This window comes from Streptomyces sp. NPDC005648, from assembly GCF_040605395.1.
Classification (GTDB): domain Bacteria; phylum Actinomycetota; class Actinomycetes; order Streptomycetales; family Streptomycetaceae; genus Streptomyces.
Genome location: NZ_JBEXCS010000009.1, coordinates 1 through 57,014 on the forward strand (window position 1 = coordinate 1; position 57,014 = coordinate 57,014).

Genomic DNA, 57,014 nt, shown 5'->3' on the forward strand with positions numbered 1-57,014 from the left:
ACGTCGTCGGCGGTCTCGAAAGCTCGGTCGGCCGTCAGGAAGGGCAGGGGCACGACTGGTCCTCACTCAATCCATCTGCGGACAAACCCCGCAATCGAAGCAAGGCGTCCACCGGCAGTCCTCCACCTCCGTCTCGTCGAGGGCGTCCTGCCAGTCCTCCCAGAGCCAGTCCTTGTCGAGGCCCGAGTCGAGGTGGTCCCAGGGGAGGACCTCCTCGTACGTCTTCTCGCGGGTGGTGTACCAGTCGACGTCGACGCCGAACGCGGGAAGGACCTTGTCCGCGCAGCTCATCCAGCGGTCGTAGGAGAAGTGTTCGCGCCAGCCGTCGAAGCGGCCGCCGTCCTCGTAGACGGCGCGGATGACGGCGCCGATGCGGCGGTCGCCGCGCGAGAGGAGGCCCTCGACGATGCCCGGCTTGCCGTCGTGGTAGCGGAAGCCGATCGAGCGGCCGTACTTCTTGTCGCCGCGGATCTTGTCCCGGAGTTTTTCGAGACGCGCGTCCGTCTCCTCCGCGGAGAGCTGCGGGGCCCACTGGAAGGGGGTGTGCGGCTTGGGGACGAAACCGCCGATCGAGACCGTGCAGCGGATGTCGTTGGAGCGGGAGACCTCGCGGCCCTTGGCGATGACGTTCGCGGCCATGTCGGCGATCTGGAGGACGTCGTCGTCCGTCTCCGTGGGCAGGCCGCACATGAAGTACAGCTTCACCTGGCGCCAGCCGTTGCCGTAGGCCGTCGCGACGGTGCGGATGAGGTCCTCCTCCGACACCATCTTGTTGATGACCTTGCGCATGCGCTCCGAGCCGCCCTCCGGCGCGAAGGTCAGCCCCGACCGTCGTCCGTTGCGCGTCAGTTCGTTCGCCAGGTCCACATTGAAGGCGTCCACCCGGGTCGACGGGAGGGACAGGCCGATCTTGTCCTCCTCGTAGCGGTCCGCGAGGCCCTTGGCGATGTCGCCGATCTCCGAGTGGTCCGCGGACGACAGCGACAGCAGGCCCACCTCCTCGAAGCCCGTCGCCTTCAGGCCCTTCTCGACCATCTCGCCGATGCCCGTGATCGAGCGCTCACGCACCGGGCGGGTGATCATGCCGGCCTGGCAGAAGCGGCAGCCGCGGGTGCAGCCCCGGAAGATCTCGACCGACATGCGCTCGTGGACCGTCTCGGCGAGCGGCACCAGGGGCTGCTTCGGGTAGGGCCACTCGTCCAGGTCCATGACGGTGTGCTTGGACACCCGCCACGGCACCCCGCTGCGGTTCGGTACGACGCGGGCGATACGGCCGTCGGGGAGGTACTCGACGTCGTAGAACGCCGGGATGTACACCGAACCCGTCTTCGCGAGGCGCAGGAGGACCTCTTCGCGGCCACCCGGCCGGCCCTCCGCCTTCCACTCACGGATGATCTTCGTCATGTCCAGCACGGCCTGCTCGCCGTCGCCGATGATCGCCGCGTCGATGAAATCCGCGATCGGCTCGGGGTTGAAGGCGGCGTGGCCGCCCGCGAGGACGATGGGGTCGTCCAGGCCCCGCTCGCGCGACTCCAGTGGAATGCCCGCCAGGTCCAGCGCGGTGAGCATGTTGGTGTAGCCCAGTTCCGTGGAGAAGGACAGGCCGAACACGTCGAAGGCGCCGACCGGGCGGTGGCTGTCCACGGTGAACTGCGGGACGCCGTGCTCCCGCATCAGGGCCTCCAGGTCCGGCCACACGCTGTAGGTGCGCTCGGCGAGGACGCCCTCCTGCTCGTTCAGGACCTCGTAGAGGATCATGACACCCTGGTTGGGCAGGCCGACCTCGTACGCGTCCGGGTACATCAGCGCCCAGCGCACATCACAGGACTCCCACGGCTTGACCGTGGAGTTGAGCTCTCCGCCGACGTACTGGATCGGCTTCTGCACATGCGGGAGCAGTGCTTCGAGCTGCGGAAACACGGACTCTGCGGCCGCAGCGACTTCGGCAGGCATCTCGCGAACCTTCGTGGGAGGGGCTGACCGGACGAACCGGCCCGACAGGGGTGACCATCTAGACTAACGCGGCCGGACGGCTCCCCCGCACCCTCAGAGCTCCGCACCCTCCTTGATCGAGGTCCACACCTCGGGCACCTCCGCCTCCGCCTTCGCCGCCCGCTGCTCCTCGCGCCCGTACAGCACGCCGTAGGTGAACGCGCTCTCGCCCGCCGCGTGCGCCACGGCGGACAGCTCGCGCAGGGTCTGGCGGGCCATGACGCTGTCCTGGTGCTCGCCGATCAGGGTCTGCAGCGACTTCATGGACCTGACCATGGTTCTGGCCGGGCCGCCGAGGGCCGGTTCGGAGGCCTCGGCCGCGTACCGGGTCCGCTTGGCCTTCTTGCGGGCCTCGTGCAGCCCGAGGTCGCGGTCGGGTCCGGGCGGCTGCTCCAGGGCGCCCTCGACGAGCGTGGACACCTTCTCGAAGTCCTTGCGTACGGCCTTGGCGAGCACCTTGTCCGGCTCGCGGCGGGCCGCCTTCAGCAGCGGGGGGCCGGTGACCACGGCGTCCAGTGCGTCGAGCAGCCCCAGATACCGCTGGGAGTCGAGTACGCCGGTCAGCCGGGCGCGTGAGCCGTCGTGCACCGCCTTCGCCCAGATGTCCAGGCGTGCGTGGACGGGGCCGGAGACCAGGGTGCGGGGCAGTTCGTCGAGCGCGGCCGTCAGGCGTTCGGTCAGTACTTCCTTGTCGCGGCCGATGCCGAGCTCGCCGGCCAGCCATTTCAGCTCCACGGCGATCGGGTCGGTGACCTCCCGGTCGAGGATCTTGCCGAAGGAGCGGAAGGTGCTGCGCAGCCGGCGGGTGGCGACCCGCATGGCGTGGACGGAGTCCTCGGTGTCCAGGCGGACAGCCGGGTCGAGCGCGACGATCGCGTCCCGCTGGGCCCGGACGTACGCCAGGACATGGTCTCCGGCGGTGGCCGGCTCGCCCGTGTCGCCGTCCTTCGAGCGCGGCCGGCCGCCCTTGGTCTCCGCGAGCGCCCGCGCCAGCTTCGAGGCGGAGCCGGAGGGCCGTACGCCCGCCTTGCGCAGACGTTTCTCCGCCTTGTCGAGGAAGGACGGGTCGCCGCCGTCGGCGAGCTCCACCTCGATCTCGGTCCACTCGGCGGCACCCTCACCGCCGAACAGCCGCTCGGCCCGTACGGTGTCCAGGGCGACCTCGGCGAGCAGCCGGCCCTCGGTGTCGACGAGGTGGTGGACGCCCCGGGTGGTGGTCAGCCGGATGACGGGGACCAGTTGGCCCTCGCGGACCCGGGCGCGGACCAGTCCGGCGAGTTCGTCCGGGAGGGTGTCGGAGAGCGGGGCGTGGATCTCGTCGCGGACGCCCGGTCCGACCGGCAGTTTCAGATGCCAGCCGGCGTCGGAGCCCCCGGTGCGGCGGCGCAGCGTGATCGAGGCCGCGGCCAGGCGGAGATCGGAGGTGTCGTGGTAGGTGGCGTCGAGTTTCTCGGTGCCCTTGTCGAGGACGTCCGCGACGCCGGCCACTCCGGTCAGGTCGGGCAGTCCGCTGTCGTCGGACTCGTACTTACGCTCGATCTCGCGCTTTGTGTCCGCCATGAACTGAATCTAGTGGCTGACCGGTCCGGACGACAGTGCCCACATGAGGTGAACCCCGGGCAAACTCACGGCGGCCGCACGTCGTCCGGGGTTCGTTCCGTTTCTGTCTCAGGCCGACATGGGCCGCTGTACCTTGATCGATTGCAGCAGGCCCACCGCCACCCAGACGGCGAACATCGACGAGCCTCCGTACGACACGAACGGCAGGGGCAGGCCGGTGACCGGCATGATCCCGAGGGTCATGCCGATGTTCTCGAAGGCCTGGAAGGCGAACCAGGCGACGATGCCGGCGGCCACGATCGTGCCGTACAGCTCGGTGGAGTCGCGGGCGATACGGCAGGCCCGCCACAGGACCACGCCGAGCAGGAAGATGATCAGGCCCGCGCCGACGAAGCCCAGCTCCTCCCCCGCGACCGTGAAGACGAAGTCCGTCTGCTGCTCGGGGACGAACTGGCCGGTGGTCTGCGAGCCGTGGAAGAGCCCGGCACCGGTCAGCCCGCCCGAACCGATCGCGATCCGCGCCTGGTTGGTGTTGTAGCCGACGCCGGCCGGGTCGAGGCTGGGGTTGGCGAAGGCCGCGAACCGGGCGATCTGGTACTCGTCCAGGATGTGCAGCTGCCAGATCGCGATACAGCCGACGACACCGGCGGTGATCATGCCGAAGATCCAGCGGTTGGAGGCGCCGGAGGCGAGCAGCACGCCCAGGATGATGGTCACCAGGACCAGGACCGTGCCGAGGTCGGGCATGAGCAGCACGATCAGGATCGGTACGGCGGCCAGGCCGAGTGCCTGCAGGACCGTGCGGTGGTCGGGGTAGGGCCGGTCGCCCGCGTCCACCCGGGCCGACAGCAGCATCGCCATGCCCAGGATGATCGACACCTTGACGAACTCGGCGGGCTGGAGGGAGAAGCCGCCGCCGAAGACGATCCAGTTCCGGCTGCCGTTGATGGTCGCGCCGAGCGGGGTGAGGACCAGCAGCACCCCGAAGAGGGAGATGCCGTAGAGGATCGGCACGACGTTGCGCAGGGTGCGGTGGCCGAGCCAGATCGTGCCGATCATCAGGGCGAACCCGATGCCGGTGTTCATGATGTGCCGGATCAGGAAGTAGTACTGGTCGCCCTGGTTGATCTCCGTGCGGTTGCGGGTCGCGGAGTAGACGAGGAGCGAGCCGAGCCCGGACAGGGCGAGTGCCGACAGCAGCATCGGCCAGTCCAGGCGGCGGGTGAGCGAGTCGCGGGCGAACAGCCGCGTCCAGCCCGCCCGCTGCGGCCCGTATCCGGAGACGGAGAAGCTGTTGGCGCCGGTCATGTGAGCATCCTCCGGCTTCCCCTCTTCCGAGGCCGCCTGCGGGTGGTGCGGTTGGTGGCGGTCGGTGAGGCGGTGGTCGCGCCCGGCTGGTTCTGGTCCGGGGCGGTCGTGCCCTGTTCGGTGGCCTTCTCGGCGGCCTTGAGCAGATCCTCGGCCGGGTCCTTGGCGACCTTCGGGGAGGCGATCGTGCCGTCCGTCTGGATCTTCGGCAGGCCCTTCTGCGGGGTGGGCAGCAGCGCCTGCTTGTCGTCGATCGAGCCGTCGGGCTGGACGCCGTAGAGGGCGTTGTAGATGTTGCGGACGGCCTCACCGGAGGCGCCGGAGCCCGTACCGGCCTGGGCGATGGTCATGACGACCGTGTAGTCCTTGGAGTAGGTCGCGAGCCAGGAGGTGGTCTGCTTGCCGTAGACCTCGGCGGTACCGGTCTTGGCGTGCAGCTCGATCTTGTCCTGCGGCCAGCCGCCGAACTTCCAGGCGGCGGTACCGCTGGTGATGACGCCGGCGAGGGCCTTGTCCATGCCCGCGTGGGTGGCCCTGCTGATCGGGAGCTTGGCCCTGACCTTGGGCTTGATCTCCGTGACCGTCTTGCCGTCGGCGCTGACGATCGCCTTGCCGATGGTCGGGACGTACTCCGTGCCGCCGTTGGCGAGGGCCCCGTAGATCATGGCCTCCTGGATCGGGGTGACGAGGGTGTCGCCCTGGCCGATGGAGTAGTTGATCTCGTCGCCCTCGCGCATCTTGTTGCCCTCGAGGCAGTTCTCGTACGCGATCTTCTCGACGTACGAGCCGTCCTTCTTGCCGCTCTTGCACCAGGCGGTCTTGTTGGCCTTCCAGTAGCTCTCTTTCCACTGGCGGTCGGGGACGCGGCCGGTGACCTCGTTGGGCAGGTCGACGCCGGTCTCCTTGCCGAGGCCGAACTGGTGGGCGGTCTTGAAGAAGTAGTCCTTGGGCTCGCCCTTCTTCGGGTTGATGCCGCCGTCCCTCTTCCACTCGCGGTCGGCGAGGCCGTAGAAGACGGTGTCGCAGGAGACCTCCAGGGCGCGGCCCAGGGAGATCGGGCCGAAGTTCTCGCCCTCGAAGTTCTTGAAGACCTGGCCGCCGACGGAGTACGAGCTGGTGCAGGGGTAGCCGCCGTCCCATTCGTAGCCGGCCTCGACGGCGGCGGCCGTGGAGACCACCTTGAACGTCGAACCGGGCGCGGACTGACCCTGTATGGCCCTGTTGAGCAGCGGGTAGTCGGAGTTCTTGCCGGTGAGTGCCCTGTAGTCCTTGGCGGAGATGCCGCCCACCCATACGTTCGGGTCGTAGGTCGGGGCGGAGGCCATGGCGACGATACGGCCGGTCTTGGCCTCCATCACGACCACGGCACCGGAGTCGGCCTTGTAGTTCTCGCCGGTGATCTTGTCGAACTGGGTGCGGGCGACCTTCATCGCGTTGTCCAGCTGGTACTCGGCGACGCGCTGGACCCGGGAGTCGATGCTGGTGACCAGGTTCGAACCGGGCTGGGCCGCGTCGGACTTGGCCTTGCCGATGACGCGGCCCAGGTTGTCGACCTCGTAGCGGGTGACGCCCGCCTTGCCGCGCAGCTCCTTGTCGTACTGGCGCTCAAGGCCCGAGCGGCCGACCTGGTCGGAGCGCAGATACGGCGAGTCGGTGTCCTTGGCCTGCTGGATCTCGTCGTCGGTGACCGGGGAGAGGTAGCCGAGGACCTGGGCGGTGTTGGACTTGCCGGGGGCCGGGTAGCGGCGCACGGCCTCGGGCTCGGCGGTGATGCCGGGGAAGTCCTCGGAGCGCTCGCGGATCTGCAGGGCCTGGCGGGGGGTCGCCTCGTCGGTGATGGGGATCGGCTGGTAGGGCGAGCCGTTCCAGCAGGGCTGGGGGGTCTTGGCGTCGCAGAGGCGGACCTTCTGCATGACGTCGGCCGGCTTCATGCCGAGCACCCCGGCCAGCTTGGTGAGGACGGCCTTGCCGTCGTCCTTCATCTTCAGCAGGTCGGTGCGGGAGGCGGAGACCACGAGCCGGGTCTCGTTGTCCGCGAGGGGGACTCCGCGGGCGTCCAGGATCGAGCCGCGCACGGCGGGCTGGACGACCTGCTGGACGTGGTTGCCGGACGCCTCCTTCTGGTAGGCCGCGCCCTCACGGATCTGCAGGTACCACAGGCGGCCGCCGAGGGTGCCGAGCAGGGAGAGGACGAGGATCTGGATGACGACGAGGCGGATCTGGACGCGTGGCGTCCGTCCGGTCTCGGGAATGTTGGTCACTGTGGCTGCCTCCCCCTCTCAGTACGCGGATGTGCGTGCGCCTACGCATGATGAACGACGGGCCTGTGAGGCCCGGTTCCGCTCCCGGTGCCCCGTTCGAGTGAACTCCCGCCGATCGAACCGCCGTGCCCTCACAGCCGCTTGACCCCCTTGATGCGCCCCACCCGGGTCGTACGGGTCCGTGCCTTCGTCTTCAGGGAGCCGAGGCCGCCGCGCTGGCCGCCGATCTTGAGACCGGTGCCGTTGGAGATCCAGCCGGAGGAAATGTCGGTGGCCTTCTTGGCGGACGAGCCGGTCTCCGCGAGGGGGTCGTTCTCCGCGCGCCGGGCCAGCGCCATGATCCCGGGGACCACGAACGGGGCGAGCAGCAGGTCGTACAGGGCGGCCGTGAACAGCAGGCTGGCCAGGCCCACATGGCGGGCGGCGGTGTCGCCGACGAGGGCGCCGACACCGGCGTAGAGCAGGGTCGAGCCGATGGCGGCGGCGACCACGACGACCATGGGGCCGGTGGCCGACTTGAGTCTGCCGTTCTCCGGTTTGATCAGCCCGGCGAGATAGCCGATGACGCACAGGACGAGGGCGTAGCGGCCCGCCGCGTGGTCGGCCGGTGGCGCGAGGTCGGCGAGGAGACCGGCGCCGAAGCCCACGAGGGCGCCGCCGACATGGCCGTAGACCATGGCGAGGCCCAGGACGGTCAGCAGCAGCAAGTCGGGGACGGCGCCCGGGAGATGGAGCCGGGACAGGACGCTCACCTGGACCACCAGGGCGACGACGACCAGGGCCGAGGAGAGCAGGATCCGGTTGACACGCATGGGGGAACTCAGCTCCTACTGCTGCTGTTGCTGGCCGTCGACGGACGCGTTCGCGGACGGGGTGACCGTGACGGTGACCGTCGGCGTGGGAGTCGGCTTGGGCTTGGCGGGGAGCACGGTGTCGCGCGGGTCCTTCTTCGGGGCCTCGACGACGACGCCGACGATGTCGAGCTTGGTGAAGGCGACGTACGGCGTGACGTAGATGGTGCGGGTCAGGCCGCCCTCGGAGGGCTCGACACGGGAGACGACGCCGACCGGGACGCCCGGCACGAACGGTCTGTCGGCCTCGGAGCCGAAGGTGACCAGACGGTCGCCCTTCTTCACCTCCGCCTTGCCGTTGAGGAGTTCGACCCGCAGCGGCCGGTCGCCCTGGCCGGAGGCGAAGCCGAGCTCGTCGCTGGCCTCCATGCGGGTGCCGACGGTGAAGTCGGGGTCGTTGGCGAGCAGGACCGTGGAGGAGTCGGGGCCGACGGTGGTGACACGGCCGACCAGGCCGTCGCCGTTGAGCACCGTCATGTCCCGCTTGATGCCGTCGCTCGCGCCGACGTCGATGGTGATCGTCCAGGAGAAGCCCTGGGCCGCCCCTATGGCGATGACCTGGGCGCCCTTGATGCCGTACTGGCCCTCGCCGGCGATCTTCAGCATCTTGTCGAGCTGCTTGAGGCGGCTGGAGTTGCGGTCGTCGCTGCCGAGCCGCGCCTTGAGGGCCGCGTTCTCCTGCTCCAGCCGGGCGAGGCGGTCGTGCTTGGTGCCGGAGTCGCGGATCGCCGAGACGGCGTTGCCGACCGGGTCGACCGCCGACGACACGCCGTTCTCGATCGGGCCGAACACCGCGGCCGCCGCCTGGCGGGCACCGTCGACCGGTGAGTCCTCCCCGCCGCGGATGTCCACCGTGATCAGCGCGAACGCGACGGCGATCAGCAGCACCAGGAGCAGCCGGCTCTCTCGTGTGTCCCTCACGTGCGGCGGCCGTGCCCTTCCTCATAGGAGTGGGTAAGTGGAACGTACAGGTGTTGAGATGTGTGCCCGCGCGGATGCTTATGGGCGAGCTTATGCCTCTATATCAACGATCCGCCGCACGAGAGGAGATCATCTCGTACGGCGGAATCGAAGAGTTACGTCATCTGCGCGGCTGGGCGTCCAGCACCTGCTGAAGCGCCTCGAACTCCTCGACACACTTGCCGGAGCCGAGCGCCACGCTGTCCAGCGGGTCCTCGGCGATGTGGATGGGCATGCCGGTCTCACGGCGCAGCCGCTCGTCCAGACCGCGGAGCAGGGCGCCACCGCCGGTCAGAACGATTCCTCGGTCCATGATGTCGCCGGACAGCTCCGGCGGGCACTTGTCGAGGGTGGTCTTGACTGCGTCGACGATCGCGTTGACCGGTTCCTCGATCGCCTTGCGGACCTCGGCGGCCGAGATGACGACGGTCTTGGGCAGTCCGGAGACCAGGTCCCGGCCGCGGATTTCGGTGTGTTCGTCAGCGTCGAGGTCGTACGCCGAACCGATCGTGATCTTGATCTGTTCGGCCGTCCGCTCACCGAGGAGGAGGGAGTACTCCTTCTTGATGTGCTGGATGATCGCGTTGTCCAGTTCGTCGCCCGCGACGCGGATGGACTGGGCGGTGACGATGCCGCCGAGCGAGATGACCGCGACCTCCGTGGTGCCGCCGCCGATGTCCACCACCATGTTGCCCGTGGCCTCGTGGACCGGCAGACCGGAGCCGATGGCGGCCGCCATGGGCTCCTCGATGATGTGCACCTGGCGGGCGCCGGCCTGGGACGACGCCTCGATGACGGCACGGCGCTCGACGCCGGTGATGCCCGAGGGGACACACACGACGACGCGCGGCCTCGCGAGATACCGCCGCTTGTGGATCTTCAGGATGAAGTAGCGGAGCATCCGCTCGGTGATCTCGAAGTCGGCGATCACACCGTCCTTCAGCGGTCGCACGGCAACGATGTTGCCGGGCGTCCGCCCGATCATCTTCTTCGCCTCCGCCCCGACCGCCAGGATTCCACCGGTGTTCGTGTTGATCGCGACGACGGACGGCTCGTTGAGTACGATCCCGCGACCCCTGACGTACACCAGCGTGTTGGCGGTCCCGAGGTCGACAGCCATGTCACGGCCGATGAACGACATTGAGTTCCCCATCAGGATTCGTCTGGCCTTCCCGGGAGCTTTTGAGGGCTTGTCAGGTCGGCGGAGTGGGTGCTGTGACGTGAAGGGTTCCATCGTAATGGCGCCCGCACGGACACTGCGTAAGGGTCTCCGCCATTGTCAGCAGATGCTGGGTGGGTTCGCTTGGTGAGAGGGGCGTTCGGGGGTGCTCGTTCCCTCGATCGCCACGCATATGCCAGAAAGTTGTTACGCGCGGCCCGGGAAGAAGATCTTCACCTCGCGCTCGGCGGATTCCTCGGAGTCGGAGGCGTGGATCAGGTTCTCGCGGACGATGACGCCGTAGTCGCCGCGGATCGAGCCGGGCGCGGCGGCGATCGGGTCGGTCGGGCCGGCCAGCGCGCGCACACCCTCGATGACCCGCTCGCCCTCGACGATCAGCGCCACGACCGGACCGGAGGCCATGAACTCCACCAGCGGCTCGTAGAAGGGCTTGCCCTTGTGCTCGCCGTAGTGCTGCTCCAGCGTCTCCTGGTCCAGGGAGCGCAGCTCCAGCGCCGTGATCCGCCAGCCGGCCTTGCGCTCGATACGGCTGATGATCTCGCCGGTCAGGCCACGGCGGACCGCGTCGGGCTTGAGCAGGACGAGGGTGCGCTGGCTCACTGCGGGGCTCCTATTGATCATGGGTGGTGCGGGTGTGTTCGACGACACGCCCGAGGTTACAGGGCGTGTCCGGGCCCCTGTTACGCAGCGTCAGGTGTGGAGGAGCCGGCCTGCGCCGCGAATCTCGCCCTGGCCTTGTCGATCTTCCTTCCGTAGTGGACCGACGCCCACCACAGGGCCGCGAAGATCGCGCCCATGAAGAACATGGTGGGGACGACGAAGCCGGAGGCGATCAGGGCGATCTGGAGGGCCCAGCCGAAGGCGATGCCGCCGGGGCGGGTCACCACACCGCACAGCAGCAGGCACAGGAACATCGCGATGCCGCTGACCGTCCACACCGTCGCCATGGACAGACCGGGGTCCTTCATCGCGACCAGACCGGCGAAGCCGATCACGAAGAACTCGCCGATCAGGGTCGATGCACAGAGCGTACGCACGGGTTCAGCCCCTCCCCAGGAGCAGTCGGGCCTCGCCCACGGTGATGACCGAGCCGGTGACCAGGACGCCGCCGCCAGCGAACTCGCCCTCCTCCTCGGCCAGCGTGATCGCCTCCTCGATGGCGTCCGGCAGCCGGGGCTCGACCTGCACGCGCTCCTCGCCGAACACCTCCACGGCGATCGCGGCGAGCTCGTCGGCGTCCATCGCGCGATGGCTGGAGTTCTGTGTGATCACGACCTCGGCGAAGATCGGCTCGAAGGCCTCCAGGAGCTCCCGGACGTTCTTGTCGCCGCTCGCGCCCACGACCCCGATCAGCCGGCTGAAGTCGAAGGCCTCACCGACCGCCTCGGCCGTCGCACGGGCGCCGGCCGGGTTGTGCGCGGCGTCCAGGACGACGGTCGGGGAGCGTCGTACGACCTCCAGGCGGCCCGGGGAGGAGACGGCGGCGAAGGCCTTGCGGACGGTGTCGATGTCGAGCGGCTCGGGGCGCTGGGCGCCGACGCCGAAGAACGCCTCCACGGCGGCCAGCGCGACCGCCGCGTTGTGCGCCTGGTACGGGCCGTGCAGGGGCAGGTAGATCTCCTCGTACTCGCCGCCGAGGCCCCGCAGGGTCAGCAGCTGGCCGCCGACGGCCACCTGGCGGTGGACCACGCCGAACTCCAGGCCCTCACGGGCCACCGTCGCGTCCACCTCGACGGCCTTCTTCAGCAGGACCTGCGCCGCGTCCACCGGCTGCTGGGCCAGGATGACGGTCGCGTCCTGCTTGATGATGCCGCCCTTCTCGGTGGCGATCTCGCCGGGGGTGTTGCCGAGACGGTCGGTGTGATCGAGGTCGATGGGGGTGATCACCGCGACGTCCGCGTCGATGACGTTCGTCGCGTCCCAGGAGCCGCCCATGCCGACCTCGACGACGGCGACGTCCACGGGCGCGTCCGCGAAGGCCGCGTACGCCATGCCGGTGAGGACCTCGAAGAAGGAGAGGCGGTACTCCTGCTGCGCGTCGACCATCTCGACGTACGGCTTGATGTCGTCGTACGTCTCGATGAAGCGCTCCGCCGAGACGGGGGCGCCGTCCAGGCTGATGCGCTCGGTGATCGACTGGACGTGCGGGGAGGTGTAGCGGCCCGTGCGGAGTTCGAAGGCGCCGAGGAGGGTCTCGATCATGCGGGCGGTGGAGGTCTTGCCGTTGGTGCCCGTGATGTGGATCGAGGGGTACGAGCGCTGGGGGTCGCCCAGGACGTCCATCAGCGCGGAGATACGGCTGACCGAGGGCTCGAGCTTGGTCTCGCCCCAGCGGGTGGCGAGCTCCGCCTCGACCGCGCGCAGGGCGTTGTCGAGCTCGGGGTCCTCGGGGCGGGCCGGGACGTCGGCGCTCGAGGCTCCGCCCTGGGTGCGCAGGGTGCGGCTGCCGGCCTCGATGACCGCGAGGTCCGGGTCCCGGTCGGTTTCCGCAGCCACGATCTCGTCGAAGGGGTCGCTGTCACTCACACGGCCAGTTTAGGGCCGCGCCCACGGAGCGGGATGGCTGGTCCTGTTCGCGGGCGCGGGGAGTCTGTGGCTTGTCGCGCCCCGGCGGCGGAGCCGCGGAATCGATGCGGCCCCGCGCCCTCGGGGGGGTTACTGCTGAGGCAGGCGGTCCAGCTGGGTCTGGATACGCGCGATGTCCTCCTCCGCCTTGGCCAGGCGGCCTCGGATCTTGTCCACCACGTTGTCCGGGGCCTTCGCCAGGAACGCCTCGTTGCCGAGCTTGGCCGTGGCCTGGGACTTCTCCTTCTCCGCGGCCGCGAGGTCCTTGGCGAGGCGCTTGCGCTCCGCCGCGACGTCGATCGTGCCGGAGAGGTCGAGCGCCACCTCGGCGCCGGAGACGGGCAGGGTCGCCGTCGCCGTGAACGACTCCCCTTCCGGCTGCAGGCGCAGCAGCTGGCGGATCGCCGCCTCGTGGGGCGCCAGTGCCGTGCCGTCCAGCGTCAGCCGGGCCGGGACGCGCTGGCCCGGCTGCAGGCCCTGGTCGGCGCGGAAGCGGCGGACCTCGGTGATCACGGACTGGAGGGTCTCGATCTCCCGCTCGGCCGCGTCGTCGCGGAAGCCGCCCGCCGCGTCGGCGCCGGGAACGGACACGGCCTCGGGCCAGTCCGCGACGACGACCGACTCGCCGCCCGTGAGGGTGGTCCAGAGGGTCTCCGTGACGAACGGGACGACGGGGTGCAGGAGCTTGAGGGTGACGTCGAGGACCTCGCCCAGGACGCGCTGGGAGACCTCGGCCGCCTCGCCGCCCGCCTGGAACGTCGTCTTGGACAGCTCGACGTACCAGTCGAAGACCTCGTCCCACGCGAAGTGGAAGAGGGCGTCGGAGAGCTTGGCGAACTGGAAGTCGTCGTAGAACGCGTCGGCCGCGGCGACCGTCTTGTTCAGGCGGGAGAGGATCCAGCGGTCGGTGGCGGACAGCTTCGACGCCTCCGGCAGCGGGCCCTGGACCGTCGCGCCGTTCATCAGCGCGAAGCGGGTCGCGTTCCAGATCTTGTTGGCGAAGTTGCGGGACGCCTGGACCCAGTCCTCGCCGATCGGGACGTCGGTGCCGGGGTTGGCGCCGCGGGCCAGGGTGAAGCGGACGGCGTCGGAGCCGTACTTGTCCATCCAGTCCAGCGGGTCGACGACGTTGCCGAAGGACTTCGACATCTTCTTGCCGCGCTCGTCACGGACCAGGCCGGTCAACGCGATGGTCCTGAAGGGGACTTCGCCGTCCATCGCGTACAGGCCGAACATCATCATCCTCGCGACCCAGAAGAAGATGATGTCGTGTCCGGTGAGCAGGACGTCGGTCGGGTAGAACTTCCGCAGGTCCTCGGTCTGTTCGGGCCAGCCGAGCGTGGAGAACGGCCACAGGCCCGAGGAGAACCAGGTGTCGAGGACGTCGGTGTCCTGACGCCAGCCCTCGCCGGCCGGCGGCTCCTCGTCGGGGCCGACGCAGACGATCTCGCCCTCGGGGCCGTACCAGACGGGGATGCGGTGCCCCCACCACAGCTGGCGCGAGATGCACCAGTCGTGCATGTTGTCGACCCAGTCGAAGTACCGCTTCGACATGTCCTCGGGGTGGATCTTCACCCGGCCGTCGCGGACCGCGTCACCGGCGGCCTTGGCGAGCGGGCCGACCTTGACCCACCACTGCATGGACAGACGCGGCTCGACGGTGGTCTTGCAGCGGGAGCAGTGGCCGACGGAGTGGACGTAGGGCCGCTTCTCGGCGACGATCCGGCCCTGGGAGCGGAGCGCGGCGACGATGGCGCTGCGCGCCTCGAAGCGGTCCAGGCCCTCGAAGGGACCGTGGACGGTGATGACCGCGCGCTCGTCCATGACCGTGATCGACTCCAGGCCGTGGCGCTGGCCGATCGCGAAGTCGTTCGGGTCGTGGGCCGGGGTGACCTTGACGGCGCCCGTGCCGAACTCGGGGTCGACATGGGTGTCGGCGACGACGGGGATGGTGCGGTCGGTGAGGGGCAGCTTGATGCGCCTGCCGACCAGGTGGCGGTAGCGCTCGTCGTCCGGGTGGACGGCGACGGCCGTGTCGCCGAGCATCGTCTCCGCACGGGTGGTGGCGACGACCAGCGTCTCGTCCCCCTCGCCGTACTTGATGGAGACCAGCTCGCCGTCGTCCTCCTGGTATTCCACCTCGATGTCCGAGATGGCGGTCAGACAGCGCGGACACCAGTTGATGATCCGCTCGGCGCGGTAGATCAGCTCGTCGTCGTAGAGCTTCTTGAAGATGGTCTGGACGGCCTTGGACAGGCCCTCGTCCATGGTGAAGCGCTCGCGGTCCCAGTCGACGCCGTCGCCGAGGCGGCGCATCTGGCCGAGGATCTTGCCGCCGTACTCCTCCTTCCACTGCCAGACACGCTCGACGAACTCCTCGCGCCCCAGGTCGTGGCGGGACTTGCCCTCCTCGGCGAGCTGCTGCTCGACCTTGTTCTGGGTGGCGATACCGGCGTGGTCCATGCCGGGCAGCCACAGCGACTCATAGCCCTGCATGCGCTTGCGGCGGGTGAGGGCGTCCATGAGGGTGTGCTGGAAGGCGTGGCCCAGGTGGAGCGAGCCGGTGACGTTCGGCGGCGGGATGACGATGGTGTACGCGGGCTTGTCGCTCTTCGCGTCGGCGGCGAAGTAGCCCTTGTCCACCCAGCGCTCGTACAGCTTCCCCTCTACCTCGGCCGGCGTGTACTGGGTCGGCAGTTCGGTGCTGGGCGCTGATTGCGGCTGCTGAGTGTTCTCGGTCACGGGGTCAGTTTAGAGGTGTCGCGGCCGTGTCCCGAAACGTGTTTCCTCTGTAACGGTGGGGCCCCCGATGAGCTGTGCGGCCCGTGTCTGCGCCAGGATGTCGGCACTACATAAACATTCTGGAGGGGAACCCAGTAATGAGCTACAACCAGCCGGGCCCGTACGGCGGGCAGCCCCAGCAGCCCGGTCCGTACGGTCAGCCGGGGCCTTACGGCCAGCAGCCGCCGCAGGCGCCCCAGCCCGGCTACGGCTACCCCCAGCAGCCGCCGACCCAGCCGCAGCCCCAGCCCGGGTACGGCTACCCGCAGCAGCCTCCGCAGGGAGTGCCGCCGCAGCAGGGCCCGTACGGGCAGCAACCGCCCTACGGGCAGCAGCCGTACGGCCAGCAGCCCTACCCGCCCCAGCCTCCGGCGCCCGGCGGCGGCAAGAAGACCGGTCTGATCATCGGCGCGGTGGCCGTCGTCGCCGCGATCGGCGTCGGGGCGTACTTCGTGCTCGGCGGCAGCAGCGGCGGCGGCTCCGGCGGCGGGGGTGGCATCGCCGACGACGGGGCGCACAAGCTGGCGACGCCCGCGACGATCGTCAACGGCGAGTACACGAAGAGCGGCAAGTCCGAGTCCGGCACGCTGACGTCCGACGACATCAAGGACGCGGAGTCGTGGGGCGTCAAGAACCCCAAGGACGCCAGCGCGGGGTACACCTCGGGGACCGGCCTCACGGCGAAGCAGCTGATGTTCGCCGGTGTGTACGGCACGATCGACGATCCCGAGAAGGTCGTCGACGCGATGTTCGCGCAGATGAAGAAGGACTCCGCGGAGAGCTCCGACGGCGGCGAACTCGTGGGCAGCCCACAGGAGTTCAAGCCCGCCGGCTTCAAGGACGGCGTCATGAAGTGCCAGCAGATCAAGAGCACGGCGTCCGGTCAGACCATGGAGATGCCGTTCTGCATCTGGGGTGACCACAGCACCCTCACCTATGTGCTCTCCTACGACCTGGGCGCCCTGACCTCGGGCAAGGCCACCTCGATGCAAGAAGCGGCCGAGCTGACCGCGAAGGTCCGCAACGACGTGCGCGTGCCCGCCTGACGCCCCACGGCCTCGAACGCGGAGGGGCCCCGGTCGGTTGACCGGGGCCCCTCCGCATGCCGTCGTACCGCGGTTACGCCGTCTTCTGCTCCCCCGGCCCCCGGCCCCGCGCGTCGCGCGGGATCAGGGTCGGGTTCACGTTCGAGTGGACGACGTCCGCCGTGATGACCACGCGGGCCACGTCCTTGCGGGACGGGATCTCGTACATGACGCCCTGGAGGACCTCCTCCATGATGGCGCGCAGGCCGCGGGCGCCGGTCTGGCGGAGGATGGCCTGGTCGGCGATGGCCTCCAGCGCCTCGCGCTCGAAGTCCAGCTCCACGCCGTCGAGTTCGAAGAGGCGCTGGTACTGCTTCACCAGCGCGTTGCGCGGCTCGATGAGGATCTGCAGGAGCGCGGCACGGTCCAGGTTGTGGACCGAAGTGATGACCGGGAGGCGGCCGATGAACTCGGGGATCATGCCGAACTTGACCAGGTCCTCGGGCATGACGTCCTCGAACTGGTCCTTGGCCTCCAGCTCGCGCTTGGAGCGGATCGTCGCGCCGAAGCCGATGCCCTTGGCGCCGGCCCGGGACTCGATGATCTTCTCCAGCCCCGCGAAGGCACCGCCCACGATGAACAGGACGTTCGTCGTGTCGATCTGGATGAACTCCTGGTGCGGGTGCTTGCGGCCGCCCTGCGGCGGGACCGAGGCCGTGGTGCCCTCGAGGATCTTCAGGAGGGCCTGCTGTACGCCCTCGCCGGAGACGTCCCGGGTGATCGACGGGTTTTCGCTCTTCCGGGCGACCTTGTCGATCTCGTCGATGTAGATGATCCCGGTCTCGGCCTTCTTGACGTCGTAGTCGGCCGCCTGGATCAGCTTGAGCAGGATGTTCTCCACGTCCTCGCCGACGTAGCCCGCCTCCGTCAGCGCGGTCGCGTCGGCGATCGCGAACGGGACGTTCAGCATGCGGGCGAGCGTCTGGGCGAGAAGCGTCTTGCCGGAGCCCGTGGGGCCCAGCAGGAGGATGTTGGACTTCGCCAACTCGATCGCGTCGTCACGCCCGTTGGCGCCGCCGTTCTCGCCGGCCTGGACGCGCTTGTAGTGGTTGTAGACCGCGACGGAGAGCGCCTTCTTGGCGGCCTCCTGACCGACCACATAGCCCTCGAGGAACTCGTAGATCTCGCGGGGCTTGGGGAGTTCCTCCCAGCGCACCTCGCTCGTCTCCGCGAGTTCTTCCTCGATGATCTCGTTGCAGAGGTCGATGCACTCGTCGCAGATGTACACACCAGGCCCTGCGATGAGCTTCTTGACCTGCTTCTGGCTCTTGCCGCAGAACGAGCACTTGAGCAGATCGCCGCCGTCACCGATGCGTGCCACGGTGTGCTTCCCCTTCGCCTGGGAGACGCCTAGGTCCAGCGGCTCCTGGTGCTGCCTTAATCCGACGGTACCTTGCCGGGCCCCCCGTTCGGGCCCCCCTTGGCGCGGTTCACTTTGACGTGCAGCGTGTCAAACCACACTTACCGTGCCAAGGGGCGGCAGACATTACCGCCTCCGACTAGCGGACGGCGGCGTTGTTCATCTTCCGGGTGGAGATGATCTGGTCGATCAGGCCGTACGACAGCGCGTCCTCGGCCGTGAGGATCTTGTCGCGCTCGATGTCCTCGCGGATCTTCTCGATCGGCGTGGTCGAGTGCTTGGCCAGCATCTCCTCCAGCTGCGCACGCATCCGGAGGATCTCGTTGGCGGCGATCTCCAGGTCGGAGACCTGACCGCGGCCCGTCTCGCTGTAGGGCTGGTGGATCAGCACGCGCGCGTTCGGCAGCGCCATGCGCTTGCCCGGGGTACCGGCGGCCAGCAGGATCGCGGCGGCGGAGGCCGCCTGGCCCATGCAGACCGTCTGGATGTCGGGCTTCACGAACTGCATCGTGTCGTAGATGGCCGTCAGCGCGGTGAAGGAGCCGCCGGGGCTGTTGATGTAGACCGAGATGTCCCGGTCGGGGTCCATCGACTCCAGGCACAGCAGCTGCGCCATGACGTCGTTGGCGGAGGCGTCGTCGATCTGCACGCCGAGGAAGATCACTCGCTCCTCGAAGAGCTTCGCGTACGGGTCGTACTCGCGGATGCCCTGCGAGGTGCGCTCGACGAAGCGGGGGATCACATAGCGGGACTCGGCGGTCGGACCCGTGTACTCGGCGCGCGTGCGGTCGTACAGGCCGCTGCCGGGGAAGTCGTTCACTGTCTCTCTCCTAGGGGCTGTGGCGGTCGGCTGGGGGCTTTCAGGGGGCCTCAGGCCGCCCCGGTGCCGCCGCCGCCCGGCATGCCCGCGGCCGTCGGGATGACGTCGTCGATGAGGCCGTACTCCTTGGCCTCGAAGGCGTCGAACCAGCGGTCGCGGTCCGAGTCGCGGGTGATCTGCTCGACCGACTGGCCGGTGTGCTGCGAGGTGAGCTCGGCCATGCGCTTCTTGGTGTGCAGCAGCCGCTCGGCGTGGATCTTGATGTCCGAGGCGGAACCGGCCAGACCCGCGGAGGGCTGGTGGATCAGGATCTCGGCGTTCGGCAGCGCGAAGCGCTTGCCGGGGGTGCCCGCGCTGAGCAGGAACTGGCCCATGGAGGCGGCGAGGCCCATGGCGATGGTCACCACGTCGTTCTTGATGAACTGCATGGTGTCGTAGATCGCCATACCGGCCGTGATCGAGCCGCCGGGGCTGTTGATGTACAGGAAGATGTCCTTGTCCGGGTCGGCGGCAAGGAGCAGCAGCTGTGCGGTGATCTTGTTCGCGATGTCGTCGTCGACCGGCTGGCCGAGGAAGATGATCCGCTCGTTGAGCAGCCGGTTGTAGACCTGGTCGCCGAGGCCACCGCCGATGGAGGGCTCGCCGGCGGCTGAGGGCATCAGATTCGTCACGTATCCACCTGCTCGTCTTACGACGGCGCCGGGCCGTCTCACGTTTCCCTTCGGGTAGGGAGCCGTTCGGGAACTCCACTGCCCTCGTATTCATGGACCCTAACGCGCTGGTCCCTTCGGGGAATCCCGGAGTGGGGGGTGTTCGCCGGGGGCGTAGCGGCCCGGGTAGGCGAACGGGCCCCGGGGTCAGCCCCGGGGCCCGTTCGTACGTACCTACAAGGCGCCGTGGGCGTCAGCCCTCGGTCTTCTCCGCCTCGGCCTCGGTGGCGTCGGCCTCGGTGGCGTCGGCTTCAGTGGCCTCGGCGGCGACGTCGGCGGCCTGCTCGACCTCGTCCTCGTCGTCCAGGTCGACGATCTCGCCGTTGGTGTCCTTGACCGTGGCGGCCTCCACGACGACCGCGAGGGCCTTGCCGCGGGCGACCTCGCCGACCAGGAGCGGAACCTGGCCGCCCTCGACGACGGCCTGGGCGAACTGGTCGGGGGACATGCCGGAGGAGGCCGCGCGGCGCATGAGGTGCTCGGTGAGCTCCTCCTGGTTGACGTTCAGCTTCTCCTGCTTGACCAGCTCGTCGAGGACGAACTGGGTCTTGATGCCCTTGACCGCGGCTTCCTCGGTCTCGGCGTCGAACTCCTCGGCCGTCTTGCCCTGGATCTCGAGGTACTTCTCGAGGTCGAGGCCCATCTGGCCGAGCTGGTGGTGCTCCAGGTTGTGCTTGCGGGTGTTGATCTCGTCCTCGAGCAGCTTCTCGGGGACGGGCACCTCGACGAGCTCCAGCAGCTTCTCCAGGACGCGCTCCTGGGCCTGCGTGGCCTGGTCGTACTGCTTCATGTTCTCGAGGCGCTTGCGGCTGTCGGCCTTCAGCTCGTCGAGGGTGTCGAACTCGGAGGCGAGCTGTGCGAACTCGTCGTCCAGCTCGGGCAGTTCGCGGGCGGCGACCTGGGTGACCTTGACGGTGACCTCGGCCTCCTTGCCGGCCGCGGAGCCGCCCTTGAGCTCGGAGGTGAAGGTGGCCTCCTCACCGGCCGACAGGCCCTTGACGGCGTCGTCGATGCCGTCGAGGAGCTCACCGGAGCCGATGGTGTAGGAGACGCCCTCGGCGACGCCGTCCTCGAGGACCTCGCCCTCGACCTTGGCCTGCAGGTCGATGGTGACCACGTCGCCGTCCTCGGCGGCGCGCTCGACCGGGGAGGTGGAGGCGAAGCGCTCGCGCAGCTGCTCGACCGACTTCTCCACGTCCTCGTCGGTGACCTCGACCGCGTCGACCTCGACCTCGATGCCGGAGTAGTCCGGGATCTCGAGGGACGGGCGGATGTCGACCTCGGCGGTGAAGTTCAGCGTCTCGCCGTCCTTCAGCTCCGTGATGTCGACCTCGGGCTGGCCCAGGACGTCGATCTCGGCCTCGTTGACCGCTTCCGTGTAGAACTTCGGAAGCGCGTCGTTGACCGCCTCCTCCAGGACCGCACCGCGGCCGAACCGCTGATCGATGACGCGCGCCGGGATCTTGCCCTTCCGGAACCCCTTCACCGTGACCTGCTGGTTGATCTTCTTGTACGCCGCGTCGAGGCTGTCCTTGAGCTCCTCGAAGGGCACCTCAATGCTGAGCCGAACCCGAGTCGGGTTCAGGGTCTCGACGGCGCTCTTCACGGTTCGGTCTCCTTGGGGCTGACTTTAGGGATCGTGCCCGGCAGAGAGACACACGGGCATGCAGCTTGCATAGTAACGGCAGCGGCGACACGCCCCAAAGGCGATCAAGAGAGCCGATCGGGCCAGTGGCCGACGTCGACCGGTGAATGGTCGGGGTGGCGGGATTTGAACCCACGGCCTTCCGCTCCCAAAGCGGACGCGCTACCAAGCTGCGCCACACCCCGTCTGGTGCGACACGTAGGGTACATGCCCGCACGCTGTGCGACCGCCGCATTTACCGACCGACGCCGGAAACGCCGTCGGCGAGCCGACGCGCGGACAGGCGCACGGGCAGACGTCCGGGCGATGGGATGTGCGCCGGGGCGGGCCGACCCGCTACGATGCCTCCAGTGCCGCGGTCACCTCACCTGCGGCGCGCACTGTGCGGGCGTAGCTCAATGGTAGAGCCCTAGTCTTCCAAACTAGCTACGCGGGTTCGATTCCCGTCGCCCGCTCCGGATGACGGCTCAGGCCCGGGCGAGAGGGTGTTCACCCGCTCGCCCGGGCCTGACTCGTTCCAAGCGGATGCGTTCACCGCCGGCGATGGCTCATCCAGGAGAGATCGTCTCCGTTGTTGCCTCTGGACGCGCGCTTCCAGGCCCGCAGATCACGCCTGGTCTCGTGCGCGTCGACTTCCATGCTGCGGCTGTCCCGGTTGCGGCCGCCGCGGCGTCGTGTCCGGCGGTCGCTGAGCACGCCGAGGACGAGGGCGGCCAGGACCAGCAGGCCGGCCGGCACGAAGAGAATCATTTGCCCGCCCGAGGTCAGAAGCTGATCGAGTTGATCGTCTCCGCTATCGAGTTGAGGAAGCGGTTGATCGAGGGGGCCATGCCCGTCGAGGCGAGGAAGAAGCCGAACAGGATCGCCACGATGGCCGGGCCGGCCTTGATGGAGCCTCCCCGGATCAACACCACCAGGATGATCGCCAACAGCAGCACCACTGACAGTGAAATGGCCACAACTGATCACACCCTACGGTCGGTCCGCTCTCCCGGCCCGGGGGTGCCAGGCCCCGCGCACCCCCGCCAGAACCATCGTGCCACCAACCGGCCCCACGTATGCGGCTGGTGGGACATCATCCCCACACCTGTGCCGCACCTTTGCCGGAACCATGCGGTCGCACCCGCGCCGCCACGGCCAACCCCGGCCGTTCGCAAGACAATTCGAGAGGGCACCCGGACGGGCATTGGTCAACGAATTCGGCGCGCCGAGCCACGACGTCGTTTCCATGTCCACACAACTCGTGCGCGGATATTTCGAATTGCCGTCGCGGGCGCGTCAAGGACCGTGCGATACGACACTTGTTGTCCGGATTATTCAGGACTAAACGGTGCATATGGCGAGCGGTTGGAAATGGCATCGCCGGTTTTACGGAAACCCGCAGCCGACGCTAGGGTCCCTCAAATGTTTCCCGGCAAGCAGCGTGATTCCTTCTTCGACAACGCCAAGTACCTGGCGATCGTGCTCGTGGCCATGGCCCACTCCTGGGAGCCGCTGAAGGGCGACAGCCGCGTCCTGGAGGCCGCGTACAGCGTCGTGTACACCTTCCACATGCCGGCGTTCATCATCATCTCCGGCTACTTCAGCCGCGGTTTCGACATGCGACCCGACCGTCTGAGGCGGCTGGTCACCGGCGTCGCCGTACCGTATGTCGTCTTCGAGACGGTGTACTCCCTCTTCAAGCGCTACGGCGACCACGACCCCGGCATGGCCGTCAGCCTGCTCGACCCGTGGTACCTCACCTGGTTCCTGGTCGCCCTGTTCATCTGGCGGCTCACCACCCCGCTGTGGAAGACGGTCCGTTGGCCGCTGCCCCTCGCGCTAGGCATCGCGATGCTGGCCGGCGTCTCGCCGGAGATCGGCGACGACCTCGACCTGCAGCGCGTCCTGCAGTTCCTGCCGTACTTCGTGCTGGGTCTGTGCATGAGGCCCGAGCACTTCCGGCGGGTGCGCACCCGGACGATGCGGATCGCGGCGGTGCCGGTCTTCGCGACCGCGCTCGCCGTCGGCTGGTGGGCGGTGCCGCGGATGGACACCGCGTGGTTCTACCACCGGGACGCCGCCCAGGAGTTGGCCGCGCCCTGGTGGTCGGGGCCGGTCATGACCCTCGTGCTGTTCGGCTGCGCGCTGCTGCTGACGGCCTGCTTCTTCGCCTGGGTACCGGGCCGCAGGACGTGGTTCACGCCGCTCGGCACGGGCACGCTGTACGGCTATCTGCTGCACGGTCTCGTCATCAAGGCCGGTGACTTCTACGGCTGGTTCGACCACAGCTGGATGCGCGAGCCGCTCGGCGAGATCCTGGTGACGGTCCTCGCCGCCGCCGTGGTCACGCTCCTGTGCACCAAGCCGGTCCGGCGAGTCTTCGGGTGCGTCGTGGAGCCCGAGATGAAGTGGGCGTTCAGGCCGGAACCGGCGGACCCGGCCGACCCGGCGCGGGAGCGGGAACACGACCGGGAAACGGCCGAAAAGGACCGCCGGCACGAACTGGCCGACGTCTAGGGGGTATCCCTCTGCCCCGGCTCCAGGCCGAGGAGCGCGCGCATCCGGGTGTACTTCGCGGTCAGCCGTGTGCGGGTGGCCGGGTCGGCGAGGCGGGCGAGGCGGGCCGGGTCGGCGTTGTGCGCCAGGTCGGCCTCCTTGACCAGGAGCGCGCCTGGCGTGGCCAGCACGCGCCCCGCGTACGCCTCCGGCGTCTCCCCCGCGCGCTTGGTGACCGCGAGCACCATGTCCTTCGTACGGCGGCTCAGGGCGGCCTCCTCCAGCCAGCGCTCGGACAGCGCGTCGTCCTCGACGGCGTCGTGCAGCCAGGCCGCCGCGATCTGGTCGTCGTCGCCGCCCCGCGCCCGTACGCCCTCGGCGACGGCCTGGAGGTGCTCGGCGTACGGCCGCCCGGCCTTGTCGGTCTGCCCCTCGTGGGCCTCACGGGCGATTCTCTCGACGTCCGGCAGTGACAGGTTCATCCCTTTTCCCCGTGTCGTCTCGCAGGCGCCGCTCAGCGGGTCGCGGCCGCCGTCGGTCCCTCGCGGCAGATCAGCAGCAGCGCCCTGTCATCGTTGACGTCCTTCGCGACGGCCTCGATGAGATGCCAGGCGGCGCCGTGGAAGCCGCCGGCCACATACCGGTCGGCCTCCCCGGTCAGCCGGTCGATGCCCTCGACGATGTCCCGGTCGGAGGTCTCCACCAGACCGTCCGTGAACAGCATCAGGACGTCTCCGGGCCGCAGCGAGCCCTTCACGGGGTCGAACTGGGCGCCGTCGTACACCCCCAGCAGCGGCCCCTCGGCCGCCTTCTCCTCCCAGCGTCCGCTGCCCGCGCTGAGCTGGAGTCCCGGTGGATGGCCCGCGGAGTAGAGCTCGTAGTCGCCGGAGTCGAGGTCCAGGACGAGGTGGATGGAGGTCGCGAAGCCCTCGTCCCAGTCCTGGCGCAGGAGGTAGCCGTTGGCGGCCGGGAGGAACGCGTGCGGGGGCAGGGAGCCCAGCAGACCGCCGAACGCGCCGGACAGGAGCAGGGCGCGCGAACCCGCGTCCATGCCCTTGCCGGAGACGTCCGTGAGGACGACCTCCAGGGTGCGCCCTCCATTGGTGCGGGACGCCACCACGAAGTCGCCGGAGAAGGACTGGCCGCCCGCCGGGCGCAGGGCCATCTCGCGGTGCCAGCCGTCCGGCAGCTTGGGCAGCTTGCTCTGGACGCGGATGCGTTCACGCAGGTCGAACAGCATGGTGCCGCCGCGCCGCCAGGGCACGCCGACCCGGCTGCGGAACTGTGCCACCAGCAGCCCGAAGAAACCGCAGGCGGCGACCACCAGGACCACGCCCGGGGTGACCCGCGAGGGCCCCTCGGTGTACGGCCCGAGCTGCACCGACTCCACGATCAGCGCGGTCGCCGCGGCCGCGTACAGGCCGAGCAGGCTCGCCGGGCGCAGCAGCAGACCGCCGGCGACGATCGGGATGACCAGCGCGGCCGGGGAGCACCACACCGAGTTGGCCAGGGTCACGGCGGCGATCACCGGGATGGTGAGGAGCAGCAGCCCGAGCGCGATCCACTCCGAGCCGTCGCCGCGGAAGTAGTCCACGGCGCTTCTGCGCACGCCGACGCGGACCCGGTGCCACTGCATCCTCAACCGGGCCGTGAACGTCTCGGCTTCCGCGCGCCGCTCTCGTCCTGCTGCCATTAGTTCGGGACCCTATCCATCGGACCAGCTGCTTGGCACGGGAGGTCCCACTTGTCCCCCGTCCGAGGTTCAACTTCACAGTGAACTTCACGAGCGGCCGCTTCGTCGCCGCCAAGGCGAAATTCCCTCGCCCGTCCTGCGATGCGCTGGTAGGCATGGTTCATGGGGACTGACTTGCGGGTGCTCGTAAAGGACGAATGGGACGAGTGGTACGACAGCCTGCTCCGCGCCTTCGGCGGGGTGCCGGAGTCGGCCGAGGAGCGGGCGCTGTGGCGCGATCTGACCGAGACGGAACGATCCATCGGAGCCTGGGACGGTGACTCCTGCGTCGGCACGGCTGGCGCGTTCTCCTTCCGGCTGACCGTGCCCGGCGGTGCCGCGGTGCCGGCCGCCGGGGTGACGATGGTCGGCGTGGCCGCCACACACCGGCGGCGCGGGCTTCTGACGGCCATGATGCGGCGGCAGTTGGACGACGTACGGTCCTGGGGCGAGTCGGTGGCCGTGCTGACGGCCTCGGAGCCGGCGATCTACGGCCGCTTCGGCTACGGCCTGGGGACCTACCACGTGAACGCCGAGATCGACACCAGCCGTGTGCGGCTGAACGTGCCGCCCGGCACCGACGACGTACGGCTCAGGTACGCCAATCCGGCCGATGTCCTCGACGTGTGCGAGGCGGTCTACGCCCAACTGGCCGCGCGGCGGCCGGGGATGCTCGTGCGGGCCCCGGGCTGGGAGCGGCTCGGGGTGCTGGACCCGGAGAGCGACCGGGACGGCGCGTCGCCGTTGCAGTGCGTGGTCGCGGAGCGGGACGGGGAGGTCGTCGGGTACACGCGGTTCCGGGTCAAGCCGGACTGGGGGCCCGCGGGGCCCAACGGGACGGTGGTCGTGCGGGACGCCGATGCGCTGGACCCGGCCGCGCACGCGGCGCTGTGGCGGTTCCTGTTCGGCATCGACCTGACCTCGAGGATCGACGCGCGGCGCCGGCCGGTGGACGAGGGGTGGCAGCACCTGGTCTCCGACATCCGCCGCTGCTCGCTGCTGGTGCGGGACTCGCTGCACATACGGCTGGTGGACGTCGGCGCCGCGCTGGAGGCCCGTACCTACCAGGCGCCGGTGGACGTGGTGTTGGACGTCGAGGACGCCTTCTGCCCCTGGAACGGCGGGCGTTGGCGGCTGACCGGCGATCCGAAGGGCGCGTCCTGCCGTCGTACCGAGGACCCGGCCGATCTCGCCCTGTCGGTAAGGGAGTTGGGCTCGGCGTACCTCGGCGGCGTGAGCCTCGACGCACTCGCGGCGGCCGGCCGGGTGCGGGAGCTGCGCCAGGGCGCCCTCGCGGAGGCGTCCCTGGCCTTCGGCTCCGCGGTCGCCCCGTGGCTGCCGCACGGGTTCTGACCGGGTCTCAGCTCACCGCGTCTGGCAGGTCGGGCACCAGAAGAGGTTGCGGGCGGCGAGATCGGCGGTGCGGATCTCGCCGCCGCAGATGTGGCAGGGCAGGGTGGCCCGGCGGTAGACGTAGACCTCGCCGCCGTGGTCGTCGACGCGCGGCGGACGGCCCATCGCCTCGGGGGTGTGCTCGGGGCGGACGGTGTCGATGCGGTTGTTGCGGACGCCCTCGTGCATCAGCGCGACCAGGTCCGCCCAGATCAGCTCCCACTCGGCCGGGGTGACGTCCCTGCCCGGGCGGTAGGGGTCGATGCCGTGCCGGAACAGCACCTCGGCGCGGTACACGTTCCCCACGCCCGCGATCACCTTCTGGTCCATGAGCAGCGCGGCGACCGTCGTACGGCTGCGGGAGATCCGCCGGTACGCCGCCTGCGGGTCGGCGTCCGCGCGCAGTGGGTCGGGGCCCAGCCTGCCGTGTATGGCCCGCTTCTCGGCGTCCGTGATGAGGGCGCAGGTCGTCGGGCCGCGCAGATCGACGTACGACAGGTCGTTCGCGAGGCGCAGCCGGACCGTGTCGGTGGGCGGGGGCGGCGGGGCGGCACCGAAGTTCACCTTGCCGAAGAGGCCGAGGTGGATATGGACCCAGTCGGTGTCGCGGAAGCCGAGGAAGAGGTGCTTGCCATGGGCCTCGGTGCGGGTGAGCTCGGCGCCGTCGAGGAGTGCGGCGGCGTCCGAGAACTTGCCCTGGGGGCTGGTCACCCGTGGTGCCGTGCCGGAGAAGCGGTCGGCGTAGTCCGACGCCAGCCGGTGGATCGTGTGCCCCTCTGGCACGGTGCCCGTTCCTTTCCCAGCCCCTGGGGCGTTCGGTTCAGCCCTGCTGCGGGTGGTGCGCCGGGATCGGGGGCAGCTCGCCCGTCGTCTCGTAGTCCGCGAGCATGTCGATACGGCGGATGTGGCGCTCGTCCTCGGAGAACGGCGTGTTCAGGAAGATCTCGACGAACTTCGTCGCCTCCTCCGTGGTGTGCATGCGCCCGCCGACGGCGACGACGTTGGCGTTGTTGTGCTGGCGTCCCAGGGACGCCGTCTCCTCGCTCCACGCGAGAGCGGCCCGTACGCCCTTCACCTTGTTCGCGGCGATCTGCTCGCCGTTGCCGGAGCCGCCGATCACGACGCCGAGGGAGTCGGGGTCCGCGGCCGTCTTCTCGGCGGCGCGGAGGCAGAAGGGCGGGTAGTCGTCCTGGGCGTCGTAGATGTGCGGGCCGCAGTCGACGGGGTCGTGGCCAGCCGCCTTGAGCCACTCGACGAGGTGGTTCTTGAGTTCGAAGCCGGCATGGTCGGAGCCGATATACACGCGCATGGCTCCGAGTGTGACATGGCTGTTTCGGGGCGGCAGCGCGGGGTGGTGGCCCGGGTGCGGGCTCACTGCGGGGTGAAGGTGTCCCTGACCCTGTCGTAGACCGGGAGGGCGGTGGACTCGGTGTCCGGCCGGTACCAGGTGCTGATCTCGTACGACATCTTTCCCTTGCGGAAGCCGAGGAGACGGGTGTGCCAGGGGGCGCCCTGGACGTCGACGAGGTACTCCCATTCGACCGCGGGGCGGCCCTTGAAGGTGGTCTCCCGCAGCCGGATCCGCTGGTAGCCGGCGCCCTTGCTGGTGTGCGCGGCCTCCTCCTGCTGCCAGTTCTGCAGGAGCGTGGTCCCCTTGGTCGCCAGGCTGGCCCGGCCGACGATCTCCTGGTTGCCGTCGGGCGAGGTGTACTGCACCGAGGAGCCGCTCAGCACCGTCCGTTTCCACCCCTTCGGCGGAACCCAGCTGAACAGACCGGACTCGTCGACGGTGCCCGGCGGGGTGCTGGGGGGCCTGGCCGTGCCGTCGACCGTAGGGGCGGACGAGGCCGGGGTGGTGGTGGAGCCCGGGGAACCCGCCTTGTCATGACCGGGCGAGCCCGAGTGCGAGAAGAGGACGGCCGCTACGACGACTCCGGCGGCGGCGAGCAGACCGACACCGGCGAGGAGCGCGGTGCGGCGGCGGGGGGCGTGGGGTTCGGCCTCGGGGGTGCGGTGCGGGCGGGGAGCGGGTGGGTCGTGCGGGAGTCGGGGCTGCGACGTGGGCGAGGGGTTCAGCGGGGGGTTCGGGGTCTGCGGAGGGTGGGGGGCGCTGCGCCGGGTTGCGGCGCCGTTCTCCCGGATGGGGCGGGGTTGCGTCACCGCCTGGGCGCGGATGAGGGAGACGCCGGTGTGGTGGGGGTCGGTGGAGTGGGCGGGAAGCTGGGTGGCCGGGTGCGGGGTGGGAACCGACGGGTTCTCGGAACGGACGTCGGAACGGAGCTCCGAGGGGACTTCGGTGGAGGCGTTCGAGGCGGGGAACGCCGCGCCGGACGCCGTAGCGGCGGTGGTCTGCGATGCCGGTCGGGCGGGGGCGTCGGTCGATGGCGCCGGTGGGGGTGGGGGTGCGGGTGCTTCTGACGGTGCGTCCTGGACGGACGTGGGCTGTGGCACGGATGTTCGGGGCCGGCTGTCGAAGTCGTGGGTGGGTGGACGGTCCTGGGGCGGGGTGTCCTCCACGGGATCGGACCGCCGGGGATCGCGTGCGGCGCGCACGAGGCGGGTGCCGAGATAGGAGGGGGTGGGCGCCTCGGAGGAGGACCAAGGGAAGGGGGGTACGGGGTCGTCGGACGGCTCGGACGGCTCGGACGGCCGGGGAGTGGGGGTTACTGCGGAGCCGGCGGCCTCGGACGGTGGGGGGACGGAGGCCGGTGGGGAGACGGCCTCGGACGGTTGCGGGACAGAGGTCGGAGCGGGGGCCGGTGCGGGGGCGGCCTCGGGCGGTTGGGGCGCTGGGGTCGCCGGAGCAGCATCCTCGGACGAGTGAGAGGTCGGGGGTGGGGTTGGGGTTGTCGGCGCTGTTGCTTCGGGTGGGTCGGAGAGGGGCGTGGTGTCGGCGGTGTGTTCCGCTTTCGCGTTCCGGGCGGGTGTGGGGCGGCTCGGTGGCTCGGTCGTCGGTGCGGTGGGTGCCGCCGAGGGGTGGTGACCGGACCCGTGTATCGGCTCGGACTTCGTACCTGGACCCGCGCCGGCCTCAGCACCGGAACCACCTGTCGGCTCGGCCTCCGCAGCCGGCCCCACACCATCGGAGCGGCCACCCCGAGACACGGGACCAGCCGCACGTGAGGACCTGCCTGCGGAGGGGTACGGCGTCGGCCTCGTCTCGGGATCGGGATCGGGATCGGAGGCGGGATCGGAGGCGGGATCGGGGGCGAAGGCGGGCCCGTCGGACGGGGTGGGCTCGGGCTCCGGCGAGCCCTCGGTCCCGTCCTGCCCGGGCCGACCGCTCAGCGGGGTGGCCGGATTCCCCGACCCGGCCCCGAACCGGGTCTTCCGGTCCGCTCCCCCACCCGTACCCGCTCCCCCCTCGCCCGCTCCCCCGCCCACGGGAATCGTCGGCATGGTGGGTGGGAAGGCGATGGGGCGCAGGGCCTCCGAAACGTCGTGCAGGCTGGGGCGGACCGAGGGGTCCTTCTCCAGGAGGGCGGCGAGGACGTCGCTCAACGGGCCTGCCGAGGAAGGGATTTCGGGCTCCTCGTAGAGCACCGCGTGCAGCGTCGCCAGGGTGGTGTCGCGGGAGAACGGGGAGCGCCCGCCGAGCGCCGCGCAGAGCGTCGCACCGAGGGACCAGATGTCCGAGGGCGGGCCCTGGGGACGACCGGAGACGCGTTCGGGCGCCATGTAGTCGGGGGAGCCGACCAGCATGCCCACCATCGTGAGGGCCTTGGCGTCCTGGATCGCGGCGATGCCGAAGTCCGTGAGGACGATGCGGTAGGCGGCCGCGGACTCGACCAGGACGTTCCCCGGTTTGATGTCCCGGTGCAGGACCCCGCGGGCATGGACCTGGCGGAGCGCGGCGACGAGGCCGAGCCCTATGCGGGCCGTCTCGCGCGGCGCCAGCGGGCCGTCCTCGACCATCATGCGTTCGAGGGAGCGGCCCACCACCAACTCCATGACGATCCACAGGCGTTCGCCCTCGTCCACGACGTCGTAGACCCGCACCACGTTCGGGTGGTCGATCCGCGCCGTCGCCCTCGCCTCACGCAGCGTCCGCTCACGGCGGGTGCGGGTGTCCTCGGCGTCCAGTCCGTCTATGCGCATCTCCTTGACGGCGACGGAACGGTCGAGCATTTCGTCGGTCGCCCGCCACACCCGCCCCATTCCCCCCTGGCCGATACTCTCGACCAACCGGTAGCGCCCCGTCACCAATAGCCCTGGAACACCGCCACTCCTCGCATTCCCCGGCAATCCGCCGCACCCCCTCAACGACCGCCCCGAACAGAACACAATGGTCACACTTAGCGCCGTACCAGCATAGTCCGGAGAAATCTTGTGGTACCTCTTCAAGTACTGCGAATTCAGGCGCAGCCCAGGGGGACGCAAGGGGGACGAACATGAGTTCTCGTCGTACGACCGTGATCGTGGGATCACTGGTCACGGCATCTTTCTCGGCCGTGATGATCCTGCCCTTCACGGCCAGCGCCGACGATCAGGGACCCGGAAGCAGCAAGGGGGGAAAGGTCGTCGACCAGCCGCCGAAGGGCGTGAAACTGACCACGCTGCTGCCGTCGAGGATCTCGGTCGACAACAGTTCACACAAAACCGCGATCACCGCGACCGTGAAGAACGACGGAACCAAGGACAGCGGCACCGTGAACCTGCTGGTGGTCGGTTTCGACGGTCTCAAGGTCAATTCCGTCGAAGGCTGTTCGGCGATCGCCGACAAAGATCTGCCGAAGGGCTCGAACAGCGGTTTCAGCTGCGCCGTCGGTAATCTCGCCGCCGGTAAGTCGAAGTCGTACGCGGTCGACGCGACATTCGATCTCGGCAAGAAGGGGGAGATCTGCCTGCCGGTGCAGACCGGCGACGGGAAGAAGACCTACTGGCAGCAGGGGCCGGTGCCGTTCGGCACGAACGACCACTCGCCGAACGCCCCGGCGACACCGCTGCTCCTCGGTACCGACAACAAGCCGGTGGCACCGGGCGGCGACCAGCTGCCCAAGACGGGCGTGGGCCGGGACATCCTGCCGCTGGGCGCGGCGGGCGCCACGCTGATGGCCGCCGGTGCGGCCGGGCTGTGGTGGTCCACCAGGCGGCCGACGGCCCGGCGCCTGGCCGGCTGACCACGGGGACACGAGCGATCGGTGGCCGGGACGTTCACGCGTCCCGGCCACCGCCCCGAATCCGGACTCCGTCGCGCCCGAGGCCTCAAATCCCCACAGCCCCGAAAAAGCTGACGGCACCTGTCAGGTTATGCGGGCAGCATCGGCGCCATGAACACCACCGATCTGCTCGTCCTCCGCCCCGGCGATCCCGGCTACGACGAGGAACTCGCCGGTTTCCAGACCGGGTTCACGCAACGGCCCGCGATCGTCTACGCCGCCTCCTCGGCCGAGGACGTCGTCGCCGCCGTGCGGTACGCGGCCGAGCGCGGCCTGTCGGTCGGGGTGCGGGCCACGGGGCACGGGCTGCCCGGTGCCTCGGAGGGTGGTGTGCTCGTCACGACGAAGCGGATGGACCGGGTGGTGGTGGACCCGGAGGCCCGTACGGTCCGGGTGGGGGCGGGTGTGCGCTGGGGACAGGTCGTGGCGGCCGCCGCCCCGTACGGGCTCGCGCCCCTCAACGGCTCCGCGCCGGGCGTCGGCGCCGTCTCCTTCACGCTGAGCGGCGGACTGGGCATCCTCGCCCGGGAGTTCGGGTACGCGGCCGACCATGTGCGGTCCCTCGACGTGGTGACCGCCGACGGGCGACCGCGCCGGGTGACACGGGAGTCGGAGCCCGATCTGTACTGGGCGCTCCTCGGCGGCGGGCACAACTTCGGCATCGTCACCGAGTTGGAGATCGGCCTCGTACCGGTGCGGACGCTGTACGGCGGCTCGCTCGCCTTCGACGGGCGCGAGGTCGATCCGGCGGTCCTGCTGAGGGCGTACGAGCAGTGGACGCGGACCGTGCCGGACGGGATGACCTCGTCCTTCGCGGCCGTACCGTATCCGGATCTGCCGGCGTTGCCGCCGCGTCTGCGGGGGCGGTACGTGGTGTCCGTGCGGATCGCGTACACGGGGGCGGACGGTGACGAACTCGTCGGACCGTTGCGGGAGTCGGGGCCGGTACTGGCCGACTCGCTGCGGGAGATGCCGTATGCCGAGAGCCACACCATCCACAGCGACCCGGACGTTCCGCACGCCTACTACGGGGACAGCGCGGTGCTGGGCGCGCTGGACGCCGGCAAGGCGGGTGAGGTGCTGCGGCGGGTCGGGCCGGACGCCGGTGGGCCGATGTGTGTCGCGCAGATCAACCATCTGGGCGGTGCGCTCGCCCGGCCCGCGGCCAACGCGGTGCCGTATCGCGAAGGGCGTTTCCTGGTCCGGCTGTTGGCGGTGGGGGACCGGGAGAAGGCGCGGGAGGTGCTCGATCCCGCGTTCGCGCTGCTCGGCGACGAGACGCTCGGGCGGGCGCTCAACTTCGCCTTCGGGGCCGGGGACCGGACCGCGGGGCTGTACGGCGAGGAGACGCTGAAGAGGCTCGTGGGGCTCAAGTCCCGGTACGACCCGGCGAACCTCTTCCGCGACAACTACAACCTCAGCGCTTGTTGACGAGCTTCCAGGCGGTGGGGGTGACGCCCATCGCCAGGGCCGCCTTGAGGGCGTCGCCGAGCAGGAACGGGGTGAGGCCCGCGGCGACGGCGGCGGAGGCGGACATGTCGGCGGCGTAGGCCAGGTACGGGACGCCGATGGCGTAGATGAGCGCCTCGCCCAGCAGCATCGTGCCCGCCATGCGCAGCACATCGCGGTCGGCGCCACGGCGGGCCAGGGCGCCCACGACGGTGGACGCGAGCAGCATGCCGAGGATGTAGCCGAAGGAGACGGAGACTCCGGAGGTGCCGCCTGCGAACCACGGGACGCCGGCCAGGCCGGCCAGCGCGTACAGCACGAGCGCGGACAGGCCGCGGCTCGCGCCGAGGGTGGTGCCGACCAGGAGCGCGGCGAAGGTCTGTCCGGTGACCGGGACCGGGGAGCCGGGGACCGGGACGGAGATCTGGGCCGCGAGACCGGTGAGCGCGGCACCGCCGAGCACGAGGGCCGCGTCCCGGACACGGGAGGCGGGGAGCAGGTCGGCGAGGACCTGGCCGGTGCGGGCGGGGGCGGCGGTGGCGGTGGCGGTGCTCATGGGGACTCCGCGGATCGGGACGGACGGGGACTCCGCGACGCTAACCCAGCGGACTCGCGGCGATCACCGTCAGCGCCCGACAAAGCCTGGAGCTGCGGGTTCGTGGGCTCCGGACAAAGGATGCGGCTTACACCGGGTACGGCGTGACACCGGTCACCCGGCAGGGGTGAGGCCGCTCTCGCGGAGCGGCGGCCCGCCGTCTCGCCCGTCGGTCGCCGTCTGGGCAGCGTTGGCCGGTTTTGCTAGCTTCGGGCATATGGTCGCCCAGTCACGGAACTTCTCGTCGCGTCGCCATGTCGACCTGCGGCGAGTCGGCGCGTCCGCCTGTCGCCGGAGTTAGCGGGGCGGCCGAGCGGAATCCGGTGTGCCTCGCTGTACGAGACGGCGCAGTGTCGGACCCGTTCTCCGAGGATGATCTCCATGCCCCGTACCGCGGCAACCACTCTCACCTCCGCTCCCCCTTCTCCTCCGCCCCCTCCGCCCCCTCCGCCCCGTGACGAGCGGCGCCGGACGAGCGCCAGTGTCGTGCTGCGGTCCGTGCTGGAGCACGGGCCGGTGGCGCGCTCCACCATCGCCCGGCTGACCGGGCTGTCACCGGCGTCGGTGACCGACTACTGCGCCCGCTTCACCGAACGCGGGCTCATCCGGGAGGCGACCGCACCTCGGCGGTCCAACGGCGTCGGCCGCCCCCATGTGCCCGTCGATCTCGACGACTCGCGGTTCGTGGTGGCCGGCGTCCATGTGGCCGTGCCGTACACCACGGTCGCCCTGCTCGATCTGCGCGGCCGGGTGGTGGCCCGGCGTGAGCTGAAGCACGAACGCATCGACCCGGACTGGGTGTTGGGGCGGGCCGCCGAGGGCATCGCCGGGCTGATCGCGGGTGCTCCCGGCTGTCGGCCGCTCGGGGTGGGCGTCGCGGTCGGCGGCTGGGTCGACCGGGAGTCCGGGGTCGTCGTCGAACACCCGCTGCTCGGCTGGCGGGATGTGGCGGTGCGCGAGACCCTCGGCGAACGCACCGGGCTGCCGGTCCATGTCGACGGTCACGCACGGGCGTTGGTCAACGGCGAGCGGCTGTTCGGACGGGCCCGGGGCAGCGGAAGCGTGCTGCACCTGTTCGTCGGCAACGTGGTCGACGCGGCGTTCGCCACCGGCGACGAGGTGCACCACGGGCCCCGTTCGCAGGCCGGCGCCATCGCCCATCTGCCGGTGCCGGGCGGCACCGAACCCTGCGACTGCGGCCAGGTCGGCTGCCTTCAGGCCGAGTTGAGCGAGCGGACGCTGTGCCGGCGGGCCCGGGAGGCGGGTCTCGTCGAGGGCGTCAACCCCATGCATGTCGTCGCGGCGGCCGAGGCGGGGGACGCGGAGGCCGTACGGCTGCTGGTGGCACGGGCCGGTGCGATCGGCCGGGCGGCCCGTCTGCTGCTGGACGTGCTGAACCCGGAGACGGTGGTGGTGACCGAGGTCGGCGTCATCCATCGCCAGGACTGCCTGGAGGCGCTGCGCGCGGGGGTCGGTGCGCGGCGCGCCGGTTCCGTCGTGCCGACGAGTTTCCCGGATTCCGTGCTCGCGGTGGCGGGCGGTTCGGTGGCCCTCGACGTGCTTTACCGGGACCCACTGGCAGCCTGACCTCAGCGGAATTAATTCAGAAACTCCGAATGTTGACAGGGGTTCCGCGGGGCGGAGAACATGCTGGTCATGAGCCCGCACCTGTACTGTCGCGCCCTTTGTTGCTGACACGTTGCCCCGCGTGACGCGCTCATTTCCCCTGCGTTGATTCCCTTCTCGGTGACTTTCTCTTGCGCTGACCAAGTGCAGATTCAGGGAGCTTTCCCATGCCTATTTCCCGCACGTCCGGCGTCGACCGGCGTCTCTTCCTCACCTCGATCCTCGGTGCCGCCGCGGGTGTCGCCGGACTCAGCGGGTGCGCCGGCGGCAGTGCGGCCGCCGACACCAAGGGCGTCTCGTCCGCGCCGCTCGCCGACAAGGTCCCGGCCGGTACGAGCCTGAAGATCGCCTCGTATCTCGGCACCCAGCAACTCCAGTTCAAGCTGGCCCGTTTGGGCGATCCGCCGTTCAAGGTGTCGAGCTGGGTGAACATCGGCGCCGGCCCCGATGTCATCAACGCGTTCCGCGCGAAGTCCCTGGACCTCGCCAACAACGCGGGCATTCCGCCGATCCAGGCGCACTACCAGGGCTTCGCCGCGAAGATCGTCGCGATCGGCATCACCCGCAAGCCGAACTACCTGTTCGCCACCAAGCCGGGCAGCGACATCCGGTCGGTCGCCGACTTCAAGGGCAAGAAGCTCGCCTTCTCGCAGGGCCAGGCCCAAGGAGTGGTGCTGCTGCGGGCGTTGAAGCGGGCCGGCCTGAAGTACGACGACGTGAAGCTGGTCCCGCTGACCAGCAACCAGTTCCTGACCGCCCTGCAGTCCGGCCAGGTCGACATCGCCCCGCTCGCCAACAGCCAGGCGCCCGCCTATCTGCAGCAGTACAGCTCCAAGGGCGCCCACGCCATCACCACGGACGTCGTCGACCTGCTCAACCTGCTGTGGGCGCCGGTCCCGGTCCTCAACGACCCGGCGAAGGCCGCCGCGGTCGCCGCCTACATCCCGTACTGGGCCAAGGGCCAGGTCTGGCAGTACGAGAACCCCGCCATCTGGAACGAGGAGTTCTACGTCAAGACGCAGAACCTGACCCCCGCCCAGGCCAAGTCGATCTCCGACCTCGCCAACAAGCCGCTGTTCCCGCTGAGTTGGGCCGAGGCCATCAAGTGGGAGCAGGAGACCGCCGATCTGCTCGCCGAGGGCGGCTTCGTGAAGAAGTTCGACGTGTCCTCGCTCTTCGACCACCGCTTCGAGTCCCTCGCCGCCAAGGCCGTACCGGCGGAGTACCGGAGGTGAGCGCCGTGACCACCACAACCACAGCCGCCCCGCCCGTCGTCGGGACGGACGGTCCTCGGGTACGGCGACGCAGGCGCGGCCTCTACCCCGGCAGGAGTCTGCCCGCCGGCCGGCTGATCGGCCCCGCCCTGTTCGTCGCCGTGTGGGCCGTCGCCTCGGCCGCAGGACAGCTCGACCCCGGCGCGATCCCGGCGCCCTGGACGGTGCTGCGGACCGCCGGCCGCCTGTGGACCGCCGGGACGCTGCCCACCGACATCCTGACCTCCCTCGAACGGGCCGCGTACGGCTTCGCGATCGGCCTCGCCGCCGGAGTGCTGCTGGCCCTCGCCTCCGGGCTGAGCCGGGTCGGCGAGGCGCTGATCGACGGAACCGTGCAGCTCAACCGGGCGATCCCGACCCTGGGCCTGATCCCCCTGTTCATCCTCTGGCTGGGCATCGGCGAGGCCTTCAAGATCGCCATCATCGCGATCGTCGTCTACATCCCGATCTATCTGAACACCCACGCGGCGCTCTCCGGCATCGACAGCCGTTTCGTCGAACTGGCCGAGGTCCAGGGCCTGTCGAGGTTCCAGTTCATCCGCCAGATCGTCATCCCCGGCGCGCTGCCCGGATTCTTCGTGGGACTCCGGCTCGGGGTGACCGGGTCCTGGCTGGGCCTGGTGGTCCTGGAGCAGATCAACGCCACCAGCGGTCTCGGCTACATGATGTTCCAGGCCCAGAACTACGGCCAGTCCGACGTCATCCTCGTGGGCCTTCTCGTCTACGGCGTCTTCGGCCTGTTCTCCGACAGCGCGGTCCGTCTCATCGAACGGAGGGTGCTGTCATGGCGCCGCACACTGAGCAGCTGACCCGGCCGGCCGTCCGACTCCGGGGCCTGACACGGTCGTTCGAGGGCCGTACGGTCCTCGACGGCATCGACCTCGACCTGCCCGCCGGCCAGTTCACGGCGCTGCTCGGGCACAGCGGCTCCGGCAAGAGCACCCTGCTGCGGGCGATCGCGGGTCTGGACCACGGGGTCACGGGAAGCGGCCGGCTGACCGCCCCGGAACGGGTGTCGGTGGTGTTCCAGGACTCACGGCTGCTGCCCTGGCGGCGGGTGCTGGACAACGTACTGCTGGGCACGGACGGCGAGGAGAAGGGGCGCGCCGCTCTTGCCGAGGTCGGGCTGAAAGGGCGCGAGCGGGCCTGGCCCAACGAGCTCTCCGGCGGGGAGGCCCAGCGGGCGGCACTGGCCCGCTCCCTGGTCCGTGAGCCCGAACTCCTGCTGGCGGACGAGCCGTTCGGGGCGCTGGACGCCCTGACCCGGATCAGGATGCACGCCCTGCTGCGACAGCTGTGGAAGGCCCATCAGCCGTCCGTGCTGCTGGTCACCCATGACGTCGACGAGGCGATCGTGCTGGCCGACCGGGTGCTGGTCCTGGACCAGGGCCGTATCGGCCTCGATCTGACCATCGACCGCCCGCACCCGCGCTCGTACCGCGATCCGCTGCTCGGCGAGTACCGCGAACGGCTGCTGACCGCGCTGGGCGTCACGGAGGACCACGCATGACCACGACCCCGAGCACCACGGAGGACCCCGTATGACCCGCCGGCTGCACCTCAACGCCTTCCTCATGAACACCGGTCACCACGAGGCCTCCTGGCGCCTTCCGGAGAGCGACCCTTACGCGCATGTCGAACTCGGCCACTACGTCCGGCTCGCCCGGATCGCCGAGCGCGGCACCTTCGACTCACTGTTCCTCGCCGACGGCCCCCAGTTGTGGGGCAACGTCGCCCAGCGCCCGGCGGGCGCGCTGGAACCGCTCACCCTCCTCACCGCCCTCGCGACGGCGACCCGGCACATCGGGCTGATCGCCACCGCCTCCACCTCCTACAACTCCCCCTACAACCTGGCCCGCAAGTTCGCCTCGCTGGACATCATCAGCGGCGGCCGGGCGGGCTGGAACATCGTCACCACCGCCGGTGAGGAGGCCGCCCGGAACTTCGGACTGGACGCCGAGCCCGCGCACGCCGAGCGGTACGCCAGGGCCGCCGAGTTCCTGGACGTGGCCCTCAAGCTCTGGGACAGCTGGGAGGACGACGCGATCGTCGGCGACAAGGCGAGCGGTGTCTGGGGCGACGACACGAAGATCCACCCGCCGCGCCACCGGGGGACGTACTTCAGCGTCGAGGGCGCACTCAACGTGCCGCGCTCACCGCAGGGTTACCCGCTGCTCGTCCAGGCCGGCTCCAGCGAGGACGGCAAGACCTTCGCGGCCCGGTACGCGGAGGCGGTGTTCACCGCCCAGCAGACCCTCGCCGACGCACAGGCCTTCTACGCCGACCTCAAGTCCCGTACGGAGGCGGCCGGCCGGAACCCCGAGCACATCAAGGTGCTGCCCGGGATCGTGCCGGTGATCGGCTCGACGGAGGCCGAAGCGCGGGCGCACGAGCAGGTCCTGGAGGACCACATCGTGTACGCGCACGGCGTCGACCGCCTGGAGAGACTCCTGCAACTGGAGCCGGGTGTACTGGAGTTGGACGCCGAACTGCCCGCCGACCTGCCGCCCGAGGACGTCATCGAGGGCGCCAAGAGCCGCTACACCCTCGTCGTCGAGCTCGCCCGGCGCGACCGCCTCACCGTCCGGCAGCTGATCGGCCGGCTCGGCGGCGGGCGCGGCCATCTCACCTTCGCGGGCACGCCCGAGCAGATCGCCGACAAGATCGAGACCTGGTTCACCCAGGGCGCGGCCGACGGCTTCAACATCATGCCCGCCGTGCTGCCGTCGGGCCTGGAGACCTTCGTCGACCAGGTCGTCCCCCTCCTCCGTGCCCGAGGCCTGCTGCGCGACGAGTACGGCCCCCGGCACCAGACCCTCCGGGAGCGCTACGGCCTCCCCCGCCCCGCCAACCAGTACGTCACCACCCCGGCGCTCGCCTCCGTCTGAAAGGACCATGCCCGTGTCCCCCATCGAGATCCAGAAGGTCACCGCCCACATCGGCGCCCGTGTCTCCGGCGTCGACATCTCCAAGCCCCTGGACGCGGAGACGGCGACCGCGCTCCGTGAGGCCCTCAACGCCCACAAGGCGCTCGTCTTCGACGAGGTGAACCTGGACGACGAGTCCCAGCAGGCCTTCGTCCGCCACTTCGGCGACGTCACCACCGCGCACCCCACGGTCTCCTCCGTCGACGGCGTCCCGAACGTCCTGCCCGTCGACAGCGAGCGCGGCCGGGCCGCCAACCACTGGCACACCGACGTCACGTTCGTCCTCAACCCGCCGCAGGCCAGCACCCTGCGCTCGATCACCATCCCGCCGTACGGCGGCGAGACCCTGATCGCCAGCTCGGCGGCGGCCTACCGCCAACTCCCGGACGCGCTGCGCCAGTTGGCGGACACCCTGTGGGCCGAGCACACCAACGACTACGACTACGCCGTCCCGGAGGAGCAGCTGGACGAGCAAGCGGCCGCCCAGCGCGCCCAGTTCACGTCCATCAAGTACCGCACGGTCCACCCGGTGGTCCGTGTCCACCCGCTGACCGGTGAACGCGGCCTGTTCATCGGCGGGTTCGCCCAGCGGATCGTCGGCCTCTCGCCGGGCGAGTCCCACAAGATCCTCGACCTGCTCCAGGCGTACGTCACCCGGCCGGAGAACATCCTGCGCCACCGCTGGTCCGAGAACCAGCTCGTCCTGTTCGACAACCGCATCACCCAGCACTACGCAGTCGACAACTACGACGGCCGGCCGCGCCGGCTGCACCGGGTCACCGTCGCCGGTGACATCCCGGTCGGCATCGAGGGCAAGGAGAGCTACTCGATCGAGGGCGACGCCTCGCACTACACGTCCGTGGCCGCGTAGTCACCGGCGTCCGCCGCCCCCGTCGTGCGCTACGGCTTGCGGCCCACGCCGCCGTGCTGGCCGATGGGGGCGGTGTCGGCGCCCGGGTCCGGGCGCCACAGCGGGACGGACACGACGCCCGGCTCCACCAGCTCCAGGCCCTCGAAGTAGCCCTCGATCTGCTCGACCGGCCGCAGGAAGTACGGCACCGCTCCGGTCTCGTTGTAGGCGTCCTGCGCCTGCTCGTAGTCCGGGTCGGTGCCGCGCGAGCCCTCGTTCAGGGACAGGTAGCTGCCGGAGGGAAGGCCCGCCATCAGGTTCCGCACCAGCTCGCGGGCCTCGTCGTAGCCGCTGACATGCCCGAGGATGCCGCTGAGGATCAGGCCGGTCGGGCGGGTGAGGTCCAGCGTCTTCCCGGCCGCCTCCAGGATGCGCCCCGGGTCGTACAGGCTCAGGTCCTCGTACGCGGTGACACCCTGCGGCGTCGAGGTGAGCAGGGCGCGGGCGTGGGCCAGGACCAGCGGGTCGTTGTCGACGTAGACGATCCTCGCGTCCGGGGCGTGGCGCTGCGCGACCTCATGGGTGTTGTCCACGGTCGGCAGCCCGGTTCCGACATCCAGGAACTGCCGCACACCCGCCTCCTCGACGAGGTACCGGATACTGCGGCCGAGGAAGGCCCGGCTGCTGCGGGCGATGGTGACGATGCCGGGGAAGACGGCGGTGTAGGCGTCGCCGGCCTCCTCGTCCACCGGGTAGTTGTCCTTGCCGCCCAGCCAGTAGTTCCAGATCCGTGCCGAATGCGGCACCGAGGTGTCGATCTCCGTCATGAGGCCATCCTCCTACGACCGGTCCTGATCACAGGGGGGTTCCGGAAGATCAGTTCGAGTCGGTCGACGTGGCCGCGGAGTCGCGGGCCCGCCACAGGTCCCGCAGGAGGGCGATTTCCGACATGTGGTGGATGAACTCCAGGTTGGTGCCCCAGAGGACGGCGATGTAGGGCTCGTCGGGGTCGGAGCCGTAGGGGTACTGGGAGAGGCCGATCGTGTCGAGCTGGGTGTCGGTCAGGGTGCCCACGTCGGCGCGCCAGCGGTCGATCGTCTGCCAGAAGCGGTCGAGGGCGAGGCCCGGGTCGGGGGTGAAGTCGACCAGCTGTCTGGGGTCCTGACGGCGTTCGCCGAAGGTCCACTCCCACTGGCCCGCGAAGCCGTGGTGCAGATGGCACAGGCGCCAAGCGATCGTGGTGACCGGGGTGACGTCGGGCTCCGGCGGGCCCGTGTGCGCGAGGACCTCCTCGACACGCTCGACGCTCACCTTCCAGTCCTCGGCGATCTTCTCGATGGTCATGCCGTCGGCGACCTGCCGGGCGACCTCCGCGTACTCGCCCGCCGGGATGTCCGGATCGCCCAGGTCCAGGACCCACTCCCCCGGGCCGAACGCCCTGGGCGTCGTCGCCTCGCCGCGGCGCCGCAGCGACCAGCAGTCGGGGACCGGCTCCCAGAGGTACTCCTCCTCACCGAGTCCGGTCAGCCGCACCTGGGCCCGCTCCCTCGCGCAGTCGAACTGGTCGAGCAGCAAGCCGAATCGGTCGGTCCGTACGCCCTGAGTCCGCATGGCCGGAGGCTAGCGGGCGGGCGGTGCGGGGCGCGAGGGAATTGCGGCGCCGCGCCCGCCCACGTCAAGTCACTTGCCCACAGGGCACGTTGAGGGAGAGGAGTGCCGTCGCCCCCTCGCTCATACGGAGCTCGGACACCGCCGCGTTCCTCAACTGTGGGAAGACCCGGCGGTATTCGGCGAGCGGAATGGACAGGAGCCGGCACAGCACCAGTCTGAGCAGGGTGTTGTGGGCCACGACCAGTACGCGTCCGCCGTCATGGGCGGCGGCGATGCGGTGCAGGGCGGCGGCGCCTCTGGCCGCGGCCGCGGCCGGATCCTCGGCGCCGGGGAAGGGGTGGGCCACCGGGTCGGCACGGAAGGCCGCCGCCGCGGCCGGGTCTTCGGCCGCGAACTCGTCGAGCGTACGGCCCTCCACCACCCCGAAGTCACATTCCCGCAGGTCGGGTTCGCGGTGCGGGGTCAGGGCGAGGGCCCGGCAGGCGGGGTCGGCGGTGGCGACGGCTCGGGAGACGGGGGACGTCCAGATCGCGTCGACCGGATGTGCGGCGGCCCAGCGGCCGAGGGCCTCGGCCTGGGCGCGTCCGGTGTCCGTGAGGGCCACGTCGCTGACGCCCGCGTAACGGTTCTCGGCGTGCCAGACGGTCTGCCCGTGGCGGGCCAGAAGAAGGGTCGTACTCATGACACGGTCCTTCCGGAGGCGGGCCCGTCCCCATGGAGGCGGGCGTGTGCGTGGTTCGCCACTGGGGGCGGCAGCCAGCCCCGTGCCGTCAGTTCGTCGAGCAGGCGGGCGTACGGCTCGGTGAAGAGGGCCGTGCGGGACGGGCGGGGGTCGAGGGTGGCCCCGACGCGGACCATGTGGTCGGTGATCTCCACCAGGGAGCCCGCCCCCGTGCCGTGCGCCGCCAGTGCCGCCATGCCCAGCGCCGGTTCCGTCTGGGCGGGTACGCGGGCCGGGCGGCCCAGGATGTCGGCGCGGAGCTGGTTCCAGTACGGGCTGCGGGCGCCGCCCCCGGTGAAGGTGAGCGGGCCGTCCAGTGGGGCGCCGAGGTGGTGGAGGTAGTCCAGGCAGAGCCGCTCCGTGAAGGCGACGCCCTGGAGGAGAGCGGCCCACAGGTCGGCGTCGTCGCGCGGTTCGCCCAGGAGCAGGGCGGAGGCCTGCGGCGCGCGGAACGGGAAGCGCTCGCCCTGGGAGACGAGGGGGTACGCCACCGCGCCCGACGGTTCGCAGGCGGCCGCCCGGGCGTCCATCGCCGCGGGGTCCGCTCCCGAGAAGAGCGCCGTCAGCACGCCGGCGCCCACCCCGGACGCCCCGCCCGGCAGCCAGGTCCCGTCCGGCGCACGGTGGTTGTAGACCACGCCGGTGGGGTCGTGGACGGGGGCGACGGCCGCCCCCTTGAGGACGAGGGTGGTGCCGAGGACCGAGTTCCACGCGCCGGGGCGCAGCGCGCCGGACGCGATCTGGGCCGCGCAGCCGTCGGTCATCCCGGCGATCACGGGCGTGCCGACCGGAATGCCGGTGGCCTCGGCGGCGGCCGCGCAGACTTCGCCGAGCCGGGTGCCGGGACGGACGACGTCGGGCAACAGGCCGTCGGGCAGCCCGAGTTCGGCGAGGGCACCGTAGGGCCAGGCGTCGCGCTCCAGGTCGTAGCCGGTCTTGAGGGCGTGACTGGAGTCGGTGCACGACGGCTCGCCGGTGAGCCGGGCGACGACGACGTCGGGCTGGTGGGCGAGGCGGAGGCGGGGCGGATGCGCGAGATGGAGGTGAGAACGCCGACCCTCCCGAGGTCGCCCCCGCCGCCCCGAGGACGAACCGGGCACACCGGCCCCGGACCCGTCCGTCACCGTGGGCGGCCGCCCGTGAGCCGAGGCCACCCCACCACCACGTCCGCCACCACCGGTGCCACTCCCCCCGCCACGCGGGCCGGTTCCCCGACCGCCGGCCCGACCGATTCCCAGCCCTCCGCCATCGCCGCCTCCGCCGGCGCCCGCGCCACGACCACCCCCATCCCGGCCGGTGCCCACGGCCCCCTCTTCGACACCGCCGCCAGCCCCCCGACCCCCGCCACCCCGTCCGGTCCCCAGCCCACCGGCCCCACCGCCACCACCGGTCCCCAGCCCCCGGCCCCCGCCGATCCCCGGACCACTGCCCCCGTCAGCGCCCAGACCCCGGTCTTCAACGCCCCCACCCCTCCCCGGACCACCACCTCCGCCCGCTCCCGGGCCCCCGTCCCCGGCATCACCGCCCGCTCCCAGGCCCCCGCCCTCGGCACCCCCGTCGGCGCCCAGGCCCCCGCCCCCGACCCCCGGACCGGCGCCCGGGCCGCCGCCGCCCGCCAAGTCGGCGTTCGTCTCCTCGTCGTACTTCTCCACCAGCCACAGTGCCTTCGGCAGTGCCCAGGTGTCCTGCACGCTCAGCCCGAGCGCCCGTGCCCGCGCCGCCTGCTCGGCGGCGCGTCCGTCGTCGTACATCAGGGCGGGCCCGACCGGTCGTCCCGGCACGTCCGTCAGGACCACGGTGCCGGACGTGCCGCATACCGCGAGGCCACCGATCCGCACGGCCCGCGCGTGCGCCCGCGCCTGCCCCATCGCCTGGCGCGAGGCCCTGCACACGCCCTGCCACCACTCCCCCGCGTCCTGCTCGTGCCGCTCCCCCTCCCGGCGCCCGGCCAGCGGAGCGGACCCTCGGCCGACCACCGTCCCGTCCAGGGTGACGGCCAGCACCCGGACGCTCTGGGTGCCCAGGTCGATCCCCAGCCAGGCCTCGCGCTCGTCCAGCATCCGTACCTCCGGGTCTCGTGGTGTCGTGCACGGATCTTTCGCGGCCGTTCGTGTGAACTTCTCAGCCTCTCTCGATATTGACCCCAGGTTTTCGCCGGCGCGAGGGATTGACGCGCAACTTCTCCCGTTACACCCTCGGTTGGCAGACCGACGCCACAGGTCAATCGGACGGGTCAATCGGACGGGTCAGGGAAACGATGAGCGGCAGCACCGGCGCACCACAGGGACCCGCGGCCCGCCAGGCCGCCGTGGCCGAGCGGGTCCTGGCCGCCGGCTCGGCGACCGCGGCCGAGCTCGCCGAGCGTTTCGGGGTGAGCCTGATGACCATCCACCGCGACCTCGACGAGCTCGAACGGCAGGGGGTCGTCAGGAAGTTCAGGGGCGGGGTGACGGCGCAGCCGTCCGGTGTGTTCGAGTCGAACGTCCAGTACCGCCTCAAGACCATGCGCAGGGAGAAGGAGGCCCTCGCCGAACACGCGCTGAAGCGCATAGAGCCCGGCATGGCGATCATGCTGGACGACTCCACCTCCACCCTCGAGATAGCCCGCCGGCTGCGCCTGGGCGGGATCACCCCCCTCACGGTCGTCACCAACTTCCTGGAGGCCCTCAACGTCCTCGCGGACCAGCGGAGCATCCATCTGATGGCCCTCGGCGGCGACTACGACCCCCTGCACTCCTCCTTCCTCGGCGTCTCCTGCGTCGAGGCGGTCCAGTCCCTGCGCGTGGACGTCTGCTTCGCGTCCACGTCGGCCGTGCACGGCGGGCACGCCTACCACCAGGAGCAGCACATCGTGTCGGTGAAGCGGGCGATGCTCGACGCGGCCGCCCGCAACGTCCTGCTGGTCGACCACACCAAGCTCGCCCGGACCGCCCTGCACCGGGTCGCCCCGCTCTCCCGCTTCGACCTGCTCCTCGTCGACGACGGGGCGTCCGCGGAGGCGCTGCGGGACCTGGATGAGCACAAGGTCCGCTACGAGGTCTGCGCGACGAAGACGGGAGATCCCCTGCGATGAGCGATCCCTTACGTGTCCTGGCGGCCGGCGACCACTTCGTCCTGCCGTCGCTGATCAGGGCGGCCGTCGAGGCCGAACTCCCCTGCGAGGTCCGCGAACTGAAGCTCGGCTGGCCCCTGGAGCCCTTCGGCCCGGTGGCCGAGGTCGACGAGGCCAGCGATGCCGAGGACGAGTTGATCGAGGCGCTCGCGGACACCCAGGTGCTGGTCACCCAGATGGGCCCGGTGACCGAACGCGTCCTGGAGTCCTGCCCCGCCCTCCGCCTGGTGGTCGTCTGCCGGGGCGGCCCGGTGAACGTCAACCTGGACGCGGCGAAGATCAACGACGTCCGCGTCTGCTACGCCCCCGGACGCAACGCCGCCGCCACGGCGGAGTTCACCATCGGTCTGATGCTGTCCGCCCTGCGCCGCATCCCCCAGGCCGACAACCTCCTGGCGGGCAAGGGGAGTTGGGAGGGGGCGACGTACTACACCTACGAACACAGCGGTCTGGAGCTGGAGGACCTTCCCGTCGGGCTCGTCGGATACGGCGCGGTGGGCAGCCGGGTGGCCCGGGCCCTGTGTGCCTTCGGCGCGCAGGTGATGGTCCACGACCCGTACGTCCGCGGCGAGATCCACGGCCTGCGGGTGCCGTCCCTCGGCGAACTCCTGCGCCGCTCCCGTGTGATCACCCTGCACGCCCGTCTCACCCCGGAGACCAGGGGCCTGCTCGGCTCCCGCGAACTCGCGTTGCTCCCGCGGGGTGCGGTGGTCGTGAACGCGGCGCGCGGCCCGCTCCTCGACGAGGACGCGCTGTGCGACGCGCTGGAGAGCGGCCTGTTGTCGGCGGCGGCCCTGGACACCTACGAGCGGGAGCCGGTGCCCCCGGACTCCCGTCTGTTCGCCCTGCGCGACCGCGTGGTCATGACCCCGCACCTGGGCGGGGCCTCCCGCGCGGTGGCGGAGAAGGCGGCGCGGATCGCCGCCGGGGAAGTGGGGCGTTGGGTGCGTGGCGAGACATTGGCGCACTGTCTGACCTGAGCCTGGAGGCGAGATGTACGTCGGTATCGATGTGGGCACGTCCATGGTGAAGGCGGCCGCGTTCGACGGTGCGGGGCGTGAACTCGCCGTCGAGTCGAGGCCGGTGGGGCTCGCGCTGCACGGAGGCGTCGTCGAGCAGGACATGGAGGAGGTGTACGCGGCCGTCGTCGCCGTACTGGAATCCCTCACCGCCCGGCTGCCGGGACCCGTGGAGCTGGCCGGTCTGACGGGTCAGGGCGACGGTGTCTGGCTCGTCGACAAGGAGGGCGTCCCCGTCCGTCCCGCCGCCTCCTGGATGGACGGGCGCGCGCACGAACTGCTCGACCAGTGGCTGGCGGACGGCACCTTCGAGACCGTCTTCCGGCGCACCGGAAGCGCCATGTTCCCGGGCTGCCCCGGCCCCCTGCTGGCGTGGCTCGACCGCTGTGAACCGAAGTCCCTGGACGCGGCGGCGACGGCCCTGTACTGCAAGGACATGGTCTACCGGCGACTCACGGGGGCACCGGCGACCACCGACGTGTCCGACGCGTCGATGCCCTTCCTCGATCCTCGTACGAGGTCGTACGACAACCGGGTGGTGGAGGTCCTCGGCCTCACCCACCGCCGGGGTCTGCTCGCTCCGATCAGCGACCCGGTCGCCACCGCCCGGGCGCGCGGCGAGGGCCTGCCGTCCGGCACACGGCTCGCGAACGGCCCGTACGACCTGCCCGCCTGCGCGCTCGGCGCGGGGGTGACGGCGCCCGGCGACGGACTGCTGATCGTGGGCACGTGTCTGGCCGCCCTCGTCGCCACGACCGAGCTGGATCTGAGCGGCGAGCCGGCGGGCCTGTACATCTCCACCGACCGTCCCGGGCACTGGCTGCGCGCGATGCCGGCGATGGTCGGTACGGCGGCCCTGGACTGGGTGCTGTCGACGACCGGCGTCCGGCACGAGGAGGTCGACGCGCTGCTGGCCGACACCCCGCCCGGCGCGAACGGTGTGCGCGTCCTGCCGTACTTCGCCCCGTCCGGCGAGCGTGCCCCCTTCGTCGAGCCCCGGCTCCGTGCCGAACTCACCGGTGTCTGCCTGGAGTCGACGAAGGCGGATCTGATCCGCGCGACCTGCGAGGGCATCGGGTTCGCCGCTCGCCACTGTCTGGAGGCGGCCGGTCTGACGGGCTCGCTGGCCGTGTGCGGGGGCGGCACACGCAGCCCCGCGTGGATGCGGCTGCTGGCGGACGTCCTGGGCCGTCCGCTGAAGGTCGTCGAGGGTGAGGTCGGCGCCCGGGGCGCGGTGCTGGCGGCGGCCGAGCGGTACGGCGTCACCCTGGACGCGGACGCGTGGACCGAGCCGACGGCGGTCGTGGAGCCGGACGCGGCACGGGCGGCGTACTACGCGAAGGCCTTCGAGGACCACCTGTCCCGCCTCGCGGGCGCCCGGGACCGGGCCCGCGCCTGACCGGAACGGGCCGCGCCCGACCGGAACGGGCCATTTCGGGCGCGCCGTCGCCGCGTACGCGCTGTACTGCTTCCCTGACCTGGCGGCGCGCGCGAGGAGGGGTTGATGACGAGGACCCGGGCATGCCCGAACTGCGGCTCGATGCAGGAGTTCCGCAAGCTCCACGACGACGAGAAGGCGGCCGTCCGGGAGGTGAGGGGTGTCCGCCACTTCGTGGACGACCTCTGGCGCTGTACGGCCGCCGGCTGTCGCACCTACTTCCGCGCCGGCCACCTCCACGACCGCGCCCTTCTCCCCGAGAAGTTCGCCAACGACGTCGGCGAGAAGGAGCGGGCCGCCGACAAGTGACGTCCGGAATCCGCCCCGGCGGGACGGATTCCGGGCTCACGCACGGGAGAGCGGCGCACCTATGCTCCCGGTTCCGACCGTTTCGCCGGACCGCTCCGGGAGGCTCTTGTGTCCGACAGGATTCACTGCCCCAGGTGTCCCAGGGGGAGGCTTCACCCGTTCCGCAAGGTCAACGCCGAGGAGGAGAGGTACATCGCGTCGGCCGGCAGGTCGGGCGCGCACGGCTACTGGCGGTGCGAGGGCCGGACGTCACTCGGGCAGTGCCTGTGGGTCCAGCCCTACTTCAACCAACGGGACGGCCTCAGCCTCCCCGCCTCCTTCAGCTGACCGGCGCGGTCACAGGTCCGGTCACAGGTTGCTGAAGTCCGGGCCCTTCGTACGGGTCCGCTTGAGCTCGTAGAAGCCCGGTACCGAGGCGACCGCCACGGTGCCGTCCCAGAGCCGGGCGGCCTGCTCGCCCTTGGGGGCGGGGGTGACGACCGGACCGAAGAAGGCGATCTGCTCGCCGTCGGGGCCGGGGACGGCTATGACGGGGGTGCCGACGTCCTGGCCGACCTTGTCGATGCCCTCCTTGTGGGAGGCGCGCAGCTCGGCGTCGAACTCGAAGTCCTTCTGGTCGAAGTACTCGATCAGGTCGGCGGGCAGGCCCACCTCCGCCAGGGCGCCTTCGACGGCCTCGCGCGTCGGGCCCTGGCCCTCGTTGTGGATACGGGTGCCGAGCGCGGTGTACAGCGGGCCGAGGATGTCGGAGCCGTGCTTCTGCCAGGCGGCGGTGACCACCCGGATCGGCTGCCAGGCCTTGGTCTCCAGCAGCTCGCGGTACTCCTCGGGCAGCTCGTCGATCTTCGGCTCGTTCAGTACCGCAAGGCTCATGATGTGCCAGCGCACCTCGATGTCCCGGACCTTCTCCACCTCGAGGACCCACCGGGAGGTCATCCAGGCCCAGGGGCACAGCGGGTCGAACCAGAAGTCGACGGGAGTCTTCGCGGCCGGGGTGCTCGCGGTTTCGGGCATGGCTCTCCTAAGAAACACGTGTGGTTGAAGCGCCAACAACGGTCACCCCCGTCCCCATTCCCGGATTCCCCGGTTCCCCGGATTCCCCTGTTCCCGCATGCCCGGTGCCAGTGCCCCATGGCAGGATCGGACCTGTCCACATACCGAACACCAGTCGAGGGAGCACTGTCCGTGCCCGGTGAGAATCTGACCCGTGACGAGGCCCGGGAGCGGGCCGCCCTGCTGTCCGTCGACGGGTACGAGGTGTCCCTGGACCTGCGTTCGGCAGTGGGCGAGGAGAGCGGGGAAAACGGGGAGAGCGGGGAGGGCCCGCGCACCTTCCGGTCCGTCACCACGATCCGCTTCCGCAGCAACGAGCCGGGCGCCACCACGTTCGCCGACCTGATCGCGCCGAGTGTGACATCCGTCTCATTCAACGGGAAGGATCTCGACCCCGGCCAGGTCTTCGACGGCTCCCGCATCCTCCTGGAGGACCTCGCCGCGGACAACGAGCTGATCGTGGACGCCCAGTGCGCCTACTCCCGCACCGGCGAGGGACTGCACCGCTTCGTCGACCCCGAGGACGGCGAGGTCTACCTCTACACCCAGTACGAGCCGGCCGACTCCCGCCGCGTCTTCGCGGGCTTCGAGCAGCCGGACCTCAAGGCCCCCTACCGCTTCGAGGTCCGGGCGCCCGAGGGCTGGACGGTGTGGAGCAACGGCGCCGGCGAGCGGACCGACGGCGTCTGGCGCTTCGCGGAGACCAAGCCGATCTCGACGTACATCACCTGTGTGGTCGCGGGCCCGTACCACTATGTGACGGACTCCTACGAGCGCACCCTCGAGGACGGTACGACGCTCCACATCCCCCTCGGCGCCCTGTGCCGCAAGGGCCTGGCCCCCTACTTCGACTCGGACGACGTCTTCCTCGTCACCAAGCAGGGCCTGGACTTCTTCCACGACCACTTCGACTACCCGTACCCCTTCGGGAAGTACGACCAGGCGTTCGTGCCGGAGTACAACCTCGGCGCGATGGAGAACCCCGGGCTGGTCACCTTCCGCGAGGAGTTCATCTTCCGCGGCAAGGTCACCCAGGCCTCGTACGAGGGCCGGGCCAATGTGATCCTGCACGAGATGGCGCACATGTGGTTCGGCGACCTGGTCACCATGGAGTGGTGGGACGACCTGTGGCTCAAGGAGTCCTTCGCCGACTTCATGGGTGCCTTCTCCCTGGTCGGCGCGACCCGCTTCACCGACGGCTGGATCACCTTCGCCAACCGCCGCAAGGCCTGGGCCTACCGCGCCGACCAGCTCCCCTCCACCCACCCCGTCACCGCCGACATCCGCGACCTCCAGGACGCCAAGCTCAACTTCGACGGCATCACGTACGCCAAGGGCGCGTCCGTCCTCAAGCAACTGGTCGCCTACGTCGGCCAGGACGCGTTCCTGGAGGGCGCGCGGCGCTACTTCAAGCGGCACGCCTACGGCAACACCCGCCTCGGTGACCTGCTGTCGGTGCTGGAGGAGACCAGCGGCCGGGACATGGCGGCGTGGGCACGGGCCTGGCTGCAGACGGCGGGCGTCAACTCCCTCACCCCACAGGTCCTGTTGGACGCGGAGGGGCGCGTGGACGAGCTGGCGGTCCTTCAGGAGGCGGCGGAATCGCACCCCGAACTGCGGCCGCACCGGGTGGCGGTGGGCCTGTACCGCCGTACGGCCGAAGGGGCGTTGGAGCGGTACGCGCGCGCCGAGGTCGACGTCGACGGCCCCCGTACGGTCGTGGCGGAGCTGGCGGGTGCTCAGGCGCCGGAGCTGGTCCTGGTCAACGACGACGACCTCACGTACTGCAAGATCCGGTTCGACGCGGGCTCCCTGGAGACGCTGAAGGCGGCCCTCGGCGACATCACGGACCCCCTCGCACGAGCCCTGTGCTGGTCGGCGCTGTGGAACATGACGCGGGACGCGCTGCTGCCGGCGCGGGAGTTCGTGGACATCGTGCTGCGCTTCTCCGGCCGCGAGTCGAGCATCGGCGTCCTGCAGATGCTGCACGCGTGGGCGGGCTCGGCACTGGCCCACTACGCGGCGCCGGCCTGGCGTCCGGAGGGCGAGCGGGTGCTGACCGAGGGTGCCTTGCGCGAGCTGCGGGCGGCCGAGGCGGGCAGCGAGCACCAGTTGGCGTGGGCGCGTTTCCTCGTGGTGGTGGCGTCGGCGCCGGCCGAGCTGGAGCTGCTGCGGGGGCTGCTGGAGGGCACCGAGAAGATCGACGGACTGGCGGTCGACCAGGAGCTGCGCTGGGCGTTCCTGGAGCCGCTGACGGCGCACGGCGTGGTGGGCGAGCCCGAGCTGGCGGCCGAACTGGCCCGTGACGACACCGCGTCCGGCAAGCGCCACCAGGTCCGCTGTCTCGCCTCCCGCCCCTCGGAGGCCGTGAAGGCGCAGGCGTGGGCCCAGGTGGTGGAGTCGGACGCGCTGTCCAACGCGCTGGTGGGGGCGACGATCGCGGGCTTCGCCCAGCCCTCGCAGCGCCCGCTGCTGGCGCCGTACGTCTCGAAGTACTTCGAGGCGATCGAGCGGGTGTGGCGGGAGAGGTCGATCCAGATCGGGATGGACGTGGTCGGCGGCCTGTTCCCCTCGCTGCTGGACTCGCGGGAGACGCTGGACGCGACGGACGCGTGGCTGTCGGCCCACGAGGACTCGGCCCCGGCGCTGCGGCGGCTGGTGCTGGAGGCGCGGGACGACCTGGCGCGGGCACTGCGCGGACAGGCGTGCGATGAGGCGGGCGCTTGAACCGGCGCGGCGGGCGCTTGAGCCGATGCGGCGGACGCCTGAGCCGGCCCGGTTCTCCGGCCGGAGTCGGCCCCGACCTATGGCCTGAGATTTGGCGGTCGGTCACCGTTACGGAATTCAGGCAATAGCAGCCGTAACCCCTGGTCCACACCCGAACGGACCAGGGGTTTTCCGCCTCTACTCGGCACCCGAACACCCGTCCTTTAGTGCCGTCTTGTCCGTATTTGTCGACAGGCGTGTAACAGCGGTTAGGGGCCGGACCCGGGGCGGGAACCTCAACGCCATGAACCACAACACCCCGCTCCCCCCGGCCTCCCCCCGCCCCCTGCGCCACCTCGCGGAGGTGCACCGCCGGGTCGTCACGACGGCCCAACTCCGTTCGCACGGCGTCTCGTCGGCGGAGATGAACGAGCAGTGCCGCCCCGGCGGCCCGTGGCAGCAGGTCCTCCCGGGCGTGTTCCTGCTCCACCCGGGCCCGCCGACCAGCGAGGAGCGGCTGCACGCGGTGCTGATGTACGCGGCACGGGAGTCGGCGCCGGGTGTTCCGTCCCAGCCGAACGCGGACGACCCGCACCGGCCGGTCTACGCGGAGACGATGATCACGGGCCTGGCGGCGCTGACGCTGCACGGCTTCACCTCGGCGCCTCCCCTGCTCTCGATCGAGAAGATCGACGTACTGGTCCCGCGCCTGCGCCGGCTGCGCTCGACGGGTTGCGCCCGCGTCGTCCGCACACCGTCGCTCCCGACTCCCCAGCAGGTGACGGGAGTTCCGATCGCACCGGTGTCCCGCGCGCTGGCCGACGCGGTCTCGGAACTCTCCGACGCGGGCGCGGTGCGCCGGCTGCTCACGGAGGCGGTGCGCGGCGGTCACTGCGAACCGGCGGCGGTGGTACGGGAGTTGAACAACGCCAAGCTGCTGAGCCGGCCGCATGTCGTGGACGCGGTCGACTCCCTGCTGGCCGAGGGCCGGGCGATCGCCGAGGACCGCCTCTACCGCATGGTCCAGGAGTACGGCCTCCCCGACCCGGTCTGGAACGTGGACCTGCGGCTGCCGGGCGGCCCCCACCTGGGCGGCCTCGACGCGTACTGGCCGGAGCAGGCGGTCGCCGTGGAACTCGACACCCGCGCCCCCCGCCAGGACGAGGACGCGATGTGGTCGGAGTACGCCCGCAAGCGCGAGACCTTGGAGCGCCTCGGCATCACGGTCGTCCACATCACCCCCAAGAAGCTGCGCGACGCGATGGACCAGCAGGCGGCGGTGGTCCGCACGGCCCTGATGGCGTCCGGCGACCGCGACCCGGCCGCGTATGTCGTGGTGCTGCCCCGGTAGTGACGGACCGGGACAGGCATCAGGAGGGGAGAGGAGGGGTCGCCGGGATTTTCCGGGCGGCCCCTCCTCGTGCGTGCGCGGAGCCACGGAGAGCAGAACGAGAGAGTAAGCTACGTGGAGCCTAAGTAAGATTCAATCTACGTAATATCGAATCTAGTAACATCGAATCCAGGTTCATGGGAGGCGGTCGCCGATGGAGTTCCGGGGCAGAGCGGCCGATCTCAGGGTGCTGTCGCGGCAGCTGGAGACCGTGGCGGAGGGCAGGGGCGCCACCCGTGGACGAGCCGTGATCATGACGGGCCGGAGGCGGGTCGGGAAGTCCCGGCTGGTTCAGGAGTTCTGCGACCGCTCGGGCCTCCCCTACACGGTCTTCCAGGCGACTCGCGGCCGCAATCCCGTGGCCGAACGCGCCGACTTCGCGACGGCACTCGGCCCCCTCACCGGCGCGGAGCTGGTGGCCGGGCTGCGAGCCGCCGACTGGAACCAGGCCCTGCGCTCCCTCGCACTGGCCCTGCCGGACGACACCCCGAGCATCGCGGTGATCGACGAGGTGCCGTGGCTGATGGAGGGGGACGGGGAGTTCGAAGGGGCCCTGCAGACGGTGTGGGACCGGTATCTGTCGGCGAAACCCGTCCTGCTGATCCTCGTCGGCAGTGACATGGCGGTCATGGAGTCCCTCCAGTCCCATGGGCGGCCGTTCTTCGGCCGGGCCGCCAAGATGACCGTACGGCCGTTGCATCTCGCCGACGTGCAGGCGATGACCGGGCTCGGCGCGGCCGACGCGGTGGACGCCCTGCTGATCACGGGCGGATTCCCCGAGATCGTCCAGTCCTGGCGCCCCGGGACATGCCGTGCGGACTTCCTGGAGGAGTCCATGGGCAATCCGCTCTCCCCCCTCCTCGCGGCCGGTGAACTGACACTTCTGGGAGAGTTCCCGGAGGCCTCCCACTCCCGGGCCGTACTCGAGGCCATCGGCAGCGGCGAACGCACCTTCTCCACCATCGCCTCCCAGGCCGGAGGCGCGGGGGCACTGCCCTCCGGCACTCTGGCCCCCCTGCTGAACACCTTGCAGGCCAAGCGGGTCGTGGCGGCGGACCTCCCCCTCTCGGCGAAGCCGGACACCAAGAACAAGCGGTACCGCATCGCGGACCCCTACCTCCGCTTCTGGCTCGCCTTCCTCCAGCGCGGGCTCCCGCTCATCGAACGCGGCCGAGGCGATCTGGCCCTCGAACGCATCGAACGCTCATGGACCTCCTGGCGCGGACGGGCCGTGGAACCCGTCGTGCGCGCTTCCCTCCTCCGCCTCCTCCCGAACGCCGACTGGCCGGACACCGAGGCGGTCGGCGGCTGGTGGAACCGCCAGAACAACCCCGAGATCGACCTGATCGGCACCGACCGCGAACCGGTGGCCGGCTCGGTCCGGTTCGCGGGCTCGATCAAGTGGCTGGAGTCGCAGCCCTTCGGCAGACATGAGTACGACACCCTCGTACGGGACGTGCTCGCCGTTCCCGGCGCCGACCCCGGGACACCCCTGGTGGCGGTGTCCCGGGCCGGCGTGGACAAGGACCTGCCGCTGGCGGGCTGGTGGGGCCCGGAGGACCTGGTCGAGGCCTGGCGCTAGGGCGTGTTGCGCCCGGCGGGCGGGACTTTCGCGACACGCCCTGGACAGCTCGGCCCACGCGGTCAGGCCAGGGCCTGTGCGGCCGCGGCCCTGGCTCGCTCGGCGTAACGGCCGCCGAGGACGAACGGGACGACGAACGCCAGTACTTGAGCGGTGACGAGCGGCACGGTCGCGGAGTGGTCGTAGTGGACGACGTAGGCGCAGGCGAGGGCGCCGAGGGTGAATCCGGCGGCCCAGATGGTCGTGAGGACCATGTTGACCCTGATGAACCGGGGCGCGTTCCAGAACTCCCGGGGCACCTCGGCGCGGGCGAAGGCCAGGGTGAAGGGACGGCGTACGGCGAGGGAGGCGAGGGCGGTGGCGGCCAGGGTGCCGTTGGCCAGCGCACCGATCCAGTGCTTCAGGCCCGAGGCCGGGTCCGTCAGGGCGATGGCGGCCATGACCACGAAGAAGACGCAGGTGGCGGCCGAGAGCAGTTCGACGCCACGGGCGCGGAGCTGCGCGGCGAGCAGTAACAGCGCGGCGAGGGCGGCGACACCCGTGCCCAGTCGCCAGTCGACGGGGCTCAGGGCCGCGTAACACAGCCAGGGCGCGAAGCCGCGGACATAGTTCACCGGTCGTCTCCTCCGAGGATCGAGAGTCCAACATTGGACGGTCGAAGTATGACCGGTCGATCTTGCACCGTCCACCCATGACGGGTTAAAGCCGGAACAGTGGGGTTAGGGTGAGGTCATGAGCCTGCCCCATGCCCTCCTCGGGCTCCTCTCCGAGAAGCCCGCCAGCGGATACGACCTGCTGAAGCGGTTCGAGACCGGGCTGTCCCTCGTATGGCCCGCGCAGAAGAGCCAGGTCTACGGCGAGCTGGGCAAGCTCAGCGACAAGGGCCTCATCGAGATCACGGGGACCGGCGCCCGCCAGCGCCGCGAGTACGGCATCACCGACGCCGGGCGCGCGGAACTGCGCCGCTGGCTCACGGAGCCGGACCTGGACCTGGCATTCCGCAGCGCCGCCCTGCTCCGCGTCTTCTTCCTCTGGACCCTCACCCGCGACGAGGGCGCCGCCTACCTGGAAAAGTTCGCCGACCACAACCACGAACGCCTGAAGGCACTGGAGTCCATCCGCGACAACGCGGAATGGATCGGAGACCCGGTCCAGATCTGCGGCTGGCTCATGCTCGAATACGGCCTACGGGGTTCCCGAACCGCCGAGGAATGGGGCAGCTGGGCGGCGGAACAACTCACGGAGTACCTGCGGCCCTGACGCACTCACAGCGGATCAGGCAGCGCCGGCGGCACCGTCGCCCTCAGGTGGACGCCGTCGATCAGTGCCGCGTACGCCGCGATCATGCGGGTGCGGCTGAAGCGTTCGCGGCTGGCCGCCAAGGCAGGGGCGAGGTCGGTTCTGGCGGCCGCCGCCTCGGTCCAGGCGCCGGCGATCGCCACCGGGTCCTGCGGGGTGACGAAGCCGTGGCCCGCCACGATCGCCGCGCTGTCGCCGACGTCCGTGGAGACCG

Annotated in this window: 48 protein-coding genes, 2 tRNA genes and 2 pseudogenes (1 of these 52 running past the window's edge); 20 read left to right on the plus strand and 32 right to left on the minus strand. The window is 70.5% G+C overall.

Annotated elements, in window-relative coordinates; all coding sequences use genetic code 11:
- Window positions 1-66 precede the first annotated feature (66 nt).
- The 11 genes from ABZT17_RS07245 to ABZT17_RS07295 form a co-directional block, all read right to left on the minus strand.
- Complete coding sequence (locus ABZT17_RS07245) at window positions 67-1,953, minus strand: TIGR03960 family B12-binding radical SAM protein (protein ID WP_356344823.1); 1,887 nt, start codon at window positions 1,951-1,953, stop codon at window positions 67-69.
- Between the two features lie 93 nt (window positions 1,954-2,046).
- Window positions 2,047-3,552: a CYTH and CHAD domain-containing protein gene (locus ABZT17_RS07250; protein WP_356344825.1), complete on the minus strand. Its 1,506-nt coding sequence runs from the start codon at window positions 3,550-3,552 to the stop codon at window positions 2,047-2,049.
- A 108-nt stretch (window positions 3,553-3,660) separates the two neighbouring features.
- A complete protein-coding gene (gene rodA, locus ABZT17_RS07255) occupies window positions 3,661-4,860 on the minus strand; it encodes a rod shape-determining protein RodA (RefSeq protein ID WP_356344827.1) in 1,200 nt (399 codons plus the stop codon).
- Window positions 4,857-7,121, minus strand: coding sequence for a penicillin-binding protein 2 (mrdA, locus tag ABZT17_RS07260; protein ID WP_356344829.1), 2,265 nt, complete (start codon window positions 7,119-7,121; stop codon window positions 4,857-4,859). Before mrdA ends, rodA begins: the two co-directional genes overlap by 4 nt.
- A gap of 131 nt (window positions 7,122-7,252) precedes the next feature.
- On the minus strand, window positions 7,253-7,933 hold the full coding sequence (gene mreD, locus ABZT17_RS07265) for a rod shape-determining protein MreD (RefSeq protein WP_356344831.1): 681 nt from the start codon (window positions 7,931-7,933) through the stop codon (window positions 7,253-7,255).
- A gap of 15 nt (window positions 7,934-7,948) precedes the next feature.
- Window positions 7,949-8,893, minus strand: a complete 945-nt coding sequence (gene mreC, locus ABZT17_RS07270; protein WP_356344833.1) for a rod shape-determining protein MreC — start codon at window positions 8,891-8,893, stop codon at window positions 7,949-7,951.
- Window positions 8,894-9,053: 160 nt separating this feature from the next.
- On the minus strand, window positions 9,054-10,073 hold the full coding sequence (locus ABZT17_RS07275) for a rod shape-determining protein (protein ID WP_004931372.1): 1,020 nt from the start codon (window positions 10,071-10,073) through the stop codon (window positions 9,054-9,056).
- Window positions 10,074-10,298: 225 nt separating this feature from the next.
- Window positions 10,299-10,712: a nucleoside-diphosphate kinase gene (gene ndk, locus ABZT17_RS07280; RefSeq protein WP_356344835.1), complete on the minus strand. Its 414-nt coding sequence runs from the start codon at window positions 10,710-10,712 to the stop codon at window positions 10,299-10,301.
- Window positions 10,713-10,792: 80 nt separating this feature from the next.
- The gene (locus ABZT17_RS07285; RefSeq protein WP_356344838.1) at window positions 10,793-11,149 is read right to left on the minus strand and encodes a DUF4233 domain-containing protein; all 357 of its coding nucleotides are present in this window, start codon (window positions 11,147-11,149) and stop codon (window positions 10,793-10,795) included.
- A 4-nt stretch (window positions 11,150-11,153) separates the two neighbouring features.
- Window positions 11,154-12,638, minus strand: coding sequence for a folylpolyglutamate synthase/dihydrofolate synthase family protein (locus ABZT17_RS07290; protein ID WP_356344840.1), 1,485 nt, complete (start codon window positions 12,636-12,638; stop codon window positions 11,154-11,156).
- 129 nt (window positions 12,639-12,767) lie between these two features.
- The gene (locus ABZT17_RS07295) at window positions 12,768-15,419 is read right to left on the minus strand and encodes a valine--tRNA ligase (RefSeq protein ID WP_356344842.1); all 2,652 of its coding nucleotides are present in this window, start codon (window positions 15,417-15,419) and stop codon (window positions 12,768-12,770) included.
- A 137-nt stretch (window positions 15,420-15,556) separates the two neighbouring features.
- On the opposite strand from ABZT17_RS07295, the gene ABZT17_RS07300 reads away from it, so the two are divergent.
- Entirely contained in the window at window positions 15,557-16,504 is a 948-nt protein-coding gene (locus tag ABZT17_RS07300) for a hypothetical protein (protein ID WP_356344844.1), read from the plus strand.
- 73 nt (window positions 16,505-16,577) lie between these two features.
- Here ABZT17_RS07300 and clpX read toward each other — a convergent pair whose 3' ends face one another.
- The 5 genes from clpX to ABZT17_RS07325 form a co-directional block, all read right to left on the minus strand.
- Entirely contained in the window at window positions 16,578-17,864 is a 1,287-nt protein-coding gene (gene clpX, locus ABZT17_RS07305) for an ATP-dependent Clp protease ATP-binding subunit ClpX (protein ID WP_356344846.1), read from the minus strand.
- A 178-nt stretch (window positions 17,865-18,042) separates the two neighbouring features.
- Window positions 18,043-18,723, minus strand: coding sequence for an ATP-dependent Clp protease proteolytic subunit (locus ABZT17_RS07310; RefSeq protein WP_356344848.1), 681 nt, complete (start codon window positions 18,721-18,723; stop codon window positions 18,043-18,045).
- 50 nt (window positions 18,724-18,773) lie between these two features.
- The gene (locus ABZT17_RS07315) at window positions 18,774-19,382 is read right to left on the minus strand and encodes an ATP-dependent Clp protease proteolytic subunit (protein ID WP_356345138.1); all 609 of its coding nucleotides are present in this window, start codon (window positions 19,380-19,382) and stop codon (window positions 18,774-18,776) included.
- 244 nt (window positions 19,383-19,626) lie between these two features.
- Complete coding sequence (gene tig, locus ABZT17_RS07320) at window positions 19,627-21,039, minus strand: trigger factor (protein WP_356344850.1); 1,413 nt, start codon at window positions 21,037-21,039, stop codon at window positions 19,627-19,629.
- A gap of 147 nt (window positions 21,040-21,186) precedes the next feature.
- Window positions 21,187-21,263, minus strand: a tRNA-Pro gene (locus ABZT17_RS07325).
- 199 nt (window positions 21,264-21,462) lie between these two features.
- Between ABZT17_RS07325 and ABZT17_RS07330 the strand changes: the two genes are divergently transcribed.
- Window positions 21,463-21,533 (plus strand) — tRNA-Gly (locus ABZT17_RS07330).
- 76 nt (window positions 21,534-21,609) lie between these two features.
- Here the strand turns inward: ABZT17_RS07330 and ABZT17_RS07335 are convergent.
- Both ABZT17_RS07335 and ABZT17_RS07340 read right to left on the minus strand, forming a co-directional pair.
- Window positions 21,610-21,828, minus strand: coding sequence for a hypothetical protein (locus tag ABZT17_RS07335; RefSeq protein WP_356344852.1), 219 nt, complete (start codon window positions 21,826-21,828; stop codon window positions 21,610-21,612).
- A 14-nt stretch (window positions 21,829-21,842) separates the two neighbouring features.
- On the minus strand, window positions 21,843-22,037 hold the full coding sequence (locus ABZT17_RS07340; RefSeq protein WP_026178055.1) for a hypothetical protein: 195 nt from the start codon (window positions 22,035-22,037) through the stop codon (window positions 21,843-21,845).
- A 445-nt stretch (window positions 22,038-22,482) separates the two neighbouring features.
- Between ABZT17_RS07340 and ABZT17_RS07345 the strand changes: the two genes are divergently transcribed.
- On the plus strand, window positions 22,483-23,577 hold the full coding sequence (locus ABZT17_RS07345) for an acyltransferase family protein (RefSeq protein WP_356344855.1): 1,095 nt from the start codon (window positions 22,483-22,485) through the stop codon (window positions 23,575-23,577).
- Here ABZT17_RS07345 and ABZT17_RS07350 read toward each other — a convergent pair.
- Entirely contained in the window at window positions 23,574-24,038 is a 465-nt protein-coding gene (locus ABZT17_RS07350; protein WP_356344857.1) for an HD domain-containing protein, read from the minus strand. The two genes, ABZT17_RS07345 and ABZT17_RS07350, sit on opposite strands and share 4 nt — an antisense overlap.
- 32 nt (window positions 24,039-24,070) lie before the next feature.
- Entirely contained in the window at window positions 24,071-25,249 is a 1,179-nt protein-coding gene (locus ABZT17_RS07355) for a PP2C family protein-serine/threonine phosphatase (RefSeq protein WP_356344859.1), read from the minus strand.
- Window positions 25,250-25,411: 162 nt separating this feature from the next.
- Between ABZT17_RS07355 and ABZT17_RS07360 the strand changes: the two genes are divergently transcribed.
- Complete coding sequence (locus ABZT17_RS07360) at window positions 25,412-26,641, plus strand: GNAT family N-acetyltransferase (protein WP_356344861.1); 1,230 nt, start codon at window positions 25,412-25,414, stop codon at window positions 26,639-26,641.
- A gap of 12 nt (window positions 26,642-26,653) precedes the next feature.
- On the opposite strand, the gene ABZT17_RS07365 is transcribed toward ABZT17_RS07360, so the two are convergent.
- The 3 genes from ABZT17_RS07365 to ABZT17_RS07375 all read right to left on the minus strand — a co-directional run bounded on the left by ABZT17_RS07365 (window position 26,654) and on the right by ABZT17_RS07375 (window position 30,838).
- Window positions 26,654-27,463 carry a DNA-formamidopyrimidine glycosylase family protein gene (locus tag ABZT17_RS07365; RefSeq protein WP_356344863.1) on the minus strand — a complete coding sequence of 270 codons (810 nt, stop codon included), beginning with the start codon at window positions 27,461-27,463 and terminating at the stop codon, window positions 26,654-26,656.
- Between the two features lie 37 nt (window positions 27,464-27,500).
- Window positions 27,501-27,989: a ribose-5-phosphate isomerase gene (locus ABZT17_RS07370; RefSeq protein ID WP_356344865.1), complete on the minus strand. Its 489-nt coding sequence runs from the start codon at window positions 27,987-27,989 to the stop codon at window positions 27,501-27,503.
- A gap of 62 nt (window positions 27,990-28,051) precedes the next feature.
- Window positions 28,052-30,838, minus strand: coding sequence for a protein kinase (locus ABZT17_RS07375; RefSeq protein WP_356345140.1), 2,787 nt, complete (start codon window positions 30,836-30,838; stop codon window positions 28,052-28,054).
- A gap of 233 nt (window positions 30,839-31,071) precedes the next feature.
- On the opposite strand from ABZT17_RS07375, the gene ABZT17_RS07380 reads away from it, so the two are divergent.
- A complete protein-coding gene (locus ABZT17_RS07380; protein ID WP_356344867.1) occupies window positions 31,072-31,800 on the plus strand; it encodes a hypothetical protein in 729 nt (242 codons plus the stop codon).
- Between the two features lie 150 nt (window positions 31,801-31,950).
- On the plus strand, window positions 31,951-33,270 hold the full coding sequence (locus ABZT17_RS07385) for an FAD-binding oxidoreductase (RefSeq protein WP_356344869.1): 1,320 nt from the start codon (window positions 31,951-31,953) through the stop codon (window positions 33,268-33,270).
- Here the strand turns inward: ABZT17_RS07385 and ABZT17_RS07390 are convergent.
- A complete protein-coding gene (locus tag ABZT17_RS07390) occupies window positions 33,257-33,844 on the minus strand; it encodes a biotin transporter BioY (protein ID WP_356344871.1) in 588 nt (195 codons plus the stop codon). The genes ABZT17_RS07385 and ABZT17_RS07390 overlap by 14 nt on opposite strands.
- A 420-nt stretch (window positions 33,845-34,264) precedes the next feature.
- Here ABZT17_RS07390 and ABZT17_RS07395 point away from each other — a divergent pair, with 420 nt between their 5' ends.
- From ABZT17_RS07395 to ABZT17_RS07420, 6 genes are all read left to right on the plus strand, one after another.
- Window positions 34,265-35,470 carry an ROK family protein gene (locus ABZT17_RS07395; protein WP_356344873.1) on the plus strand — a complete coding sequence of 402 codons (1,206 nt, stop codon included), beginning with the start codon at window positions 34,265-34,267 and terminating at the stop codon, window positions 35,468-35,470.
- Between the two features lie 206 nt (window positions 35,471-35,676).
- Window positions 35,677-36,744, plus strand: coding sequence for an ABC transporter substrate-binding protein (locus tag ABZT17_RS07400; protein WP_356344874.1), 1,068 nt, complete (start codon window positions 35,677-35,679; stop codon window positions 36,742-36,744).
- Window positions 36,741-37,592 (plus strand): ABC transporter permease, encoded by an 852-nt coding sequence (locus ABZT17_RS07405; RefSeq protein ID WP_356344876.1) that lies wholly within the window; start codon window positions 36,741-36,743, stop codon window positions 37,590-37,592. The genes ABZT17_RS07400 and ABZT17_RS07405 overlap by 4 nt, the downstream gene beginning before the upstream one ends.
- A complete protein-coding gene (locus ABZT17_RS07410) occupies window positions 37,568-38,293 on the plus strand; it encodes an ABC transporter ATP-binding protein (RefSeq protein WP_356344878.1) in 726 nt (241 codons plus the stop codon). The genes ABZT17_RS07405 and ABZT17_RS07410 overlap by 25 nt, the downstream gene beginning before the upstream one ends.
- A gap of 31 nt (window positions 38,294-38,324) precedes the next feature.
- Window positions 38,325-39,671, plus strand: a complete 1,347-nt coding sequence (locus ABZT17_RS07415) for an LLM class flavin-dependent oxidoreductase (RefSeq protein ID WP_356344880.1) — start codon at window positions 38,325-38,327, stop codon at window positions 39,669-39,671.
- A 13-nt stretch (window positions 39,672-39,684) separates the two neighbouring features.
- A complete protein-coding gene (locus ABZT17_RS07420; protein WP_356344882.1) occupies window positions 39,685-40,581 on the plus strand; it encodes a TauD/TfdA family dioxygenase in 897 nt (298 codons plus the stop codon).
- Window positions 40,582-40,610: 29 nt separating this feature from the next.
- Here the strand turns inward: ABZT17_RS07420 and ABZT17_RS07425 are convergent, their stop codons facing one another.
- From ABZT17_RS07425 to ABZT17_RS07445, 5 genes and pseudogenes are all read right to left on the minus strand, one after another.
- Window positions 40,611-41,387: an SAM-dependent methyltransferase gene (locus ABZT17_RS07425; RefSeq protein WP_356344884.1), complete on the minus strand. Its 777-nt coding sequence runs from the start codon at window positions 41,385-41,387 to the stop codon at window positions 40,611-40,613.
- Between the two features lie 49 nt (window positions 41,388-41,436).
- On the minus strand, window positions 41,437-42,171 hold the full coding sequence (locus tag ABZT17_RS07430) for a DinB family protein (RefSeq protein WP_356344886.1): 735 nt from the start codon (window positions 42,169-42,171) through the stop codon (window positions 41,437-41,439).
- 64 nt (window positions 42,172-42,235) lie between these two features.
- A complete protein-coding gene (locus ABZT17_RS07435; protein WP_356344888.1) occupies window positions 42,236-42,853 on the minus strand; it encodes a histidine phosphatase family protein in 618 nt (205 codons plus the stop codon).
- Window positions 42,850-43,908 (minus strand): annotated as a pseudogene (locus ABZT17_RS07440) (FGGY-family carbohydrate kinase); the annotation flags it as partial. The gene ABZT17_RS07435 and the pseudogene ABZT17_RS07440, both read right to left, overlap by 4 nt.
- Window positions 43,909-44,532: 624 nt before the next feature.
- Window positions 44,533-44,952, minus strand: a pseudogene (locus ABZT17_RS07445) (FGGY family carbohydrate kinase); the annotation flags it as partial.
- A 197-nt stretch (window positions 44,953-45,149) separates the two neighbouring features.
- On the opposite strand from ABZT17_RS07445, the gene ABZT17_RS07450 reads away from it, so the two are divergent.
- The 4 genes from ABZT17_RS07450 to ABZT17_RS07465 all read left to right on the plus strand — a co-directional run bounded on the left by ABZT17_RS07450 (window position 45,150) and on the right by ABZT17_RS07465 (window position 48,770).
- Window positions 45,150-45,965, plus strand: a complete 816-nt coding sequence (locus ABZT17_RS07450; RefSeq protein WP_356344890.1) for a DeoR/GlpR family DNA-binding transcription regulator — start codon at window positions 45,150-45,152, stop codon at window positions 45,963-45,965.
- A complete protein-coding gene (locus ABZT17_RS07455; protein ID WP_356344892.1) occupies window positions 45,962-46,984 on the plus strand; it encodes a 2-hydroxyacid dehydrogenase in 1,023 nt (340 codons plus the stop codon). Before ABZT17_RS07450 ends, ABZT17_RS07455 begins: the two co-directional genes overlap by 4 nt.
- 13 nt (window positions 46,985-46,997) lie before the next feature.
- Entirely contained in the window at window positions 46,998-48,422 is a 1,425-nt protein-coding gene (locus tag ABZT17_RS07460) for an FGGY-family carbohydrate kinase (RefSeq protein ID WP_356344894.1), read from the plus strand.
- Between the two features lie 105 nt (window positions 48,423-48,527).
- On the plus strand, window positions 48,528-48,770 hold the full coding sequence (locus ABZT17_RS07465; RefSeq protein WP_356344896.1) for a hypothetical protein: 243 nt from the start codon (window positions 48,528-48,530) through the stop codon (window positions 48,768-48,770).
- Between the two features lie 348 nt (window positions 48,771-49,118).
- Here ABZT17_RS07465 and ABZT17_RS07470 read toward each other — a convergent pair whose 3' ends face one another.
- Window positions 49,119-49,784, minus strand: a complete 666-nt coding sequence (locus tag ABZT17_RS07470) for a DsbA family protein (protein WP_356344898.1) — start codon at window positions 49,782-49,784, stop codon at window positions 49,119-49,121.
- A 171-nt stretch (window positions 49,785-49,955) separates the two neighbouring features.
- Here ABZT17_RS07470 and pepN point away from each other — a divergent pair, with 171 nt between their 5' ends.
- The 3 genes from pepN (at window position 49,956) to ABZT17_RS07485 (ending at window position 55,501) form a co-directional block, all read left to right on the plus strand.
- Window positions 49,956-52,550, plus strand: a complete 2,595-nt coding sequence (gene pepN, locus ABZT17_RS07475) for an aminopeptidase N (RefSeq protein ID WP_356344900.1) — start codon at window positions 49,956-49,958, stop codon at window positions 52,548-52,550.
- Window positions 52,551-52,833: 283 nt separating this feature from the next.
- Window positions 52,834-53,880 (plus strand): hypothetical protein, encoded by a 1,047-nt coding sequence (locus ABZT17_RS07480; RefSeq protein WP_356344902.1) that lies wholly within the window; start codon window positions 52,834-52,836, stop codon window positions 53,878-53,880.
- Window positions 53,881-54,073: 193 nt separating this feature from the next.
- A complete protein-coding gene (locus ABZT17_RS07485; RefSeq protein WP_356344904.1) occupies window positions 54,074-55,501 on the plus strand; it encodes an ATP-binding protein in 1,428 nt (475 codons plus the stop codon).
- Between the two features lie 62 nt (window positions 55,502-55,563).
- On the opposite strand, the gene ABZT17_RS07490 is transcribed toward ABZT17_RS07485, so the two are convergent.
- Window positions 55,564-56,115, minus strand: a complete 552-nt coding sequence (locus ABZT17_RS07490) for a hypothetical protein (protein WP_356344906.1) — start codon at window positions 56,113-56,115, stop codon at window positions 55,564-55,566.
- A gap of 118 nt (window positions 56,116-56,233) precedes the next feature.
- Here ABZT17_RS07490 and ABZT17_RS07495 point away from each other — a divergent pair, with 118 nt between their 5' ends.
- A complete protein-coding gene (locus ABZT17_RS07495) occupies window positions 56,234-56,761 on the plus strand; it encodes a PadR family transcriptional regulator (RefSeq protein WP_356344908.1) in 528 nt (175 codons plus the stop codon).
- Between the two features lie 5 nt (window positions 56,762-56,766).
- Here the strand turns inward: ABZT17_RS07495 and ABZT17_RS07500 are convergent, their stop codons facing one another.
- Window positions 56,767-57,014, minus strand: partial view of a glycosyltransferase gene (locus ABZT17_RS07500; RefSeq protein ID WP_356345144.1) — the final stretch only. It continues 946 nt past the right edge of the window; only the last 248 of its 1,194 coding nucleotides appear in the window; its start codon lies off the right edge, out of view — the gene reads right to left on this strand; the stop codon is at window positions 56,767-56,769.

Excerpts from the sequence above, each read along its gene's own strand:
- ABZT17_RS07460 (WP_356344894.1), top strand. The coding sequence starts at position 46,998 with ATGTACGTCGGTATCGATGTGGGCACGTCCATGGTGAAGGCGGCCGCG.
- ABZT17_RS07380 (WP_356344867.1), top strand. The coding sequence starts at position 31,072 with ATGAGTTCTCGTCGTACGACCGTGATCGTGGGATCACTGGTCACGGCA.
- ABZT17_RS07250 (WP_356344825.1), bottom strand. The coding sequence starts at position 3,552 with ATGGCGGACACAAAGCGCGAGATCGAGCGTAAGTACGAGTCCGACGAC.
- ABZT17_RS07350 (WP_356344857.1), bottom strand. The coding sequence starts at position 24,038 with ATGAACCTGTCACTGCCGGACGTCGAGAGAATCGCCCGTGAGGCCCAC.
- rodA (WP_356344827.1), bottom strand. The coding sequence starts at position 4,860 with ATGACCGGCGCCAACAGCTTCTCCGTCTCCGGATACGGGCCGCAGCGG.
- ABZT17_RS07275 (WP_004931372.1), bottom strand. The coding sequence starts at position 10,073 with ATGTCGTTCATCGGCCGTGACATGGCTGTCGACCTCGGGACCGCCAAC.
- ABZT17_RS07455 (WP_356344892.1), top strand. The coding sequence starts at position 45,962 with ATGAGCGATCCCTTACGTGTCCTGGCGGCCGGCGACCACTTCGTCCTG.
- ABZT17_RS07360 (WP_356344861.1), top strand. The coding sequence starts at position 25,412 with ATGGGGACTGACTTGCGGGTGCTCGTAAAGGACGAATGGGACGAGTGG.
- ABZT17_RS07245 (WP_356344823.1), bottom strand. The coding sequence starts at position 1,953 with ATGCCTGCCGAAGTCGCTGCGGCCGCAGAGTCCGTGTTTCCGCAGCTC.
- mreD (WP_356344831.1), bottom strand. The coding sequence starts at position 7,933 with ATGCGTGTCAACCGGATCCTGCTCTCCTCGGCCCTGGTCGTCGTCGCC.
- ABZT17_RS07395 (WP_356344873.1), top strand. The coding sequence starts at position 34,265 with ATGCCCCGTACCGCGGCAACCACTCTCACCTCCGCTCCCCCTTCTCCT.
- ABZT17_RS07385 (WP_356344869.1), top strand. The coding sequence starts at position 31,951 with ATGAACACCACCGATCTGCTCGTCCTCCGCCCCGGCGATCCCGGCTAC.
- ABZT17_RS07335 (WP_356344852.1), bottom strand. The coding sequence starts at position 21,828 with ATGATTCTCTTCGTGCCGGCCGGCCTGCTGGTCCTGGCCGCCCTCGTC.
- ABZT17_RS07415 (WP_356344880.1), top strand. The coding sequence starts at position 38,325 with ATGACCCGCCGGCTGCACCTCAACGCCTTCCTCATGAACACCGGTCAC.
- ABZT17_RS07465 (WP_356344896.1), top strand. The coding sequence starts at position 48,528 with ATGACGAGGACCCGGGCATGCCCGAACTGCGGCTCGATGCAGGAGTTC.
- ABZT17_RS07485 (WP_356344904.1), top strand. The coding sequence starts at position 54,074 with ATGGAGTTCCGGGGCAGAGCGGCCGATCTCAGGGTGCTGTCGCGGCAG.
- ABZT17_RS07430 (WP_356344886.1), bottom strand. The coding sequence starts at position 42,171 with ATGCGGACTCAGGGCGTACGGACCGACCGATTCGGCTTGCTGCTCGAC.
- ABZT17_RS07345 (WP_356344855.1), top strand. The coding sequence starts at position 22,483 with ATGTTTCCCGGCAAGCAGCGTGATTCCTTCTTCGACAACGCCAAGTAC.
- ABZT17_RS07450 (WP_356344890.1), top strand. The coding sequence starts at position 45,150 with ATGAGCGGCAGCACCGGCGCACCACAGGGACCCGCGGCCCGCCAGGCC.
- ABZT17_RS07315 (WP_356345138.1), bottom strand. The coding sequence starts at position 19,382 with ATGCCCTCAGCCGCCGGCGAGCCCTCCATCGGCGGTGGCCTCGGCGAC.
- ABZT17_RS07370 (WP_356344865.1), bottom strand. The coding sequence starts at position 27,989 with ATGCGCGTGTATATCGGCTCCGACCATGCCGGCTTCGAACTCAAGAAC.
- ABZT17_RS07355 (WP_356344859.1), bottom strand. The coding sequence starts at position 25,249 with ATGGCAGCAGGACGAGAGCGGCGCGCGGAAGCCGAGACGTTCACGGCC.
- ABZT17_RS07480 (WP_356344902.1), top strand. The coding sequence starts at position 52,834 with ATGAACCACAACACCCCGCTCCCCCCGGCCTCCCCCCGCCCCCTGCGC.
- ABZT17_RS07390 (WP_356344871.1), bottom strand. The coding sequence starts at position 33,844 with ATGAGCACCGCCACCGCCACCGCCGCCCCCGCCCGCACCGGCCAGGTC.
- ABZT17_RS07375 (WP_356345140.1), bottom strand. The coding sequence starts at position 30,838 with ATGGGGCGGGTGTGGCGGGCGACCGACGAAATGCTCGACCGTTCCGTC.
- ABZT17_RS07410 (WP_356344878.1), top strand. The coding sequence starts at position 37,568 with ATGGCGCCGCACACTGAGCAGCTGACCCGGCCGGCCGTCCGACTCCGG.
- ABZT17_RS07470 (WP_356344898.1), bottom strand. The coding sequence starts at position 49,784 with ATGCCCGAAACCGCGAGCACCCCGGCCGCGAAGACTCCCGTCGACTTC.
- ABZT17_RS07435 (WP_356344888.1), bottom strand. The coding sequence starts at position 42,853 with ATGAGTACGACCCTTCTTCTGGCCCGCCACGGGCAGACCGTCTGGCAC.
- ABZT17_RS07495 (WP_356344908.1), top strand. The coding sequence starts at position 56,234 with ATGAGCCTGCCCCATGCCCTCCTCGGGCTCCTCTCCGAGAAGCCCGCC.
- ABZT17_RS07300 (WP_356344844.1), top strand. The coding sequence starts at position 15,557 with ATGAGCTACAACCAGCCGGGCCCGTACGGCGGGCAGCCCCAGCAGCCC.
- ABZT17_RS07425 (WP_356344884.1), bottom strand. The coding sequence starts at position 41,387 with ATGACGGAGATCGACACCTCGGTGCCGCATTCGGCACGGATCTGGAAC.
- ABZT17_RS07400 (WP_356344874.1), top strand. The coding sequence starts at position 35,677 with ATGCCTATTTCCCGCACGTCCGGCGTCGACCGGCGTCTCTTCCTCACC.